This is a genomic window from uncultured Ruegeria sp. (assembly GCF_947500045.1).
Classification (GTDB): Bacteria; Pseudomonadota; Alphaproteobacteria; order Rhodobacterales; family Rhodobacteraceae; genus Ruegeria.
In genome coordinates this window covers 113,299-169,769 of record NZ_CANMQQ010000009.1, presented here as the reverse complement: position 1 = coordinate 169,769, position 56,471 = coordinate 113,299, and the positions used below count along the sequence as shown (strand labels likewise).

At 57.4% G+C, this 56,471-nt stretch carries 54 protein-coding genes (1 of these 54 running past the window's edge); 20 read left to right on the top strand and 34 right to left on the bottom strand.

Annotated features, from left to right (window positions below):
- Positions 1-201 precede the first annotated feature (201 nt).
- Both Q1B46_RS15740 and Q1B46_RS15735 read left to right on the top strand, forming a co-directional pair.
- On the top strand, positions 202-1,017 hold the full coding sequence (locus Q1B46_RS15740) for a VacJ family lipoprotein (RefSeq protein WP_299949376.1): 816 nt from the start codon (positions 202-204) through the stop codon (positions 1,015-1,017).
- Complete coding sequence (locus Q1B46_RS15735) at positions 1,007-1,615, top strand: phospholipid-binding protein MlaC (protein ID WP_299661990.1); 609 nt, start codon at positions 1,007-1,009, stop codon at positions 1,613-1,615. The genes Q1B46_RS15740 and Q1B46_RS15735 overlap by 11 nt, the downstream gene beginning before the upstream one ends.
- A gap of 80 nt (positions 1,616-1,695) precedes the next feature.
- Here the strand turns inward: Q1B46_RS15735 and ugpC are convergent, their stop codons facing one another.
- Genes ugpC through Q1B46_RS15715 form a run of 4 tightly spaced genes read right to left on the bottom strand, consistent with a single transcriptional unit; the run spans position 1,696 to position 5,865 of the window.
- Positions 1,696-2,793, bottom strand: a complete 1,098-nt coding sequence (gene ugpC, locus Q1B46_RS15730) for a sn-glycerol-3-phosphate ABC transporter ATP-binding protein UgpC (RefSeq protein WP_299949373.1) — start codon at positions 2,791-2,793, stop codon at positions 1,696-1,698.
- Between the two features lie 5 nt (positions 2,794-2,798).
- Positions 2,799-3,698 carry a carbohydrate ABC transporter permease gene (locus tag Q1B46_RS15725; RefSeq protein WP_299949371.1) on the bottom strand — a complete coding sequence of 300 codons (900 nt, stop codon included), beginning with the start codon at positions 3,696-3,698 and terminating at the stop codon, positions 2,799-2,801.
- Positions 3,691-4,563, bottom strand: a complete 873-nt coding sequence (locus Q1B46_RS15720) for a sugar ABC transporter permease (protein WP_299661981.1) — start codon at positions 4,561-4,563, stop codon at positions 3,691-3,693. The genes Q1B46_RS15725 and Q1B46_RS15720 overlap by 8 nt, the downstream gene beginning before the upstream one ends.
- Before the next feature lie 57 nt (positions 4,564-4,620).
- Positions 4,621-5,865, bottom strand: coding sequence for an ABC transporter substrate-binding protein (locus Q1B46_RS15715; RefSeq protein ID WP_299949369.1), 1,245 nt, complete (start codon positions 5,863-5,865; stop codon positions 4,621-4,623).
- A gap of 214 nt (positions 5,866-6,079) precedes the next feature.
- On the opposite strand from Q1B46_RS15715, the gene Q1B46_RS15710 reads away from it, so the two are divergent.
- Together Q1B46_RS15710 and Q1B46_RS15705 are read left to right on the top strand one after the other, a co-directional pair.
- Entirely contained in the window at positions 6,080-6,817 is a 738-nt protein-coding gene (locus Q1B46_RS15710) for a response regulator transcription factor (RefSeq protein ID WP_299661975.1), read from the top strand.
- Entirely contained in the window at positions 6,814-8,256 is a 1,443-nt protein-coding gene (locus tag Q1B46_RS15705; protein ID WP_299949366.1) for a HAMP domain-containing sensor histidine kinase, read from the top strand. Before Q1B46_RS15710 ends, Q1B46_RS15705 begins: the two co-directional genes overlap by 4 nt.
- A gap of 1 nt (position 8,257) precedes the next feature.
- Here Q1B46_RS15705 and fliP read toward each other — a convergent pair whose 3' ends face one another.
- The 4 genes from fliP to fliF are packed head-to-tail and all read right to left on the bottom strand — an operon-like array spanning position 8,258 to position 11,448.
- Positions 8,258-8,983 carry a flagellar type III secretion system pore protein FliP gene (gene fliP, locus Q1B46_RS15700; protein WP_299949364.1) on the bottom strand — a complete coding sequence of 242 codons (726 nt, stop codon included), beginning with the start codon at positions 8,981-8,983 and terminating at the stop codon, positions 8,258-8,260.
- Positions 8,983-9,270, bottom strand: a complete 288-nt coding sequence (locus tag Q1B46_RS15695) for a FliM/FliN family flagellar motor C-terminal domain-containing protein (RefSeq protein WP_299949362.1) — start codon at positions 9,268-9,270, stop codon at positions 8,983-8,985. The genes fliP and Q1B46_RS15695 overlap by 1 nt, the downstream gene beginning before the upstream one ends.
- The gene (locus Q1B46_RS15690; protein ID WP_299949360.1) at positions 9,263-9,859 is read right to left on the bottom strand and encodes an ABC transporter ATP-binding protein; all 597 of its coding nucleotides are present in this window, start codon (positions 9,857-9,859) and stop codon (positions 9,263-9,265) included. Before Q1B46_RS15690 ends, Q1B46_RS15695 begins: the two co-directional genes overlap by 8 nt.
- Positions 9,859-11,448, bottom strand: coding sequence for a flagellar basal-body MS-ring/collar protein FliF (gene fliF / locus Q1B46_RS15685; protein ID WP_299949358.1), 1,590 nt, complete (start codon positions 11,446-11,448; stop codon positions 9,859-9,861). The genes Q1B46_RS15690 and fliF overlap by 1 nt, the downstream gene beginning before the upstream one ends.
- Positions 11,449-11,567: 119 nt before the next feature.
- Between fliF and Q1B46_RS15680 the strand changes: the two genes are divergently transcribed.
- From Q1B46_RS15680 to Q1B46_RS15660, 5 genes are read left to right on the top strand one after another with little or no spacing between them, the layout of a single operon-like run.
- Positions 11,568-12,065 carry a flagellar basal body-associated FliL family protein gene (locus Q1B46_RS15680; RefSeq protein ID WP_299949356.1) on the top strand — a complete coding sequence of 166 codons (498 nt, stop codon included), beginning with the start codon at positions 11,568-11,570 and terminating at the stop codon, positions 12,063-12,065.
- A 9-nt stretch (positions 12,066-12,074) separates the two neighbouring features.
- Positions 12,075-12,536, top strand: a complete 462-nt coding sequence (locus tag Q1B46_RS15675; protein WP_299949354.1) for a hypothetical protein — start codon at positions 12,075-12,077, stop codon at positions 12,534-12,536.
- A gap of 17 nt (positions 12,537-12,553) precedes the next feature.
- Positions 12,554-13,126 carry a hypothetical protein gene (locus Q1B46_RS15670; protein ID WP_299949352.1) on the top strand — a complete coding sequence of 191 codons (573 nt, stop codon included), beginning with the start codon at positions 12,554-12,556 and terminating at the stop codon, positions 13,124-13,126.
- A gap of 46 nt (positions 13,127-13,172) precedes the next feature.
- Complete coding sequence (gene motA, locus Q1B46_RS15665) at positions 13,173-14,042, top strand: flagellar motor stator protein MotA (RefSeq protein WP_299949350.1); 870 nt, start codon at positions 13,173-13,175, stop codon at positions 14,040-14,042.
- Entirely contained in the window at positions 14,039-16,186 is a 2,148-nt protein-coding gene (locus tag Q1B46_RS15660; protein ID WP_299949348.1) for a hypothetical protein, read from the top strand. The genes motA and Q1B46_RS15660 overlap by 4 nt, the downstream gene beginning before the upstream one ends.
- Positions 16,187-16,732: 546 nt before the next feature.
- Here the strand turns inward: Q1B46_RS15660 and betB are convergent.
- Entirely contained in the window at positions 16,733-18,187 is a 1,455-nt protein-coding gene (betB, locus tag Q1B46_RS15655) for a betaine-aldehyde dehydrogenase (protein ID WP_299949346.1), read from the bottom strand.
- Positions 18,188-18,376: 189 nt separating this feature from the next.
- Between betB and Q1B46_RS15650 the strand changes: the two genes are divergently transcribed.
- Entirely contained in the window at positions 18,377-18,706 is a 330-nt protein-coding gene (locus tag Q1B46_RS15650; RefSeq protein ID WP_299949344.1) for a hypothetical protein, read from the top strand.
- 6 nt (positions 18,707-18,712) lie between these two features.
- Here Q1B46_RS15650 and Q1B46_RS15645 read toward each other — a convergent pair whose 3' ends face one another.
- Positions 18,713-19,213 (bottom strand): potassium channel family protein, encoded by a 501-nt coding sequence (locus Q1B46_RS15645; protein WP_299949342.1) that lies wholly within the window; start codon positions 19,211-19,213, stop codon positions 18,713-18,715.
- Between the two features lie 64 nt (positions 19,214-19,277).
- The gene (locus tag Q1B46_RS15640; protein WP_299949340.1) at positions 19,278-20,183 is read right to left on the bottom strand and encodes a rhodanese-related sulfurtransferase; all 906 of its coding nucleotides are present in this window, start codon (positions 20,181-20,183) and stop codon (positions 19,278-19,280) included.
- A gap of 96 nt (positions 20,184-20,279) precedes the next feature.
- On the opposite strand from Q1B46_RS15640, the gene pncA reads away from it, so the two are divergent.
- Positions 20,280-20,873: a bifunctional nicotinamidase/pyrazinamidase gene (gene pncA / locus Q1B46_RS15635; RefSeq protein ID WP_299949338.1), complete on the top strand. Its 594-nt coding sequence runs from the start codon at positions 20,280-20,282 to the stop codon at positions 20,871-20,873.
- Between the two features lie 3 nt (positions 20,874-20,876).
- Here pncA and Q1B46_RS15630 read toward each other — a convergent pair whose 3' ends face one another.
- Entirely contained in the window at positions 20,877-21,407 is a 531-nt protein-coding gene (locus Q1B46_RS15630) for a hypothetical protein (protein WP_299949336.1), read from the bottom strand.
- Positions 21,408-21,569: 162 nt separating this feature from the next.
- Here Q1B46_RS15630 and pncB point away from each other — a divergent pair, with 162 nt between their 5' ends.
- Positions 21,570-22,862, top strand: a complete 1,293-nt coding sequence (pncB, locus tag Q1B46_RS15625; protein ID WP_299949334.1) for a nicotinate phosphoribosyltransferase — start codon at positions 21,570-21,572, stop codon at positions 22,860-22,862.
- A 6-nt stretch (positions 22,863-22,868) separates the two neighbouring features.
- On the opposite strand, the gene Q1B46_RS15620 is transcribed toward pncB, so the two are convergent.
- Genes Q1B46_RS15620 through Q1B46_RS15595 form a run of 6 tightly spaced genes read right to left on the bottom strand, consistent with a single transcriptional unit; the run spans position 22,869 to position 30,281 of the window.
- The gene (locus Q1B46_RS15620) at positions 22,869-24,320 is read right to left on the bottom strand and encodes an aldehyde dehydrogenase family protein (RefSeq protein WP_299949332.1); all 1,452 of its coding nucleotides are present in this window, start codon (positions 24,318-24,320) and stop codon (positions 22,869-22,871) included.
- A 40-nt stretch (positions 24,321-24,360) separates the two neighbouring features.
- On the bottom strand, positions 24,361-25,959 hold the full coding sequence (locus Q1B46_RS15615) for a dipeptide ABC transporter ATP-binding protein (RefSeq protein ID WP_299949330.1): 1,599 nt from the start codon (positions 25,957-25,959) through the stop codon (positions 24,361-24,363).
- Positions 25,956-26,771, bottom strand: coding sequence for an ABC transporter permease (locus Q1B46_RS15610; protein ID WP_299949328.1), 816 nt, complete (start codon positions 26,769-26,771; stop codon positions 25,956-25,958). Before Q1B46_RS15610 ends, Q1B46_RS15615 begins: the two co-directional genes overlap by 4 nt.
- Positions 26,768-27,715 carry an ABC transporter permease gene (locus Q1B46_RS15605; protein ID WP_299949326.1) on the bottom strand — a complete coding sequence of 316 codons (948 nt, stop codon included), beginning with the start codon at positions 27,713-27,715 and terminating at the stop codon, positions 26,768-26,770. Before Q1B46_RS15605 ends, Q1B46_RS15610 begins: the two co-directional genes overlap by 4 nt.
- 40 nt (positions 27,716-27,755) lie before the next feature.
- Positions 27,756-28,775, bottom strand: coding sequence for a hypothetical protein (locus Q1B46_RS15600; RefSeq protein WP_299949324.1), 1,020 nt, complete (start codon positions 28,773-28,775; stop codon positions 27,756-27,758).
- Between the two features lie 18 nt (positions 28,776-28,793).
- Entirely contained in the window at positions 28,794-30,281 is a 1,488-nt protein-coding gene (locus tag Q1B46_RS15595; RefSeq protein ID WP_299949322.1) for an ABC transporter substrate-binding protein, read from the bottom strand.
- 169 nt (positions 30,282-30,450) lie between these two features.
- Here Q1B46_RS15595 and panB point away from each other — a divergent pair, with 169 nt between their 5' ends.
- The 3 genes from panB to glpK all read left to right on the top strand — a co-directional run bounded on the left by panB (position 30,451) and on the right by glpK (position 33,687).
- Positions 30,451-31,290, top strand: a complete 840-nt coding sequence (panB, locus tag Q1B46_RS15590; protein WP_299949321.1) for a 3-methyl-2-oxobutanoate hydroxymethyltransferase — start codon at positions 30,451-30,453, stop codon at positions 31,288-31,290.
- Positions 31,287-32,138 (top strand): pantoate--beta-alanine ligase, encoded by an 852-nt coding sequence (gene panC / locus Q1B46_RS15585; protein WP_299949319.1) that lies wholly within the window; start codon positions 31,287-31,289, stop codon positions 32,136-32,138. The genes panB and panC overlap by 4 nt, the downstream gene beginning before the upstream one ends.
- A 70-nt stretch (positions 32,139-32,208) precedes the next feature.
- Positions 32,209-33,687 (top strand): glycerol kinase GlpK, encoded by a 1,479-nt coding sequence (glpK, locus tag Q1B46_RS15580; protein WP_299949317.1) that lies wholly within the window; start codon positions 32,209-32,211, stop codon positions 33,685-33,687.
- On the opposite strand, the gene smpB is transcribed toward glpK, so the two are convergent.
- The 10 genes from smpB to Q1B46_RS15530 all read right to left on the bottom strand — a co-directional run bounded on the left by smpB (position 33,684) and on the right by Q1B46_RS15530 (position 41,825).
- Positions 33,684-34,160 (bottom strand): SsrA-binding protein SmpB, encoded by a 477-nt coding sequence (gene smpB, locus Q1B46_RS15575; RefSeq protein WP_299661898.1) that lies wholly within the window; start codon positions 34,158-34,160, stop codon positions 33,684-33,686. The two genes, glpK and smpB, sit on opposite strands and share 4 nt — an antisense overlap.
- A 44-nt stretch (positions 34,161-34,204) precedes the next feature.
- Positions 34,205-34,747 (bottom strand): isopentenyl-diphosphate Delta-isomerase, encoded by a 543-nt coding sequence (gene idi, locus Q1B46_RS15570; protein ID WP_299949315.1) that lies wholly within the window; start codon positions 34,745-34,747, stop codon positions 34,205-34,207.
- A gap of 145 nt (positions 34,748-34,892) precedes the next feature.
- Positions 34,893-35,306, bottom strand: coding sequence for a c-type cytochrome (locus Q1B46_RS15565; RefSeq protein WP_299949313.1), 414 nt, complete (start codon positions 35,304-35,306; stop codon positions 34,893-34,895).
- Between the two features lie 113 nt (positions 35,307-35,419).
- Positions 35,420-36,433, bottom strand: a complete 1,014-nt coding sequence (locus Q1B46_RS15560) for a P1 family peptidase (RefSeq protein ID WP_299949311.1) — start codon at positions 36,431-36,433, stop codon at positions 35,420-35,422.
- A gap of 82 nt (positions 36,434-36,515) precedes the next feature.
- The gene (locus Q1B46_RS15555) at positions 36,516-37,262 is read right to left on the bottom strand and encodes an SDR family oxidoreductase (RefSeq protein ID WP_299949309.1); all 747 of its coding nucleotides are present in this window, start codon (positions 37,260-37,262) and stop codon (positions 36,516-36,518) included.
- 60 nt (positions 37,263-37,322) lie between these two features.
- Positions 37,323-37,742 (bottom strand): alternative ribosome rescue aminoacyl-tRNA hydrolase ArfB, encoded by a 420-nt coding sequence (gene arfB / locus Q1B46_RS15550; RefSeq protein ID WP_299949306.1) that lies wholly within the window; start codon positions 37,740-37,742, stop codon positions 37,323-37,325.
- Between the two features lie 262 nt (positions 37,743-38,004).
- Entirely contained in the window at positions 38,005-38,649 is a 645-nt protein-coding gene (locus Q1B46_RS15545) for a queuosine precursor transporter (RefSeq protein WP_299949304.1), read from the bottom strand.
- A gap of 91 nt (positions 38,650-38,740) precedes the next feature.
- A complete protein-coding gene (locus Q1B46_RS15540) occupies positions 38,741-39,625 on the bottom strand; it encodes an esterase-like activity of phytase family protein (protein ID WP_299949303.1) in 885 nt (294 codons plus the stop codon).
- Positions 39,598-40,461, bottom strand: coding sequence for a penicillin-insensitive murein endopeptidase (gene mepA / locus Q1B46_RS15535; protein ID WP_299949301.1), 864 nt, complete (start codon positions 40,459-40,461; stop codon positions 39,598-39,600). The genes Q1B46_RS15540 and mepA overlap by 28 nt, the downstream gene beginning before the upstream one ends.
- Positions 40,458-41,825, bottom strand: coding sequence for an MFS transporter (locus tag Q1B46_RS15530; RefSeq protein WP_299949299.1), 1,368 nt, complete (start codon positions 41,823-41,825; stop codon positions 40,458-40,460). The genes mepA and Q1B46_RS15530 overlap by 4 nt, the downstream gene beginning before the upstream one ends.
- Before the next feature lie 128 nt (positions 41,826-41,953).
- On the opposite strand from Q1B46_RS15530, the gene Q1B46_RS15525 reads away from it, so the two are divergent.
- The 3 genes from Q1B46_RS15525 to yaaA all read left to right on the top strand — a co-directional run bounded on the left by Q1B46_RS15525 (position 41,954) and on the right by yaaA (position 45,163).
- Complete coding sequence (locus Q1B46_RS15525; RefSeq protein WP_170411484.1) at positions 41,954-42,241, top strand: YggT family protein; 288 nt, start codon at positions 41,954-41,956, stop codon at positions 42,239-42,241.
- Positions 42,242-42,319: 78 nt separating this feature from the next.
- Complete coding sequence (gene recQ, locus Q1B46_RS15520) at positions 42,320-44,359, top strand: DNA helicase RecQ (protein ID WP_299949296.1); 2,040 nt, start codon at positions 42,320-42,322, stop codon at positions 44,357-44,359.
- A gap of 33 nt (positions 44,360-44,392) precedes the next feature.
- Entirely contained in the window at positions 44,393-45,163 is a 771-nt protein-coding gene (gene yaaA, locus Q1B46_RS15515) for a peroxide stress protein YaaA (RefSeq protein ID WP_299949294.1), read from the top strand.
- 109 nt (positions 45,164-45,272) lie between these two features.
- On the opposite strand, the gene Q1B46_RS15510 is transcribed toward yaaA, so the two are convergent.
- From Q1B46_RS15510 to Q1B46_RS15490, 5 genes are all read right to left on the bottom strand, one after another.
- Entirely contained in the window at positions 45,273-47,486 is a 2,214-nt protein-coding gene (locus Q1B46_RS15510; RefSeq protein WP_299949291.1) for a response regulator, read from the bottom strand.
- Positions 47,487-47,550: 64 nt separating this feature from the next.
- Positions 47,551-49,596: a hypothetical protein gene (locus Q1B46_RS15505; RefSeq protein ID WP_299949289.1), complete on the bottom strand. Its 2,046-nt coding sequence runs from the start codon at positions 49,594-49,596 to the stop codon at positions 47,551-47,553.
- The gene (locus tag Q1B46_RS15500; protein WP_299949287.1) at positions 49,593-52,355 is read right to left on the bottom strand and encodes a DUF4159 domain-containing protein; all 2,763 of its coding nucleotides are present in this window, start codon (positions 52,353-52,355) and stop codon (positions 49,593-49,595) included. The genes Q1B46_RS15505 and Q1B46_RS15500 overlap by 4 nt, the downstream gene beginning before the upstream one ends.
- Positions 52,352-53,227 carry a DUF58 domain-containing protein gene (locus Q1B46_RS15495; RefSeq protein WP_299949285.1) on the bottom strand — a complete coding sequence of 292 codons (876 nt, stop codon included), beginning with the start codon at positions 53,225-53,227 and terminating at the stop codon, positions 52,352-52,354. Before Q1B46_RS15495 ends, Q1B46_RS15500 begins: the two co-directional genes overlap by 4 nt.
- Positions 53,224-54,231: a MoxR family ATPase gene (locus Q1B46_RS15490; RefSeq protein WP_299949283.1), complete on the bottom strand. Its 1,008-nt coding sequence runs from the start codon at positions 54,229-54,231 to the stop codon at positions 53,224-53,226. Before Q1B46_RS15490 ends, Q1B46_RS15495 begins: the two co-directional genes overlap by 4 nt.
- Positions 54,232-54,295: 64 nt before the next feature.
- Between Q1B46_RS15490 and Q1B46_RS15485 the strand changes: the two genes are divergently transcribed.
- Entirely contained in the window at positions 54,296-54,874 is a 579-nt protein-coding gene (locus tag Q1B46_RS15485) for a DUF1285 domain-containing protein (protein ID WP_299949281.1), read from the top strand.
- Here Q1B46_RS15485 and Q1B46_RS15480 read toward each other — a convergent pair.
- The gene (locus Q1B46_RS15480) at positions 54,856-55,806 is read right to left on the bottom strand and encodes a DMT family transporter (protein WP_299949279.1); all 951 of its coding nucleotides are present in this window, start codon (positions 55,804-55,806) and stop codon (positions 54,856-54,858) included. The genes Q1B46_RS15485 and Q1B46_RS15480 overlap by 19 nt on opposite strands.
- Positions 55,807-55,985: 179 nt before the next feature.
- Between Q1B46_RS15480 and Q1B46_RS15475 the strand changes: the two genes are divergently transcribed.
- Positions 55,986-56,471 carry the 5' portion of a TIM barrel protein gene (locus Q1B46_RS15475; RefSeq protein WP_299949277.1) on the top strand. 270 nt of this gene lie beyond the right edge of the window, so only the first 486 of its 756 coding nucleotides appear in the window; its start codon is at positions 55,986-55,988; its stop codon lies beyond the right edge, outside the window.

Sequence of the window (56,471 nt, the reverse complement as noted above, 5' to 3'; positions counted from 1 at the left end):
GCTTGGCGGCTCTCCTCTTATTCAGGAAGTGTTGAATTCGTGTCACTTTACGTCGTCCCATCGACTGAGGTAAACGCGAGTTGTTGTTCCAAATCCCGCGCGAAACCTCTATGTGAGTCCAATTGCGCCACCATGGGTGCAACGGCCGTATTGATTGAAGGCCCGGAATATCACCGGGCATTTTTCGGAGTAACGAAGACAGTGCCAAGCTACATTCGTCTGAAGCACCTGATTATTCTCGCCATCATGACGGTTCTGTCGGCATGCGCTACGCAGCCGCAGGACGCAACAGCCCGAGGTGAGATTTTCGACCCTTATGAAGGGGCCAATCGCGGCATTCACAAATTCAATCTGGGTGTTGACCGTTTTCTATTTCGCCCGGCCTCAAAAGGCTATGTGAAAATCGTGCCCGATCCGATGGTCACAAGTTTCAATCACTTCGCAGAAAACCTGACCATGCCGGGGCAAGCACTGGATTACCTGTTGCAAGGCAACCTGAAACAGTCCGGTAACGCTTTGCTGCGGTTTCTGATCAACTCCACCGTGGGCGGCTTTGGGTTGTCTGCCCCGGCCGACGAATTGAACCTGCCCCCCGTCGATACTGATTTCGGCGAAACCCTGCATGTCTGGGGCGTAGCCGAGGGGGCCTATGTGGAGTTGCCCTTCTATGGTCCGTCGACCGCCCGCGATGCCGTCGGCGTCGTGTTCAACCTGTTCTCGAATCCGATCAATTTCTCGCCGGTCCGTCCGGTCGACAATGTCGGTCTCTATGCCGAGGTCGTGCGGCGCATGGGTGATCGTGGACGGTTCTCGGATACGGTCGATTCGATTTTGTATGACAGCGCCGACAGTTACGCGCAGGCGCGCACGATCTACCTGCAAAACCGCCGATTTGAACTGGCAAGGGATGATGAGGACGCCTATCTGGGTCTGTATGACGATCCCTATGCCAACACCGGGACCGACCCTGTCAGAGACCCCTATCTTGACCCGTATGAGGACCCCTATGCCGAATAACCCGTTGAACAGACGCCGCTTTGTGGCCACCGCCCTGACCGGGCTGACGGTTGCCGCATTGCCTCTGCCTGCATTTGCGCTGACCGAAGCCCAAGCCAAGCAACTGGTCGATAACGTGGTATCCGATATCACGCGCATCATCGACTCGGGCAAATCCGAAAAGGCCATGCTGCGCGATTTTCAGAAGCTGTTTGTGCAGTATGGCGATGTACCGATCATGGCGCGCTATGCACTGGGAGCGGATGCGCGCTCGGCTTCATCCGCGCAGATGCGTCAATTCACCAATGCCTTTGAAGGCTATATCGCGCGCAAATACGGTCGCCGATTCCGCGAGTTTATCGGAGGCGAGGTTACTGTACGGAATGCCCGCAAGATCAAGACCGGATATGAGGTCAGAACTTCGGTCAAACTGCGCGGCTCGTCCCCATTTGAGGTGACTTTCCTGGTTTCCGACAAGTCCGGCAGCGGCAAGTTTTACAACATGTTCATCGAAGGCGTGAACCTGCTGCTAACCGAACGCACCGAGATCGGCGCAATGCTTGATGCCCGCAAGGGCAACTTGAATCAGCTGATCAAGGACCTGAAGAATACCGGGTAACCGCTGATATCTGAAATCAACTGCACCGCCGATCCCTTCCGGGCGGCGGTGCAGCGGCAATTCGCTGAATACAGGGCGGGTTAATTTAACCTTTCACCAGTTTCCTGGGCAAAGTAAGACACTTTGCTCATGTCAAATGCCAGATTCAGCATCTGCCCCGCCTGCGCGCTAGTTTCGGCATGCAGCCGCGCAGTTACCTGCTTGCCACCCAGCTCAGAGACAACATAGGTATCGGCCCCGGCGGGCTCGACCATATCGACCATACAGGTGGCCTCCTGCACACCTGCCCCGGCGCGGAAACCGGCCTCGGCGATGTCTTCTGGGCGCAAGCCAAGGATAACATCCTGCGGCAGCGACAGATCCCGCGCATCGTTCAGAACCAGCGTTTCACCGGTTTCACGGGCAATGGAAATCTGTGTACCAGACCCATTGTTCGACGCCTGCGCCGGGATCAGGTTCATCGCCGGAGAGCCCATGAAATCCGCCACAAACAGGTTGGCCGGGTTGTTATAGATCTCGGCCGGCGTACCGATCTGCTGCACGATTCCACCTTTCAAAACGACGATCTTGGTCGCCAGCGTCATCGCCTCGATCTGGTCGTGGGTGACGTAAACAATCGAAGCGTCCAGCGTTTGGTGAAGTTTCTTGATCTCGGTTCGCATCTCGACCCGCAGCTTTGCGTCGAGATTCGACAATGGCTCGTCAAACAGGAACAGCTTGGGATCGCGTACCAGCGCCCGACCCATAGCGACCCGCTGACGCTGACCGCCGGACAACTGGCTGGGTCGGCGGTTCAGCAGCGGTTCGATCTGCAACAACGAGGCCACATCTTTCAGCTTGGCATCCATCGTAGCCTGATCAACCCCACGCACCTTCATGCCGAAGGTGATGTTCTTGGCCACCGACATGGTCGGGTACAAGGCGTAAGACTGGAACACCATCGCGATGTCACGGTCCTTGGGGCTGACATGGGTCATATCATTGCCGCCGATGGACAGGGTACCGCCAGTGATCTCCTCCAACCCTGCGATACAGTTCAGCAAGGTGGATTTACCACAGCCCGAGGGGCCAACCAGTACCAGGAAGTCGCCCGGTTCGATCGAGATGTTTATGTCCTTCAGAATTTCGGTCGCACCGTAATTCTTGTACAGTTTGTTGATATCAAGGATGGGAGCCATGGGTCTTATCCCTTCACTGAGCCAGCGGTCAGGCCGCGGATGAAATACTTACCGGCAACGACATAGACAAGCAGCGTCGGCAGCCCCGCGATGATCGCGGCGGCCATGTCGACGTTGTACTCTTTGACGCCGGTGGTGGAGTTTACGATGTTGTTGAGCGCCACAGTCACGGGCTGCGTGCCCGCCTGGCTGAACGACACGCCGAACAGGAAGTCATTCCAGATCTGCGTGAACTGCCAGATCACGGTTACCACGATGATGGGCAGCGACAGCGGCAGGAAAATCGACCAGAAGATCCGCATGAAACCGGCCCCATCAACCCGCGCCGCCTTGGTTAGCTCGGAAGGGATGGTGACATAGTAGTTGCGGAAGAACAGCGTGGTGAAGCCCAGCCCGTAGATCACATGAACAAAGATCAGTCCCGGAATGGTTCCGGCGATCCCCATCATGCCCAGCAGCCGCGCCATTGGCAGCAGCACGACCTGAAACGGAATAAAGCAGCCAAACAGCATCAGCGAGAAGATGATGTTCGCGCCTTTGAACCGCCACTGCGCCACGACATAGCCGTTCAGCGCACCTATCAGGGTGGACAAAAACACTGCAGGCACCGCGATCAGGACCGAGTTCCAGAAGTAAGGCCGCAGACCTTCACACTGGATACCGGTACAAGCCCCGGACCATGCGGTTTTCCAGGCGTCTAAGCTGACTTCGCGCGGCAGCGAGATCAGTGACCCGGTGCGGATTTCCTCAAGGCTTTTCAGTGATGTCGTCAACATCACGAAAAGCGGCATCAGGTAATACAGCGCGAACAGTCCCAGCAGGACGTAAAGCAACCAGCGCAAGGCAATTTTGCTTGTGTTGCTTTGGCTGCGCGTTTGTGTTTGGGGCATCGACAGATCAGTCATTTTTCGCCCTCAGCTCTGAGTAAAGGTATGGAACCACGATGGCAAAGACGACAAGCATCATAATCATCGCAGACGAGGCCGCCTGACCGATATCGCCACGCGAAAACGCCATAGCGTACATGTAGGTGGCCGGCAGATCGGTCGCGTATCCCGGACCACCGCCTGTCAGAGCAATGACAAGGTCAAAGCTCTTGATCGCAAGGTGTGCGAGTACGATGAAGGCCGACAGGAAGATCGGAGCCATCGATGGGATGATGATCGCCGTATAGATGCGCCATGTGGGGATACCATCGACCTGCGCGGCTTTGATGATCTCTCCATCCACCGAGCGCAGCCCGGCGAGGAACAGCGCCATGACAAAGCCCGAGCTTTGCCAGATTGCGGCAATAACGATTGTATAGATGGCGTAATCGGGGTTCACCAACCAATCGAATTCGAAGTTGGGAAAGCCCCAGCCCTGCACCATGGATTCAATCCCCAGACCGGGGTTCAGGATCCACTTCCACGCGGTGCCGGTCACAATCATCGACAATGCCATCGGGTACAGGTAGATCGTGCGGATCGCCCCTTCGACGCGGATCTTCTGATCCAGCAGGATGGCCAGCAACAGACCCAGCACCATCGCGATCACGATGAAAAGCGCGCCAAAGATATACAAGTTGTTGATTGCCGTGTCCCAGCGGGGGGAATCGAACAGGCGCTCATACTGAATGAAGCCATGGATTTCGTATTTCGGCAGTAGTTTTGATCGGGTCAGCGACACCCATGCGGTCCATCCGATAAATCCGTAAACAAAAATCAATACGGCGATGAACGACGGTGCCAGCACCACCTTGGGCAGGTGGTTTTCCAGCCATTCGGACATTTTAGCCTCCGGGGAAAGATGCTCTGCCCCGTATTATAAGGGGCAGAGCGTGTTGGATCAGTAGCTGTTGGCCACCGCGTCCGCCAGTTGCTGAACTGCGTCAGCCGAGGACATATCCGAGTTGAAATGCGCGGTCACAACGTCCGTAATCGCACCAGCCTGCGATCCACGCAGCGCCATACCATGGGCATAAGACGGCAGCAGCGAACCACCGGCCGAGGTCGAACCCATGTCTTCGGCCGAAATTTTGGCGCAGATGTCAAAGGCATCCAGTGCCACATCGGTCCGCGCCGGGATCGAGCCCTTGTTCAGGTTGAATACTTCCTGAAAGTTCGGCGCGACGATCAGCTTGGCCAGCAATTCTTGTCCAGCACGGTTGTCGTCACCTTCCACTTCGAACATGGCAAAGCTGTCGACGTTGTACAGATAACCGTCGCCGGGGGTCGAGGCGCACAGGAAATCTTCGCCGGGCGTTTTGCCAGCGGCCAGGAATTCACCTTTGGCCCAGTCGCCCATGATCTGGAAGGCAGCTTCGCCATTCATCACCATGGCTGTGGCAAGGTTCCAGTCACGGCCCGAGAAGTTCTCGTCGACATATCCGCGCATGGTACGCATCTGGTCAAAGACCTGTACCATTGTGTCTGATGTCAAAGCTTCAGGGTCGAGATCGACCAGTGCTTTTTGGTAGAATTCCGGTCCGCCAAGCCCCATAACAACCGCTTCAAACACGGTCGCGTCTTGCCAAGCCTGACCACCGTGAGCCAGTGGGATCACACCAGCGGCCTGCAGTTTTTCGGCAGCGGCATTGAATTCGTCCCAGGTTGTAGGCATCTCAACGTCGTTTGCCGCCAGAATATCGGCATTAGCCCAGATCCAGTCGATGCGATGCACGTTCACTGGTGCTGCGCACCATGTGCCCTCACACATCATGTGGCCTGCAATTGATGCGGGCAGAACATCAGCCCAACCCTCGGCCTCGGCCACAGATGAAATATCAGCCAGAACGCCTTCTTCGTACCATTCCTGAATCGCGGGGCCTTTCAGCTGAACTGCGGTCGGCGCGTTTCCGGACAGAACGCGAGCACGCAGCGCGGTCATCGCTGCATCACCACCACCACCCGCAACGGGCATATCGGTCCATGTGCCACCGTTCGCGGCAAATTCTTCTTGCAGAACAGCAACCGACTTCGCCTCACCGCCGGATGTCCACCAGTGCAGAACTTCGGCCTGCGGCTCAGCCACTACCGACGACGCGGCCGCAACGGCCAATGTCGAAACGGTAGCAAATGCAAAACGCTTCATTTTGATCTCCTCCCTGAGATTTCGGTGCCACCCATAAGGCAGCCATGCTCGATATAGCGCTAACGGAATGTCGCATGGCAACGCAGAATGCAGAGTAATGTCCTGACAAGGTGGAAATTTTCACCGCTTTTGTTACCGCGTGTTACGTTGGCCTTGAATCCGTTTCCATTCGTTACAATTGCGGCAACGGAGGAAGATGAAGAGGAGGATCAGAGTGGGCATTCCCCGGCTTCTGGTGGTGGACGACGATTCTGAGATGAGATCGATGCTGACCCAGTTCTTTCAGCAGAACGGGTTTATCGCACTGCCTGCCAGTTCAGAAAGCGAAATACGTTCTCATCTGACCTCGGGGCGGATTGATTTGATCCTGCTGGATGTCATGCTGGGAGATGAAAACGGCGTTGAGATCTGTGCCCGACTGCGGGCCGAACAGGATGTGCCGATCATCCTGGTTTCAGCCCTGTCGGCGGATCATCAACGCATGGCAGGCTATGAGGTTGGGGCGGACGATTACATCGCCAAACCGTTCAACCCACAGCTTCTGCTGGCTCGCGTCCGCGCGGTGATGCAGCGCGCGCAACGCACGCCTTCGCTGGCCTATCGCCGCCGCACCCGCACCTTTCACTTTGACGGTTGGGTCTTTGACGGCAAACGCGATGAGGTGCACTCACCCGAGGGCTATCTGGTCTCATTATCACAACGCGAAACCGCCCTGCTGAAAGTTCTGCTAGCAAATCCGCATATTCCGCTGACCCGGGATGAGATTGCCGCAGCGCTGGATGTCACCGGCGAGACAGACAAACCCGAGGCTCAGGGCCGTGCCATCGATATGCTGGTTGGGCGGTTGCGATCAAAAATCGAGGTCAATCCGAAAGACCCGCAGATGCTGCGCACCGAGCGAGGGGTCGGATACCTCTTTACTGCCAATGTTTCGGTGGATGAGGACGCATGACCCTGCGCCTGCGCAGTTTTGGGTGGCTCTGGGCTATGTCCGCCTTCGTGGCAGGGCTGGTTTCGGCCGGGATGTGGTTCGCTTCGACACAAGCTTGGAACCGATATCAGACCGAAGCATTTGTTGCAGGTTTCACTGTCTACGAAGACCTTCGAACGGGGATGGCGCCGCCTCCCGACTTGTCCATCACGCCATTGCCAGCCGATGCTGCAGCACTTGCGGATATGGGTGATTTCCAGCAAATGCCCGGTTTTTCGGACCGCCGCTTTGTCACCAACCTTTCGATCCTCACCGACAGCTCTGCGCCACTCAGCGGACGCGAACTGACCCTGGCTGTATTGTCAGATCGGTTGGTCTATCCGGTGTCGGATATTGTGTCTGGCAGCGATCAGACAGGGCCCGAGAAGATGGGTAACCTGACACGCCTGTTGGCGACCTATTGCAGCGAACCGATCCTTATCGCGCAATTCGGGCGCGGGGTCTGGCAGCAGGTCGATGGCACAGGTATCTGGGGCTGCACAGCTGCACCTGTTGATTTACGGCTGCCCGCAATATTGCTGGGTATTGTTGCGCTGGCCGCGCTGCTGACATCGGTCGGAAATGTCTCTGACAGCTTTACGCGCTTTGCGCAGGCACTGGGCGACCGCAAACGCCGTGGTGGACCTCAAAGCTATGATGCAGACGGTCCGGATGAGCTTCGGGATATCGTAGCAGCCGTGAACGACCACCTTGAGGCCGAGCGCGCGCAGCTTGAAAAACGCGCCATTGTATTGTCGGGTGTCAGTCACGATCTGGGAACACCCGCGACCCGCGTTCGACTGCGCGCTGCCCTGATCGATGACGCCGAACTGCGCGAGAAACTCGAAGCAGATGTGGATCAGATGACCGGCATGATCGAAAGCGTGCTGACCTATACACGTTCTGAATTAAGTGTCGAAGAACCCCGCCAGATTTCGCTGACCTCCCTGGTCGAGTCACTGGTGGCCGACTATCAGGACATGGATCGGCCTGTATCGCTGAAGGCCGTTGATCCGGTAGCCGTCGAAGGCGCGCCGTCTGTCTTCATGTCGCGCCGCGGGCATGGATCACTGCCGGAAACGCGCCGCATTCTTGTGACAGGTCGACCGATTTCACTGAAACGAGCGCTGACCAACCTGATCGACAATGCCCTGAAATACGGACGCCATGCCGAGGTCGCGCTGCAGACCGATGCACAAACCGCCACGATTATCGTCGAGGACAAGGGCACCGATCTGTCTGTTGAGGATATCGAGGCACTTTTGACCCCGTTCCAGCGCGGCTCTAACATTGGGTCATCGGATGGATTTGGGCTGGGCCTTACCATCGTCAGTACCGTCGCCGAGCAACATGGCGGGACGCTGAGTTTCGAGGCCGGAGAGCAAGGCCTGCGCGCGCGCCTTCAGATCACCCGGCAATAGGTCAAGGCACGTAGCTGCGTACCAAGGCACTGGCAATCAGCGCCCAGCCATCCGCGATCACAAAAAACGCCAGCTTGAACGGCAGCGAAACCGTAGCCGGCGGAACCATCATCATTCCCATGGACATTAAAACTGCGGCGACGACGAGATCGATGATCAGGAAGGGCAGGAAAATCAGAAACCCGATCTGAAACGCGCGTGCAATTTCGGACAGCATGAATGACGGCATCAGGACCGACAGCGGCGCTTCGGGTGACAGCTGCATCGCCGCGCCATCTGGGCGCAACGCGGCCATGGCCTGAAACGTGTCGACATCCAGACGCGCAGCCATGAAACTGCGAAACGGTGCCAGCGCGCGTTCCAGCGCGGGTTCCATGTCCAGCGTTTCTTCGACCATGGGCTGAATCCCGGCCTCCCACGCCTCGGTGAAAACCGGGTCCATAATGAAATAGGTCAGAAACAGCGCCAGACTGACAATAAGCATGTTGGGCGGCGACTGCTGAAGCCCAAGACCCTGTCGCAGGATCGCCAATACGGTGATCAGAAACGGGAAGCAGGTGATCATGATCGCCAACCCCGGTGCAAGACTAAGAACAGTGATCAGCAGGATCAGCTGGATTGTCCGGGCCGAGATTGCCCCGCCCTCGCCCAAAGACAGCGACACTTCCTGTGCCGCGACGCCGGTAGGGACGGCCATAAGAAGCAGCAGCCAGATCAAGTGGCGCATTATCCGATCCCGTTCTGCAGGTCCGAGATTTCGGTCAGACGTACAGCCAACTGTCCAGCCTGGTCACCCTCCAGTTCTTCAAGTAGCCCGCGTGCGACCAATTGGTCCCCGACATAGAGGTCAACCGGGTCTTCAATCCGCTTATCCAAAGTCAGCACTGCGTTTTCACCCATATTCAGCAGGTCACGAATTAGTGGCCGTGCCCGGCCGACCGAAACGGTGACTTCAATCGGAACAGCTTCGAACGGATTTGGTTTTTCGGATTTAGGAAGTTGGGGGTCACTCATTTGACAAAGCCTCTTTTGCTTCAAACAGATAGGCGTCGAAAGATGCTGCAATGGACGAAAGCAAGGCGGCGCAATCCACCTCACGCCGGGCGGTGCCCACTTGCAAATGCGCCTGCCCCGGCTGTAGCGACGGGTCTTCGACAACTTGCGGAGTTGGTGAGAATTCCGGTGGTAAGGCCGCCGCGACCTGATCGGAGGTTCCCGTCGGAACCGTCAGTTGCATCGGCTGTCCGATCTGTTCCTGCGCCATCTCGCACAGTTGATCTGACAACCTGGTGGCAAAGCTGCGTTCTACGGTTTCCGGCAGAACAACCTGGATCAGGCTCTGGAACAGAGGCTCCAGCGACAGTGTCATGCGGGTCAATGCTTCCTGATAGGTAAATGACAGATCAGACAGGGTTGCGGACAATTCTGAACTGAGTTGCCCGCCCGCCTGTTCCTGCGCCTGAATGGCGTCGTCCCACCCGGCACCATAACCTTGCTCGAACGCGGCAAGGCGTTGCTCTTCCAGGGCTTCATCATCCAGCAGATGAACCGCGACACCACTGGCCGGAGCGGTGAAATCCTCAAGGAGATGAGCAATCGACATCACACCTTCTCCTCGCCTTCCTCAAGCCAGCTGCGCAGGATCTCAACCGTTTCTTCCTGTTTGTCGCCAATCATGGCGCGCAGACGATCAACAGCATCCTCGCCCGGCGCGCTGGCGATCGCCGGCACATTCGATTGCGCCGGTTCTGTAAGCGATGGGAGGTCCTGCGCGCCTGTGTTCGCGATTTCGCCAGTGAGGTAGGTTGCCGCGTCCGCTACAGGCGGCGTGCCTGCTGGCAACAGCGCCGGCGCCGCAGATTTTGTCAGGATTGGCCGTATGACAAACAGACCCAAAACAAGGGATACCAGCGCCAATACCATCATCTGGATCAGTGACATGGCATCAATATGTATCTTCTGCCAGATCGACGCAGAGACCAACGTGCCTTGTGGTTCAACCACCGGCAGGTCAAGTGATTTCAGTGTGATCACATCCCCGCGCTCTGCATCAAAGCCAACGGCCGAGGCAACAAGTTCCTCAAGCGCGTCAAGTTCAGGCTGCGGCATGGGCTCAAAACTATCGACGCCATCGGCGTCCGCCATCCGCGCGCCATTGACCAGCACCGCGACGGTCAGGCGCTTGATGGCGCCCGGTGCGCGATGCACCTCAAGTTCGGTTTCGGATACCTCGTAATTCACCCGTTCGCGGGTCTGCGTGGCGTTCGAATTGGATTCGTCGCCACCTGATCCGTCGCCATCCGGCAGATTGGAAGCTACGGTGACATCCGCAGACTGGTTGCGCGCGCTATCCGAGCGCTCTTCGACATCTGTGCTGATGGCGACGCGCCCCTTGGGATCGAAGCGACGCTCGCGGATGGATTCGGTTTCTGTTACCGTATCCACGCTCACCTCGACCACGGCGTTTCCCACACCGACCCGCGCCTCGACCAGCCTCAAAACTCTTTCACGCAATTGACGCGCTTTGTCGTCCGCCGTGTCCACCGCCGCTGCGGTTTCCTGCGCGCCAATCACAGCACCATTCGAATCGATAACCGTGACATTTTCCGGCGCCAGCCCACTAATGGCTGATGCCACCAGAAACCGAACTGCTTTCGCCTGATCGCCAGTGATCTGTGCCCCCGATGGCACCAGATAAGCCGAAGCAGTCGGCGCCACGCTGCGCTGAAACGGATTGGTCGAGCCATTGGCGATGTGTACGCGGGCCTGGCTGACATATGGGCCGCCCACGATCGTCCGGGCCAGCTCACCTTCTTTTGCCCGCCAATAGGCGGCGTCAAACATCTGTGATGTGGTGCCAAATCCGCTGAGCGTATCCAACAATTCGTACCCACGATTGCCGTTTGCAGGCAGGCCTTCGCTGGCCAGTGTCATGCGCAACTCATCCCGTTGCGCGTCTGCTACATAAATCGAGCCGCCACGTATCTCATACGCAACGCCGCGCTGATCCAGCGAACGCACAATATCGCCTGCCGCCCCACTTTCGAGCCCCGCATAGAGCAACGTCATGGAAGGTGCCGTCACGATACGTGACATCGCCAGCACACCCAGAAACACCAGCGCCACTGCGCCGGCCACAATAATTTGTTTGCGCCTGTCCAAACTTGCCCAAACAGTTCCGATCTGCTGCACGCTTACCTCCGACTCACCGACATTCTGCTCGGCTCAGCCCCTGTTTGGACGATTGCCCTTAACAATCGGTTAGTCCCTGTGGGGTTATGACAGGTGTCGAACGGATTGATGAGGGCGGCATGACTGACGCTACAGCGGATGAGGCGGAAGCCCCTAAGAAATCAGGAAAAAAGGGCCTGCTACTTGGGCTGATTCTGGCCATTGCAGGCGGGGTTGGCGGCTATTTCATAACCGCGTCTGGCCTACTGCCCTTCGGTGGGGGGGCAATCATGAAAGAGGCTGAAAAGAAAAGCGGTGACAAACCAGCGAAAGCACTGCCTGAGGTGGCCTTTGTCGATCTTCCCCCGGTGATCGTCTCGGTCAAAACAGGTGATTCGCGGCATCTGAAATTCCACGCTCAGCTTGAGGTGAATGCGGACTATGTCGCCGATGTCGAAAAAATGCAGCCGCGAATCATGGATGTTTTGAACAGCTATCTGCGCGCGGTCGAACTGACCGATCTCGAAGATTCGCTGGCCTTGATGCGCATCCGTGGACACCTGTTGCGACGCATCGGAATTGTCGTGGGCGAAGGCCGCGTACGCGACGTTCTGGTGATGGAATTCGTATTGAACTAGGAGGCGATGGTGGAGCTGATTGCTGATATACTGCTGGTCGCAGGTGCGCTTGGGGCGGGACTGTACTGTTTCATTCTTGCGCGTCGTCTGCGGCGATTTACCGATCTCGAAAAGGGTGTGGGCGGCGCGGTTTCCGTTCTTTCTGCACAGGCGGAAGAATTACGAAATTCCCTTGATGACGCTCGACAATCTTCGGACGAGTCCGGGGTCGCCCTGCAGGCGTTGACCGAGCGGGCCGAAACGGTCGCTCAGCGGCTGGAACTGATGATGGCGTCAATGCACGACGTCGTTCAGGAAGAACCTGCAAACAGTAAAGCGCCTGCGGAACCTCCGCAGGAGGAGTCTGCGGAAGAGGTGGCCGAAGAACTCATCGCTGAGACGTCAGGGTCCGAACCAAAGCAGATTGAAAAGAAACCCGAAGGTTTGATGTTCTTTCGCCATGCAGCACCGCCTGTTGGAGATGCCCAATGATTCGCAGCGGGCCCAAAATGCCTGGTCAACGCGCGCGCGGAGGAGTTCTGACCATCATCTCCCTGTTGATGATCGGCTCTGCCATTATCCGCGTCGGGCTTGAGGCTGGGCCTGCCTTCGCGCGCGGTGCAGATCCTGCCGCGACCTCTCTGGCTGGTGCAGATCACAAGGTTACCGATCCAGCGGACCTGCAATTTTTACTTACCGAATTGCTGCGCCGCGAAGACGAGCTGAACCAGCGGGAAAATACAATCATGGATCGCGAACGCGCATTGGAAATCGCAGATCAAGCCATCGAAACCCGTTTGGCTGCATTGCAGGAGGCCGAAGAATCCCTGCGGGAAACGGTTGCTATCGCCGAAAAGGCTGCTGAAAACGATCTGACGCAACTGACAGATGTTTATCAAAACATGAAACCAAAGGATGCCGCAGCCTTATTCGAGACTATGGATGCGGTTTTTGCAGCTGGTTTTCTGTCACGTATGCCACCCGACGCCGCCGCAAATGTGATGGCCGGTCTCAGTCCAGAGGCTGCCTACACGATCAGCGTCATCATAGCAGGGCGCAACGCCCACGCCCCGCAGGAGTGAAGCCTTTGGGCACCCAATTCTCCAACCCCAACGCCGGAGATCGTTCATGATCGGACTCATCGGAATTGCCACTATCTTTGTCATGGTGTTCGGCGGCTATCTGGCCGCAGGTGGAAAGATGACCATCATCATGAAATCATTGCCTTTTGAGATGATGATGATCGGAGGGGCCGCCGTCGGCGCCTTTCTGATCAGCAACGATATGGGTGGTGTCAAACACACCGTAAAAGACATCGGCAAAGTCTTCAAAGGGCCGAAATGGAAGCCCGAAGATTATCGCGACCTGCTGTGCCTTCTCTTTTCGTTGATCCGGATCGCGCGGGCCAACCCGGTCGAGCTGGAACAACATATTGAAGAGCCTGAAAGCTCATCACTTTTTTCTGCTTACCCCAAGATTCGATCCGACAAGGAAGCAGTGGACCTAATTTGCGATACCATGCGCTCGGCAGCGATGAATTATGACGATCCGCACCAAGTCGAAGAGGTTCTGGATAAGCGGATGGAGGCGAATTTCCATCACGCCATGCACTCCAGCCATGCATTGCAGACCGTGGCCGACGGCTTGCCTGCCCTTGGCATCGTGGCCGCGGTTTTGGGCGTGATCAAGACCATGGGCTCGATCGATCAGCCACCGGAAGTGCTGGGTAAACTGATCGGCGGTGCATTGGTCGGCACGTTTCTGGGCGTGTTTCTGGCTTATGGTCTGGTTGGGCCTTTTGCAGGCAAGCTGAAATCCGTGGTTGAAGAGGACAGCCATTTTTACCAATTGATCAAAGAGGTTCTGGTCGCAAACATGCACAACCACAACGCGGCCATGTGCATCGAAGTTGGACGCCAGAACACCCCAACCCACAATCGCCCCGGCTTTTCAGAGCTTGAAGAAGCCCTGAAGGAAATCAAACAGGCGGCCGCATGATCCGGGCACTGACACTCATCCTGATCATGATCGGTACCAGCGCATCCGCGCAAACATTGCCTGTTCGCTCGGGCGAACATGAGGGCTATACGCGCCTTGTGATACAGGTGCCTGCTGGCACCGGATGGACCTTGACCACGCGCAAAAACGGCGCCGACCTGAACATCGCTATTGAAGGTGTCACTTTCGATACCAATGCCGTTTTCGATCGCTTGTCCGGCGATCGGCTTCAATCGCTGAGTCAATCCAAACTCGGTACGGCATTGCAAATGGCTTTTGGCTGCGAATGTGTTGCAACGGCATTTCTGCATCGACAAACCATGGTCGTCGTGGACATCGCACCGGGTAAATTCACCCCCCCTGCCGACCCTAATGCCAACCTGGTGCCAGTGCCGCCGCCTGCGTTTGCAAAACCAGCCCCCCTACAGGAAGGCATCCCTGCCACCGAGCTGGCACTTCCCCTGTTACGCCTGAACCAGCGGAATTTCGAAGACCGGTTGATTTCCCGGATTTTGCAAAGCGCCGACCGTGAGGTTGTTGACCTTTCGCTAGCAGGTGTTGGGCGCAGACACTCCACTCGTTTTGGCCCTCTGCGAGAAGCAGACCAACCAGCGCCCAATCTGCGGCTGTCTTCGGTTCTGGATAACGCGCAAGGGCTCGAAAATCTGGCGCTCCCGCAGTTCAAGACCGGACCTGAATGTGTCACTGATCGTGAGCTGGAGTTTGAGACCTGGGCAAGCTCAGATCCATTTGCTGTACAAGTGGCTGCATCGCGAACAGGGCTTTTTCAGGAATTCGATCGAATTGATCATGCGCGCGCCCTGAAACTGGCCAAGCTATATACCTATCACGGGTTTGGGGTCGAGGCGATTCAGGTGCTGAATCTGCTGCCGGATGCCACCGTAGAAGAGAGCCGTATTTTGGTTATGGCGTCTACACTGGATGGTCTGATTTTGCCTGAGCCCAACCCTTTTGCAGACCAACAAAGCTGCGAGGGATCTGCTGCGCTATGGGCGCTTCTGACCGAAGGTAAACTACACCCAGATGCACGGTTGAACGCTATTGAACAGACATTTAGCCGGTTTCCCAAGCATCTGAGGCGGCAACTCGGCCCTATGCTAGCGGATGTACTGGTTGCCGCAGGCAAGCTGGAAGCGTCTCGGCGAATCCTGCGCTCGGTCGAAAGAATATTGGTAACCGACACAGCTGATATGACACTTGCCAAAGCGACAATAGCGGACGCGGCAGGAAACGCCGACACTGCGGAAACGCTGTTGGTCGAGGTCACAACAGCGCCGAACGCTGCACAGGAGGCACCTCTGGCTCTGGCGCGGCTGATCGAAAAAAGATGGTCCGACCGAGGGGCAATATCGCCGGGCGATCTGGATCTGGCGGCAGGGTATGCACGTGAACTCAGAAAGTCTGAGCTTGGCCCGATGATGGCACGCAGTCACGTGCTGGCGCTGGCCATGTCTCAGGGGTTTGACGACGCATTGCGGCAAATCGAAAGCGCGCCGGACGATCTGGATTGGCAGCGCACGCGAAACCAAATTCTGCACCTCCTTGCAGAGCGGGCAGATGACATCACTTTTCTGCGGTACGTCTTGGGGCTGAAGGTCAAAACACGTGATGTTCTGACAGTTGAGACCGCGACGTCTTTGGCCGAAAGACTGGTCGATCTGGGGTTCTCGACCCCCGCCTATGAACTAACAAATCGCCCGCACGACCAAACCCAGACGGCTGAACGTGCACGGATTCGGGCGCGCACTGCGATGTTGAACGACCGCCCTCGTCAGGCCTTGTTGGAATTGGCCAATGATTCCTCAGAAGCCGCTCGGACATTGCGCGCACAAGCCTTGATGCAAGCGCAGAACTATGATGCAGCAGCCGACATGTTCCGAGAGATTGGCAAGACCAAGGCAGCGGATCGTCTTTCCTGGCTGGCCGGATCCAATGGTGTAGACACGGAGTCTACGAATGCTTTCACCGATCTATCCCGGATCAATATATCATTAGAACGACCAGTGGATCGGCAATTGGACAGGCCTCTGGCTGATGCCAATAAACTGCTAATGGAAAGCGCCAGCGCGCGGGCACAGATCGCCGATATGTTTGAGATCGTACACATGGGCGAATTGAATTGATTGGCAGTCGGGTAAAGGAACCTCCGGGTTCAACCCGTTGTGGACGGGCTCTTTTGTTCTACTTTGTTGGTCAACACAGGAGACCTCCACCACTGGTTCTGGGTAAGCTCCCGAATTCCGCAGGCATGGAAATCGTCTGAAAGGGACTCTGTTCCAACAAAGGTATCGATTTCGGCCTATGTCCGCCTTCCTTGTCGGTGTCGGGCTAAGTGGCGTGGGTATCAGAAAACTTGCTTTGCGAATGCGACAGTTCACATCCAAGCGTTAACATCCGGACTCGGTCGATAGAGGCATAGACCCAGCGACGGTAGTGATTGAGGGTTTCTTATCGATTGGCCCGACCCGGTCAATATCGACCCAGAAAGGTTAAGCACCGTGAGCCGCTTATTAGATGCTGAAGTCACCCGCAGCCCTGCCACGCCCAGAAATCAACGGCGTCAAGCAAGGCCTATCCAACAAAGGTCAGCGCCAGGCTAGCAACCCGACTGTGCAGATAGTTGAAGATCGAACAACCGCCGATCACAACCACCAGTGCGTGGGTTTTAATCAGTAAGGCGCATCGACATCATTCATCGAGACATAGACGGTTTTCATCTCACTGAAGTGATTAATTGCAAGTTTCGAATTCTCGCGCCCTACGCCAGACATTTTTGATCCACCGAATGGTGCCTCGACCGGAGCGAGATTGTAGGTATTGATGTAACAAGTCCCTGCCTCGAATCCAGCCACAATGCGGTGTGCGCGGGTCAAATCGTTGGTAAAGACACCAGCAGCCAGACCGAACTCGGTATCGTTGGCGCGGGCCAGGACCTCTTCTTCGGTATCGAAATCGAGAACCGACATCACCGGTCCAAAAATCTCTTCGCGCGCGATTGCCATGTCATCACTGACGTCGGCAAAGACCGTGGGCTGCATGTAGAAACCATCACTTTCGACTTGTTCGCCGCCATAAATCAATCGTGCGCCTTCGGCCGTGCCTTTTTCGACATAGCCAAGCGCGATATTCATCTGGTTTTCGCTGACCATCGGGCCAAAGTTTACTTCCTCATCCATCGGATCGCCGATCTTCGCAGCGGCGAGGCGTTCGGACAAGCGTGCTAGGAACGCTTCCTTGATACCCTTTTGGACAAACACCCGCGTGCCGTTGGAGCACACCTGCCCCGAGGAATAGAAATTGCCCAAAATTGCACCCGACACGGCGTTTTCGATATTTGCATCGTCGAACACGATCATCGGGGACTTGCCGCCCAACTCCATGGTGACATGTTTCATGCCATCAGCCGCGGCCGCATACACTTTGCGACCCGTTGGAACCGAGCCTGTCAACGAGACTTTGGCCACACGCCGGTCAGTGACCAGGCTGGCGCCGACGTCTCCGTAACCCTGAATCACATTGTAAACGCCTTTGGGCGCCCCGGCCTCGATCAGGATCTCGGCTACCTGCAATGCCGATAGCGGAGTGGTCTCGGACGGTTTGAAGACCATCGTATTTCCACAAGCCAACGCGGGCGCACCCTTCCAGCACGCGATCTGCGTCGGGTAGTTCCACGCGCCGATGCCCACGCAGACGCCCAGTGCCTCGCGGATGGTATAAACGAAATCACCGCCGCCCAAGGGTATATGCTCACCTGTTAGCGACGCGGCCAGACCACCGAAATATTCCAGCGCATCCGCGCCGCTGGTCGCATCGGATACCAGCGTTTCCTGCAAAGGTTTACCCGTGTCATGTGTTTCGATGATTGAAAGCTCACGGTTACGTTCGCGCATGATGTCGGCGGCGCGCCGCAATACCCGGCCCCGTTCGGTCCCCGACATGGCGGCCCAGGCCGCTTGAGCTGTTTTGGCGCTGTTTAGAGCCTTTTCGACGATTGCTGGCGTAGCAGAATGCAGTCGCGCGATGACTTCGCCAGTCGCTGGGTAGATTACGTCGATAGGTGCGCCATTCGTGTCTTCAACATATTCGCCGTTGATAAAGTGGCTGGCCTTTGGCTGAAACTTCATGCCGAGTCCTTTCTGTTCCGAAATCCCCGCTTGCCAAGGGAACACTGTGCGGTGCGGGCCGGTTTATATTTTATTGACTGGCCAGTCAATAATCTGAGTGTTAGCAGTTTATTGCCGAACTCAGCGGGCTTCTCTTGAAATAAAAGGTTAATGTTCTATTTATGTTCTATATAGTCAGAGGATCAACCGATGGCCCAGAACATACGAAAATCCGCCTATGGCGACCCATCAAACGACTATCACCTGCTGCCCGTCACCGACCGGCAGATGCGCTATGCCCGCGCCATTGCGCAGCAAACCGCGCTTGAGATTCCGGTCGAGGCACGGCATGACCGCAAATCCCTGTCAGACTGGATATCAGCCCATAAACCGCAGGATCCGTCGCCCTTTGCAAACTACCCAACCGGCAAGCAGGTCGCCTTTGCCGAGCGCATCTCGCGCAGTAAACGCCGTCCGATCCCGTCCGAGTGTTTCCGCGACAAGCAAATGATGTCGCGCTGGATTGATCAAAACAAATAGACCAGTCTATTTACCGTGATTGCGCGCATAGAGCGCCACCGCAGCCGCGACGAACATGCCCAGCAGGATATAACCCGTCACTGCCTCGGCCGCCGCCAACCCGCGGCACAAGCCTATTGGAGACATGTCGCCATAGCCGACGGTCGTGAAGGTGACGTATGAGAAATACAGGATATCCGCTGGACCGTTAGCCCCGACGACACAACGATCTTCGTACCCGAAAGCCCCGTAAACGGCGGCAAACAGGAATGGAACGACCTGAATAAAGGATACCCCCATCAGAAACAGCATCCGGCGCGGGGATTTCACCTGAGTCACATAGTAGTATGACTGCGACACCATCCAGATCACCAATCCGACTGACGCTGTGGTCCCGATCGTATCGCCTGCGGTACTCTCGTTCAGGCGCGACAGGCCGTACCAGGCAAGAAAGCTGGCCAGGACCAATCCAAACGCCGCCAGCAAGGTGGATTTCCATTCATCCAGAGTTCTGGGCTCGTACGACATTTGCGCTCCGTCTTACTGGTCTGATCGCATCAGGCCTGTTTCCGGCGCGGCCCGCAAGCTGATTTCAGTCAGACCCCAGATGTTCTTCGCCCCTTACACGGGCCAGTTGGATTTGTTTCTGCCGCTCGCGAAAGCGCGCTTTATCCTGTTCTGAGGTTTCGTCGACACATCGATGGCAAGACACGCCATGCTCGTATTCTGGGCGCTTCACATCTTCGGGCAGGATCGGGCGACGGCAACCGTGGCACAGCTTGTGAGGCCCCTCAACCAACCCATGGCCGACCGAAACGCGGTTATCGAATACAAAGCATTCGCCCTGCCACGTGCTGTCCTTGGGCGGCATCTCCTCCAGATAGCGCAGGATACCACCTTTGAGGTGATAGACATCCTCAACCCCCTGCCCAAGCAAATAGTTGGTGGATTTCTCACAGCGGATGCCCCCGGTGCAAAACATGGCAACGCGCTTGTTGTGAAAGCGCTCCTTGTTCTCTTCCCACCAGGCCGGAAAATCGCGAAAACTGGCCGTATTAGGGTCTATTGCACCCTCGAACGTGCCAATCGCAACCTCATAGTCATTGCGCGTGTCGATCACGACGACATCATCCGAGCGGATCAAGTCGTTCCAATCCTCAGGCTCGACATAATTCCCGACACTGGCACGAGGATCGACATCAGGCTGTCCCATGGTGACGATCTCTTTTTTCAGACGCACCTTCATCTTGCCAAAGGGTGGATGGTCCGAGATCGCCTCTTTCCACTCAAGATCGGCACAGCCCGGCAGCGTACGGATATGCGCCAGAACAGCGTCGATACCTGCGCGGGGTCCGGCGATGGTGCCGTTGATCCCTTCTTGCGCCAAAAGCAAAGTCCCTTTGACTGATTGCGCCTGACACAGCTCCTGCAAGGCGGGGCGCAGCGCATCAGGGTCAGGAAAACGCGTGAAATGATATAGAGCAGCAATTGTGTACATGTGCGCGATTTAATGCCCTTGGCAAAAACACACAAGAGACCGCATTGACGATCCACGCAGCGCGCCATACCGATAACGCAACTTAAGGAGGCCGATATGTCCCATGCCCTGCTCGTTATTGATGTTCAGAATGATTTCTGCCCCGGTGGTGCACTGGCGGTAACCGGCGGGGATGAAATCGTCACTCCGATCAACGCAATCATGGATGAATTCGATGCAGTCCTTCTGACACAAGACTGGCATCCGGCTGGGCACTCTTCGTTCGCCAGCTCACATGCGGGCAAATCCCCGTTCGAAATGATCGAAATGCCATACGGCCCGCAGGTTCTGTGGCCTGACCATTGCGTCCAAGGCTCTGATGGTGCTGAGTTTCACCCGGATTTGCGCACCGATGGCGACCTGATCATCCGAAAGGGCTTTCGCAATGCCATTGACAGCTATTCAGCGTTTTTCGAAAATGATCATTCCACCCCCACCGGCCTGAAAGGTTATCTTGAGGCGCGCGGGATCAGTCAGTTGACGATGGTCGGGTTGGCGACGGATTTCTGTGTATATTACTCGGCTGTAGACGCAGCACGACTGGGTTTTGACATCACCGTCAAAACCGACCTGTGTCGCGCCATCGATATGGATGGATCTTTATCCACGGCCGAAAAAGCCATGCGTGAGGCGGGCGTTACATTGGCCTGATGATCAAGGCGCAGCACCTTGCGCTGCCAAAAGCTTCAGCAGGACAAACAAGATCACAGCCAGCCCCAACGCAAAACCCAAGCGCCCAACAAGGGTGCGCCGCTCAGGCCGTGCCGAGCCGGTGCTTGCGGGTTGAACAGGTCGCGTGGGTGGGGACCGGAGCACATGCCCCGGTTTCGCTGCCCGGACATGCGCCAGGAAGTGATGGAAATTAAATTCCCCGCAATATTCGCCCTGAACACCCATGTTCCGAATATTCGCAAAAAGCCGCTTCAGGATTACGAGGCGATTCTCCGAGTCTTCGGGTCGAAAATAACCCGAAGACCGAGTGCCACCCACCGTATCCAGACTAAATCCGGATTCCAGAAATATCCGGCGTATCTTAGGAGAAGCCGCCCGCAAGGCATCCGCAGTCTTGATATTCCTGAACTGCGCCCGCACCGGGGGCCGACCTGTTACCGCCGTGTTCCCATGTTCCGGATCAACTTCATCCGGAGCTATCGCCACTATGTCAAAGTCGTACTCGAGACTCATCCACTACATTCAACCTCTTACCAACCCCAACCCTCACATATGCGTGAAGGATACTCATAATATGCCCGCAATGTGTCTTGTCATGGGCATTGTTACCAATCCGGCGACTCTTGCCAATCAGAGCTCTGATTGATCTAACAAAAGAAATCGCAGGAGGTCCCCATGGTCGACATCGCGACGCGAGTCTACAATCACAAATGGAAAATTGACCCAATTGTGCGGTCTTTAATAGACACAGACTTCTACAAACTGCTGATGTGCCAGTCAGTGTTTCGCAATAAGCCCCAAACAGACGTTGTTTTTTCCCTGATCAACCGGTCGAATCACGTGCCTTTGGCCCGATTGATCGATGAAGGTGAGCTGCGCGAGCAGCTGGATCACATCCGTTCTCTCAGCCTGAGCCGCGGGGAAAGCACCTTTCTGCGGGGCAACACATTCTATGGCAAACGCCAGATGTTCCGGCCCGATTTCATAGAGTGGTTCGAGAACTTACACCTGCCGCCCTACCATCTTGAACGCAAAGGCGATCAGTACGAACTGACATTCGAGGGCAAGTGGCACGAGGTCATGTTATGGGAGATCCCGGCATTGGCCGTCCTGATGGAGCTACGTTCACGAGCCGTGCTCAATGAGATGCGCCGGTTCGAACTTCAGGTACTTTATGCCCAAGCGATGACGCGCGTGTGGGAGAAGATCGCAAAGTTGCGATCAATCAAGGGGCTGAGTATCGCGGATTTCGGCACGCGGCGGCGGCATTCGTTCCTTTGGCAGGACTGGTGTGTTCAGGCCATGATCGAAGGCCTGGGGCCTGCCTTTACCGGCACGTCAAACTGTCTGATCGCGATGCGCCGTGAAGTTGAGGCGATTGGCACAAATGCACATGAACTGCCCATGGTCTATTCCGCATTGGCCGAAGATGATTCCGCGCTTGCGCAGGCACCTTATGATGTCCTCAGCGATTGGCACGAGGAACATGACGGCAATCTGCGCATCATTCTGCCTGATACATACGGCACCAAAGGGTTCTTGGACCGTGCACCTGACTGGTTGGCGGGCTGGACAGGTATACGTATTGACAGCGGCGATCCTGCAACCGGGGCAGAAATCGCAATAGACTGGTGGAAATCACGAGGTGAAGACCCGAGACAGAAACGGATTATCTTCTCGGACGGTTTGGACGTGGAAAATATCCGCGAATTGCATGCTCAGTTCGCGGGTCAGACCAACGTCTCGTTCGGCTGGGGCACGTTGCTGACCAATGACTTCCGAGACCTTGTACCAAATGACGCGCTGGCCCCGTTCTCGCTGGTCTGCAAGGCAGTATCCGCCAATGGTAACCCAACGGTTAAGCTGTCAGACAATCCGGAAAAGGCGATGGGACCAGCCGATCAGATTGAGCGGTACAAACGGGTTTTCAGCGTCGGAGCGCAGAAGGCGATCGAAGTGATCGTCTAATCCGCACTAGCCGTGATAGGCCGCGACCGTCTTCAGCTGTGAGAATCCATAAAGCGCCTCGAACCCCTTTTCGCGGCCGTGGCCAGATTTGCCGACGCCGCCAAAAGGCAGCTCAACGCCGCCACCCGCACCATAGTTGTTGATGAACACTTGCCCCGACTTCAGTCCCTTTGCCAATCGCATCTGGCGTCCGCCGTCGCGAGTCCAGACGCTGGCGACAAGGCCGTAATCAGTATTATTAGCTATTGTTAGAGCCTGTTCTTCGGTCTCAAACGGGATCAAAACCTGCACGGGGCCAAATATCTCATCGCGTGCGAGCACATGATCGGGGGGGACATCAGCAAAGAGTGTGGGTTGAACATAGGCCCCAGCCTCAGTGGCGCTGTCTACGATTTGGCCTTGTCCAGCGACGGTTAGATCCGCACCCTTCTCCAGAAAGCCACCAACGATCTGTTTCTGCCGGTCCGAGATCAATGGCCCAACACGTAGGTCCTGCATTGCAGGTCCCACGGTCAACTGACGGTAGGCCTCGGCCATGCGGGATTTGACCTGTTCATAAACGCCCCGCTGAACCAGTATGCGAGACGAGGCCGAACAAGTCTGACCAGCATTCTGAATGCCCGCATTCACCAAAAAAGGTAGCGCCGCATCCAGATCGGCATCGTCAAAGACCAGTTGTGGGGACTTGCCGCCCAATTCCAGCGTCACTGGGACCACGTTTTTACCTGCCGCTTGCTGAACCAACGCCCCTGTGGCAACCGACCCGGTGAATGAGATATGATCGATGCCCGGATGCGACGACAAAGCCGCACCCGCCTCAGCCCCAAGCCCGGGCACTACATTCAGCGCTCCGGGCGGCAGACCAGCGTCAAGCGCGAGATGGGCAAAGGCCAATGCGGTCAGGCAGGCCTCTTCCGCTGGTTTCAGAACGCAGGCATTACCCATTGCCAGCGCCGCCCCGACTGAACGGCCAATAATCTGCATCGGATAGTTCCACGGAACGATATGGCCCGTCACACCATGCGGCTCGCGCAGCGTGTAAACCGTATAGCCATCGAGATAGGGAATGGTTTCCCCCATTACCTTGTCCGCTGCGCCGCCGTAGAACTCGCAGTATCGCGCCAAGGCAACTGCATCAGCGCGCGCCTGGGTCAGCGGCTTGCCAACATCCATTGCCTCTAGCTGCGCCAAATCATCCACTCGATCCAGTACCAGTTGCCCCAGTCGAGTAAGAATGCGCCCCCGCTCCAACGCTGTCATGCGTCCCCAACCACCATTCCGCGCCGTTTGGGCGGCTTGAACGGCGGCGTCAATATCGGGTTCTGTACCACGGGCGATCTGGCAGATTTCCGAGCCATCAGACGGATTGACCAGCGTTAAAGATTGCGCCGACACGGGGGCTTTCCAATCACCGCCAATCAAGCAGCGACCGGGATTGAACCAGAGAGGGTTGGACATCAGATACTCCTGAATCAGGCTCTAATAAAGTACATTTGGGTCATGCGGCCCCCTGCCCGATCTCTGGCAGGCTGGGTGCCGCATCGATAAGCGTTCTCGTGTAAGGATGCTGCGGCTGGGTGAAGACCTGCTCTGTCTCACCTTGCTCGACAATTTTGCCATCTTGCATCACTAAGACTTTGTCGGTGATCGTTCGAACCACGCTCAGGTCATGGCTGATGAACAGATAGGTCAGATCATAGGTCGCGCAGAGCTCGGCAAGAAGATCAAGGATCTGGGCACGGACCGAGACATCAAGGGCCGAGACCGCCTCATCAAACAGGATCAACTCGGGCTGGATGATCAGAGCGCGGGCAATGGCTATCCGCTGCCTCTGCCCACCCGAGAATTCGTGAACATACCTGCCCGCGTCATCCGGGCTGAGGCCCACCGCAGTAAGCATCTCGGCAATGCGATCCTGCCGATCTGACCCGGTTGGCGGTGTGTCCAGCAGATGGAAAGGTTCGGTGATCAGCCGCGCAACCCTGTGGCGGGGATTGAAGCTGCCATATGGGTCCTGAAAGACCACCTGCATCTTGCGGCGTACCGCCAGATTGGGTTTGTGACCTGTGAATACAGGCTGACCGTCCAAAGAAATCCGGCCCTGTTGCACCTCTTCCAGACCCAATATTGCGCGTGTTAGGGTCGATTTACCGCATCCAGACTCTCCAACCAAACCCAATCGCTCACCCCGGTTCAGGGTAAAGCTGACCTGATCGACCGCCCGATGATGACCGGGCGCATCAAACAAGCGTTTTCGGGGCAGACGGTAATCTCGGACAACATTTTCGACTTCCAGCAAGGGCTGCGGTTCAGGGGATGCAGGCAGATCCACCTGATGGCCAGAGGCTTCGAACAGCATGCGGGTATAGGGGTGCTGCATATTGCGCAACAGATGTTCAGTTGCGCCGGTTTCAACCACTTCCCCATACCGCATAACTACGATCTGGTCCGCCATATCAGCAACCACCGCCAGATCATGGGTGATCATCAACAAGCCCATACCGTATTCCGACACCAGCCCCTTGAGCAGATCGAGGATTTGCGCCTGCGTCGTCACATCGAGCGCTGTCGTAGGCTCATCCGCGATCAGCAGCCGAGGACGTAGCGCAATCGCCATGGCAATTACCACCCGCTGACGCTGGCCACCCGACAACTCGTGCGGATAACGCGTCATCGGATATCGACTGGTCGGCAATCCGACGCGGGCCAACACCTCTTCCGCGCGCGCGCGGGCTTTGGCGGGGGGCATAGCCTTGTGGATCAGGATGGTCTCCATCACCTGATCGCCAATTGTTTTCACCGGGTTCAGAGCGGTCATCGGCTCTTGAAACACCATACCGATCGAAGCGCCTCGCAGCGCGCACCTCTCAACCTCAGGCATGTTCAGCAAGTTCTGACCGTCAAGCTGAAGCGCCCCATCCACTTCGGCGCCATTAGGCAACAGCTGCATCACGGCAAGCGCCGTCATTGATTTACCTGAACCGCTTTCGCCCGTTACAGCCACGATCTGTCCTGGTTCGATTGATAGGTTGATCCGCTTCAGGATCTGTGTGCCGTGAATCGTTAGCGATAGGTCCTTGATCTGCAAAAGGCTCATGCGCGGGCTACCCTTATCCGAGGGTCCAGCCAGTCGCGCAGGCCATCGCCCAACAGGTTCAAACCCAGCACTGTCATGATGATCGCCAAACCCGGAATCAGAGCCAAATGCGGGGCAAAACTGACCATTGTCTGCGCGTCAGCCAGCATTCTGCCCCAACTTGGTGTTGGCGGTTGCGCACCCAGCCCGACATAAGACAGCCCGGCCTCGGCCAGAATACCCAATGAGAACTGGATGGTCCCCTGTACGATCAACAGGTTGGCGACATTGGGCAGGATGTGCTCGGCTGATATCCGTGCCGCGCCTTTGCCCGAAACGCGGGCGGCGAGGATGAATTCGCGCTCCCATAGCGATAGGGCCGCGCCGCGTGTAATGCGGGCAAAAACAGGGATGTTGAAGATACCGATTGCGATAATCGCGTTGATAGCACCGGCTCCAAAGACTGCGGTGATCAAGATGGCGATAACCAGTGAGGGGAAGGCAAAGACCAGATCGTTGCCGCGCATGATGAACTCGTCCAGCCACGACCCTTTGCGCGCAGCGGCTGTCAGACCCAAAGGAACCCCCAACGTCATACCGATCCCAACGGCCACCAATGCCACAGCGATCGACGTGCGCGCGCCGACCATGATCATCGAGAACATGTCACGCCCGAAATGATCTGTACCGAACCAGTTTTGCGCGTTTGGAGGTTGCAGTTTGGCCGGTATGTTCAGCACAGCGTGGTCGTACGGTGTCCAGATAAATGACATCAGGGCCGCCATCAGAACCAGCGAGGACAATGCTGCGCCAAGGATCAGATTACGGCTCACGTCCTGCTCCTCAGCCTTGGGTCGACGGCGGCGTAGGCCAGATCGACCATAAAGTTCACCATGATGACAGCAAAGACCAACAGCATGACAACCGATTCCACCACGATCAGATCGCGGGCCGAGATCGCCTGAAATACAAGCCGCCCAAGGCCGGGCAAATAGAACACCTGTTCAATGATGATCGATCCTGCCAGCAGGAATGAGAACTGCAGCCCGATAATTGTTAGCACTGGGATCAGAGCATTCCGCACCCCGTGTCGCCAGAGCGCCTGACGATGCGAAAGGCCCTTGGCGCGCGCGGTGCGCATGAAATCCTCGGACAGAATGTCCAACAGGGCCGATCGCATGACCCGTGCAAGGATCGCCGCTTGCGGTAGGGCGAGAGCGATGGCCGGTAGGGTCAGAGAACGCAAACCTGTCCAAAGGCCGTTTTCCCAGCCCGCGAACCCTCCGGCATTGAACCAGCGCAAATTGATCGCGAAGACCAGCACCAGCATCATAGCAAACCAGAAGTTCGGCACTGCGATCCCGAGTTGGGTCGCACCCATGACAGCCACATCACCCGGTTTGCCGCGGCGTGCGGCTGCGTAGATACCAGCGGGAAAGGCGATCAGAGTCGACAAGGTCAACGCATAGATAGCTAGCGGCAATGAGACCCACATCCGATCCGCAATCATCTGCGATACTGGTGTGCGATAGGTATAGGACGTGCCGAAATCCCCCACCAGCATCCCACCGACCCAGTTGAAATACCGTTCGGCCTTCGAGACATCGAGGCCTAACTCGGCCCGGAGTGCAGCCAAAGTATCGGCTTGCGCGTTTACGCCCAACATGAACGACGCCGGATCGCCGGGCGCAATCTCGATCACCACAAAGATGACGACCGAGGCGACGGCCAGACTCAGGATTAGCGACAGCAGACGTTTGAGGGCATAGCGTAGCATTGGTAACAGGTTAAGTGTGCGGATCGCAGGGGTCCAGCACCTACTTATAGGCCTGGCGTTCGTCCCCGATCAGGTTGATGGCGCAGGCCGAAAGCTCGGCGGCAGGTTCGGTATCGGACAGCCATTCAAGGTTGGTCTCGGTGCGCGCCAACACAGCGCGACGAAGGACCATCAACCTGGCACGCGGGCTATCCAGAAATTCCGCTTGTGGAATGACCGATTCAAGCGGGCTGTCGATGCGGATAGCCTCGAAATACCCACCGGACAGCGCCAGAAATGCAAAGGCGCAATTGGGTGCTTCATCGGCGCAAAGTTCGGTGCAAAGCTGCGCGATGGGTCGGGTTGAAGCCGAATTCATCAGCCAGTCTTCAACAGCCGGTCGCCACGGGTTGTCAGAAGATACATCGCCATACCCCAACCCAAGCGCCAGCAGGCCTGCCATGCCCAACGCCTGATCCGTAATCGGGTCAATCGGATCAGGTTGAATATGGCGCAGCGCTGCAAGGCCGTCCCCGCGTGGCTCAGGATTCTCGGACAGATAAGTCAGATAGGGCTTTAGGTCGCTCATGACCTGATCATCGGCTAGCAACGTCTCACGCATATTCGCATCGCCATATAGCGCGATGATGCGTGTAGGGTAGTCGGTGGCCTGATGTTCACCAAAAGCGTTGAGTTTTGTGATCAGATCAAGATCGGGCTCTGGGCGCTTGGACTGCAGCAAAGCTTGAGCCAGCCCATTTCCAGCGCGCGCCTCAACCGTCAACCACGGCAGACCAAATGCCGACCAATCCTTTTGGCGAAATAACTCGCGCGATTGATCAGGTCCAAGCGACTGACGATAAGGCGATGGCCCCAAGTCGGATGTTTCGATCCGCCCCAGCAGCAAGCGTGCTTCTACGTCACCGTCGGCTGCAAGTTCCGACAGCATCGGCAGGGCTTGCATATCGTCGCCCTGCAGCCACAACGCGACGGCCTGTTCAAGCGAAGACTCGGCCCGAACAGCAGGCACAACAACAATCTGCGTCGCAATTGCAAGTGCGACGAGGACTGGCCTGATCATGCGCGGGCCTCCTTTAGCTTATTCGTCCCAACTGATCGCAGTCAGGTCGATTGCAGCTGTGGGTGCATTTACCCAAAGCCCCTGCACCCCAGCCTTAGCCACGCCAAGCTTGGCAAGCTGGAACAGATAGCCGTTGACGTAGTCGGTTGATATCAGGCGCTGCGCCTCTCCCAGCAAACGGGTACGTTCATCAGGGTCCGTGGTCGAATTCAGCGTATTCATCAAAGCCTGAAAATCAGTGCTGTCATATTGGAAGTAATAGTCGGGGCGCGCATAGATGCCGATATCCATCGGTTCGGTATGGCTGACAATGGTCAGGCCGAATTCCTTGCCCTTGAACACGCTTTCCAACCACTGCGCCCATTCTACATTGATGATCTCGGCAGTGATGCCAACTTCGGACAGTTGGGCAGCTATGATCTCACCACCGCGCCGGGCATAAGACGGCGGCGGCAGGTGTAGCGTGGTCTCGAACCCGTCAGGAAATCCAGCCTCTGCCAAAAGCGCCTTGGCTTGTTCGGGATCGTAGGCAGAATCTCCCGTCAGATCGACGTAAGCCGGGTTGTGCGGTGCGAAATGGGTGCCGATGGGCGTGCCATAGCCAAACATCGCACCGTCGATGATAGCCTGCCGATCAATCGCATGGGCCAAGGCTTGTCGCACCAGAATATCATCAAACGGGGCTTGTTTATTGTTGGTCGACAAAATGGTTTCACCTTCAGTCGAGCCGACAAGGAGCTGAAAGCGCGGATCGGCTTCAAACTGCGGCAGGTTCTCGGGCGCAGGGAAGTTGTCGAATACATCCACATCCTCGGCCATCATTGCGGCAAAGGCAGCTGTCGGATCCGAGATAAATTTGAACGTTGCAGTCTCTAACGCAGGCTGTTCACCCCAATAATCAGGGTTGCGATTTAGGGTGATGCTGTCCCCCTGGACCCAATCCGCAAAGGTAAACGCACCCGTACCAACCGGGTTGGTTTTGATGTTCTCGATACTTTCAGGGGCAACAATTACCGCATCACCCCAAGCCAGGTTGAATAGGAAATTGCCGTTTGGTTCTTTCAACGTCACCCGAACGGTCAGAGGGTCCACGACCTCGACCGTCTCGATCCCTGCAAACAAAGCCTTCTGCGCATTGGCGCTATCTTCGGCGGTGGCACGGTCCAGGCTGAACTTGACGTCCTCGGCATCCATTGTTGAGCCGTCATGGAAGGTCACGCCATCGCGCAGTTTGAACGTGTACACGGTGCCATCTTCTGAGATTTCCCAGCTTTCGGCCAACCCGGGAACGACCGATCCGTCCCCCATGAAACGGGTCAGACCCTCGAAGATATTGGTGTACACCACCGAATCAATGGCTTGCGCGGCAGCACTGGTCGGGTCCAGGTGCGGTGGCTCAAGCTGCATGGCGATAGTGATATCCGATTTGGCCAAAGCCTGTGTGGCAAACAGGCTGGCACCAAGGGCCAAGGCCGACGCGAACGAGCGAAAGCGCTGCTTTGTCATGAAAATCTCTCCCCACATTGTACGATATTCCGCTGATTGCGGATCGTTCTGAGACCAATCCTGCCAGAAACCCCGGGTCAATCAAGGGATTGTTGGCGCAACCGGGGTTTCTTTGCGTTTGCCGCATCTGCTATGCCGCACTGCAACATGAACCCTGTGAGGAGTGATCATGAGCGCCACCGCCCGCAAGAAAGCCCCGAACGCACAGGATATCCGCGCCCAAAAAGGCCGCGTTCCTCTGGTCTCGCTGACCGCGTATACCACGCCGATGGCCCGGTTGATGGATGCGTATTGCGACTTTGTCCTGGTGGGTGACAGCGTCGGCATGGTGCTGCATGGGCTGACCTCGACCCTTGGGGTGACCATGGACATGATGATCATGCATGGTCAGGCCGTTGCCCGCGGTCTGGACAAGGCAATGATGGTGATCGACATGCCTTTCGCCAGCTACGAGCACGATCCGGCGCAGGCCTTTCGCAACGCTGCACGCCTGATGGCCGAAACAGGCGCAGGGGCGGTAAAGCTGGAAGGCGGTGTCGAGATGGCGGAAACCATTCGCTTTCTGGTGCAACGCGGCATCCCGGTAATGGCGCATATCGGCCTGACACCGCAATCGATCAACACATTGGGGGGCTACAAGGTTCAGGGCCGTGCCGATCAGGCCCAGGCCGTGTTGGCCGACGCGCATGCTGTTACCGAAGCGGGTGCATTTTCCGTCGTGTTAGAGAAGGTTCCACAAGGATTGGCTGACCGGATTACTTCTGAAATCGAGATCCCCACCATCGGCATTGGCGCCTCGGCCGGGTGCGACGGGCAAATTCTGGTGGTGGATGACATGCTGGGCTTTTTCACTGCGTTCAAACCGAAATTCGTCAAACGCTATGCCGATCTCGGGCCACTGGCCGAAGCCGCAATTGCGGAATACGCCGCCGAAGTGCGTGCGCGCAGCTTTCCGGCAGACGAACATGTCTTTGCCGATACTGCCCCCGTCAAAGGCCCTAAAACATGACCGCGCCTATTCTGCGCCGGTTGGCGGTTCTTCGCGCTCTGACACATGAATGGCACAAACAGGGTGAGGTAATTGGCGTCGTCCCCACCATGGGGGCGCTACATCAGGGACATCTATCCCTGGCGGAGGCTGCGAAGTCGGCATGCGACCGGGTGATTGTGACGATCTTCGTGAACCCCAAACAATTCAACAACCCTGAAGACCTCGCCAATTATCCACGCACTGAACAGGACGACGCGGAAAAGCTGGTGCCCTATGATATCGACGCGATTTACGTGCCCGCCCCGGATGAAATCTACCCTGAAGGGTTTGCGACAACAGTCTCTGTCTCGGGCCTGACTGATGTCATGGAGGGTGAATTCCGCCCGGGTCATTTCGACGGTGTGGCAACCGTAGTCGCCAAACTGTTCCAGCAAACGCAAGCAGATCGAGCCTATTTCGGCGAAAAAGACTATCAGCAACTTATGATCGTCCGTCGGATGGCACGCGATCTTGACATCCCGATCGAGGTGGTTGGTTGCCCCACTATACGCGAAGCCTCGGGTCTTGCGATGTCGTCGCGCAATCAACAGCTGTCGGACAACGGTCTGGCAATTGCAGCCGAAAAACACCGCATCATGCGCGCGCTTGTTCAAGCTCTGGAGAATGGCGAAGCGTTTGGCGCGTTGGTTCCAAAGGCGCAGGCCGATCTATTGACTGCCGGGTTCAGCAATGTCGAGTACCTGCAGTTGCGCTGCGCCGAAACTTTGGAGCCTTTGACCCACGCCAATCGCCCCGCGCGGCTGTTTGCGGCGGCTTGGGCAGATGGTGTGCGGTTGATCGACAATCTGTTGGTTTCATCTGGCTGAATTCCCCTCTGGCAGGGTTGACGGTGTTTGCGCTAAAGTCCTGCAAAACCTAAGTGGGAGGGGCACAGGCATGACCTATATTCTGGCAATCGATCAGGGCACCACATCGTCTCGTGCGATCCTGTTCGACGCGCAAATGCAGCGCGTCGGCACCGCACAGCGAGAGTTTACGCAGCATTTCCCGCAAGAGGGCTGGGTGGAACATGACGCTGAGGAAATCTGGGATAGCGTTCTGACCGTTTGCCGCGATGCTCTGGAAACAACCGGTGTGTCCGCTTCCCAGATCGCCGGAATTGGGATCACCAATCAGCGCGAAACCACCGTGATCTGGGACAAAGCCACCGGTGCCCCGATCCACAGCGCGATTGTCTGGCAAGACCGCCGTACCGCGGAGATTTGTGAAGAGCTTCGCAAAGCAGGGTGCGAAGATGATGTGACAGCGCAAACCGGGCTACTGCTGGATCCGTATTTTTCTGGCACCAAAGTCAAATGGCTGCTTGATTCCGTGCCTGGCGCGCGTGATCGCGCCGCCGCCGGAGAGCTGCTGTTCGGCACAATCGACACCTTTCTGATCTGGCGACTGACCGAAGGCCGCGTGCACGCCACCGATGCCACCAATGCGGCCCGCACATTGCTGTTCGACATTCACAAGGGGCAATGGAGCAGCGAGATTTGCGATTTGTTGGATATCCCACAGGCCATACTGCCTGATGTGCGGGATTGTGCGGCAGATTTTGGATCAACCTCACTGTTCGGCGGCGGCATTCCGATTCTTGGTGTGGCCGGGGATCAGCAAGCCGCCACAATCGGGCAGGCCTGTTTCCAGCCCGGTATGATGAAATCCACCTATGGCACTGGCTGTTTCGCGCTGCTTAATACCGGTACGCAGCCGGTGGAATCGAAGAACCGTCTGCTTACCACCATTGCCTATCAGTTGGATGGGCAGAAAACCTATGCGCTTGAGGGCTCGATCTTCATCGCAGGTGCGGCAGTGCAATGGTTGCGCGACGCGTTGCAGATTATCGAGGCCGCGCCACAAAGCGGTGAGCTGGCCGCGCAAGCCGATCCAAACCAGCATGTTGTGCTTGTGCCTGCGTTCACCGGGTTGGGCGCACCCTACTGGAAACCCGATTGCCGAGGCGCAATCTTTGGCCTGACCCGCAATTCCGGCCGCGCCGAAATCGCGCGCGCCACTCTGGAAAGCATCGCGTTCCAAACCCGTGACCTGTGGCATGCGATGCAGGGCGATTGGGGGGCCGAAGCTCACGTGATCCTGCGCGTCGACGGCGGGATGAGCGCGTCGGATTGGGCGATGCAGGGGCTTTCAGATATTCTGGGCGCTCCGGTCGACCGCCCGGTGATGCAGGAAACCACCGCGCTTGGTGCCGCATGGCTGGCGGGGATGAAAGCAGGTGTCTATCCGGATCAGGCAGGATTCGCCGAGACCTGGGATCTGGACCGCCGGTTTGAGCCCACGAAAGGCGAAGCCGACCGAAACGCGGCTTATGCGCGCTGGCAACGGGCAGTTCAGGCGACCATGGCCTTCTAACTGTGGTCCTTCATCAAACGCTGTTTCTGTCGTGACCAATCCCGCTTGGCTTGCGTTTCACGCTTGTCGTGTAGCTTCTTGCCCTTGGCGATGCCGATCTTCAGCTTCGCCCGGCCTTTGTGATTGAAGTACAGAACCAGCGGCACAAGCGTCATGCCCTTGCGTTGGGTCGCATTCCACAGGTTTGACAGTTCCTTACGCGACACCAGCAGCTTGCGGCGACGACGTTCTTCGTGCTTGAAAACCTTCGCCTGTTCGTAAGGCGCGATATAACAGTTGATCAGCCACAGCTCTCCGTCATCAACGGACGCATAGCTTTCAGCGATGTTCGACCCACCCGCACGCAGGGATTTGACCTCGGACCCCTCCAAAATGAGACCGCACTCGAGATCGTCCTCGATTGCATAATCGAAGCGCGCGCGCCGGTTTTCGGCGATAACTTTGTAATTCGGGTCTGTCTTCTGCTTGGCCATGACGCGTTGATGTAGGCCGCTTGCGCGCGCCTTGCAAGGCAGGGTTACGAATTGGCCGAGATTATCAGGTCAGGGCCAAAGATCGTGTCCGCGTGGTTGTGCAAATAAATCTTGAGCCACGGCGTAAAACGGTCAGGGTGGCGCTTAACCTCGGCCAGCAGATCATGATAGTCGACCCAGCGAATATCCATCACTTCATCTGGATTAGGCTCGATTTGTAATGATCCACGCACATGGGCCAGAAAGACATCGACCACCTCGTTCTCGACAAGCCCGTTGCCGACATCTGCGTGATATTCCAACCGGTGCCGATATTCGGGGTATAGCCCGGTGATACCCAGCTCCTCGCGCAGGCGGCGAACTGCACAATGCGACGCGCTTTCGTTCCATTCCGGATGGGTGCAACAGGTATTCGCCCAGAGACCCGGCGTATGGTATTTTCCCATCGCCCTGCGTTGCAGCAATATCTCGGTCCCACGCACGACGAAGACCGATACCGCCTTATGCTTCAGGCCTTTTTCATGTGCCTCCAGCTTATCAACCGGGGTCAATTCGCCCTCAACCCAAGCCGGGATCAAGATTCCCATCTGTCGTCTCCTGTTGGCAATCTCCGGTGCGCGCGGCCTTCCCGGTTTTTTCCCAGCGTGACGTTGAATGAGGCATCAATCAATCGCACGAAAGGCCGCAGGGGCTGCGGCCTTTTGTACTTTGTCATGGTTTTATTGGGCAGAGTTACTCGCCAGAAACACTCGCGATATAGGCGTAAACGTCTTCGCCGCCCTTCTTCAGTTTGAAGGTCATTTTCGACTTGGCCGAGGTTTCACCCAGATATTCCTTCAAAAACGCCTTGGGGTCTTGCGCATAGGCCACAAAGGTCTCTTCATCCCAGACCAGTCCGTTTTCACCCGCCGCCACGATGCTGTCACCGTATTTGAAACCTTCTTCTGTCCCAGCGGTACGGCCCGCGATGCCATAAAGGTTCGGGCCGGTCTTGCCGCCTTTGACGATCACCTCACCGGCAGGATCAGCGATCATGTGGCAGGATTTGCATTTGTTGAAAGCTTTCTTGCCAGCTTCAGCGTCACCTTCAGCATAGGCTGGAAGGGCCAGCAGGCAGGCAATTGCGGTGGCGAGGATACGATTCATAGCTTTTGCTCCGATACGAATTGGCTGCACAGAAAGGACCTCTGGCGCAGCAGAGAGTCAACGCGCAGATTGCCGCGCGATGGCACTGTGTCACAGCCAAGATCAGTTCGTCCTTAACTTAAGTCATGTACGGCTGACCAGCAGGGCAGAAGATCGCCTGCACTGGGTGACGCCAGATAGACGGCCCGTGCGATGGCGCGGGCCAGACAGATCGAGGCCGCATGACCAATCATGGTCAGGGCGCCTTCATCTACACGTCGCGCACCGGTGCTGATACCGAACACGAGGTCTCCGTCCCCTGGGGTATGCGCTGGCACAATCGCACGGGCAATGCCGTCATGGGCTGCCACTGCAAGCCGATGACATTGTGGCTTGGACAAGGCCGCATCGGTCGCAACCACCGCAATCGTCGTATTTCCTTGATCTGGCGGGGCTTTATGCATGGCCGCCGCTTTACGACTGGCTTGAACGCGCCCGAGCCCGGAGGTCGGGTCTGGCCCCAGCCCACCGAATTCGTTGCCAATCTCAAAGGGTGCCGCCCAGAAATGCCGATCACCCGGCGTCGTGACACTGCCCAAAGGGTTGGCAGCGACCAGCGCGCCGACCATTGTACCATTCTCCAGTACCAATGATGCAGAGCCCAGCCCCCCTTTCTGCATCGCCGACAAGGCGCCCACACCTGCGCCTGCTGTGCCAAGATCAAAATGCTGTGAGGCCGATAGATATGCGGCCTTTCCCAACGCGCGATAGGGGTTTTCGATCCAGTTTTTGTCACCACCATTAAGCAGATCGAACAGAATCGCGCCGGGTATAATGGGGACGATTGCCTGACCTACCTGAAAGCCTCGGCCCTCGGCCCGCATCGCGTCGGATACCCCTGAACAGGCATCCAGTCCAAAAGCCGACCCGCCCGACAGCGCGATCGCATCTACCCGGTCAACGGATTTGTCGGGCGCCAACAAATCGGTTTCCCGCGTTCCCGGTGCGCCCCCCATTACATGGACAGAAGCAACAAAGGGTTTGTCCGCCGTCAGAACAGTTGTGCCCGATTTCAACGCCTCGTCCTGCGCGTTGCCGACCTTCAGGCCTGGGACATCGGTAATCAGGTTTTTGGATCCAGGAGTCATCGAAACCTCCGACGTTGGGCAGGGAAGCGCGCTTGGGCGCGCTGCCTCTGGCGGAGATATTTTTGGCCAGATGAAGTCCGGATCAAATGCATCGGCCCCCGTCCACCTCGAGCGCGGTGCCCGTAATCATACTGGCTTCGTCCGAGCACAGGAAACAGGCGGCATTGGCCATATCTTCGGGGGTCGAGAAGCGACCCAATGGGATGGTCGATAGGAATTTGGCGCGGATTTCGGGGGTATCCTCACCCATGAAGGACTTCAACAGGGGTGTTTCGCCGGCCACCGGACAGATCGCGTTCACGCGTACACCTGATGGGGCAAGCTCGACCGCCATGGTCTTGGTTGCTGTGATCATCCAACCTTTGGAGGCATTGTACCAATTGAGATTGGGCCGCGGTGACAACCCAGCTGTCGAGGCCACATTCAGGACCGCGCCTGACCCCTGTGCTTTCATCTGCGGTATGAAAGCGCGCGCGGTCAGGTAGACCGATTTCATGTTCACGGCGAAAACCCGATCAAAGTCATCTTCACTGACGTCTTCAAGCGGTGTCGGCACGTGGGTCACGCCTGCATTGTTTACCAGAATATCCAGGTGTCCAAAAACCTCAGCTGCAACATTTGCCATAGACTGAACAGAAGCCGCGTCCGAGACATCAACCTGCTGAGGAATGGCATTTGCCCCCAATGCGGCGGCCATGTCGCGGGCGGCATCGCCATTGATATCGGCAATCATCACGCGCGCGCCTTCGGAAAGGAACTTTTGCGCAATCCCCGCCCCAAACCCGGATGCACCACCAGTCACGATCGCGGATTTTCCTTCAAGCCTCATGACCTTACCTCCCCTGCGTCTTACGGTGGCAGAGTAGCAACGTGCAAAGAATCTGCCAGTTCAATCTTCAGACACTTTGCCCCTTAGGGATTTAACGTCTGCGCGGGCTTTTTTGGCAGCCAGCCGCCGTTTGACCGAACCATAAGTTGGTTTCGTCGCAATTCTTCGCTTGGGTTTGACCGTTGCGCGAACGATCAGCTCGGCCAAGCGTCCCCGCGCGATTTCGCGGTTGCGGGCTTGGCTGCGGGTCTCTTCGCACTGGATGATAATCGCCCCGTCTTTGGTCCACCGCCGCCCTGCCAGCCGTTTCAGCCGGTTCTTGACCGGCTCGGGCAGAGAAGGAGAGCGCGCCGCCTCGAAACGCAATTCAACAGCGGTCGAGACTTTGTTCACGTTCTGCCCACCGGGACCGGAAGACCGCACAAAGCTTTCGGTCAGTTCCCAATCCTGCAGGGTGATATCGTCATTGATGCGCAACATGAGGCAGACCTTACTAGGCGCAGGTCGAAACAAAAAGGGCCGCCCCGGCGGGACGGCCCTTCGAAAGTTCAGGAGGTGGGTCGGTTAGATCAATCGACCAGCCGGAGCGAGCGCTCCGCCAAGGGCTGCCCTAACGGGCGATCCCCCCGGTTGTTCCGACACCTCTCTCCAATCTCTTTCTCGACACTGGATCACCTCCTTTTCTATCTATTGCGGTTAAAAAGAAGCGTGACACAACTTGTGCCAATCTCAAAGAACTTTTTTATGCATGTCGCGCGGTCAGGCGACCGACGATCATCTTGAACGGGATCAGCGCGATTAGTGCCAGCGACAGCTTCACCAGCCAATCCGCAAAAGCCAGCGTCACCCACAGCGGGGCAATCGGGCCAGACAACATGAACGGGACAGGCTCCCACGCCCAGCTGATCGCGGCGTCTGCATTTGCACCAAAGAAAGTAACCGAGGCCGAGAACGCGATGGTAAAGAAGATCACGGTATCCAGCGCCGAGCCGACCAAAGTCGAGGCCAGCGGCGCACGCCACCAGCGACCGCCGCGCACAGCGTTGAACACGGTCACGTCCGAAAGCTGAGCGACAAGAAACGCGATACCAGAGGCAACCGCAACGCGGAGCGGAACAGCGGCATAGGTGAACCCGTCACCCTGTAGCATGATTTGGCTGCCGATCAGCGAACAGATGACACCTACGACGAAGCCGGCAAAAACCACCTTACGGGCCGGGCCCACGCCATAGACGCGGTTGGTGATATCTGTGACCAGGTATGCAAATGGATACGTGAAAGCACCCCAGGTCAACAGTCCGTCAAGGATCAGGAATTGGACGAGGATGTTTGAGGCCACAACAATGGTGGCCATGGCAATGATGCCGGGAATATAGCTGCGTTGCATGTTCAGATGCCCGTTTTGACAAGGTAGCGGCGACTTGGCCCCAAGCTCATCCCAGGGCAGGCCGTGCGTTTAGACCTTTGCTTGCGACCTGTCAATCGGGCAGCAAGTATTCAACCACCTCGGTCCGCTGCAGCGCCAGAAAGTTGTCATCCGAAATCATTGTGGCGCGCAAACGCCCCCGATCGTCACGCCAAACTGACAGACCTTCGAGATTGTCATGAGTTCCGGTGCCAGTTTCAAGCAATGTTTCCTCGGACCGAGCAATATCATCGACGATTTCCCATCGACACAGACGCGAGCGAAAGCCGATGAAAGCGACGGCCCGTTCAAGGACATATAGCCTTCCGTCCGGACCAAAATCAGCAGCGACCGGCAGAAACTTGCCCCGCGCGGGCAGAACAAAGGGTGTCGACCAACGGCTGCCATCCCAGCGATAGATAGGGATGTCGCCCTGAGCGGTCCTGTTTTTCTCGGTCAGCGTGTAAAGCCGCCCACGATCGTCGATTGCCAACGCCTCGAACGAGCCATTGCGGTTCAGATCCAGAAACTCTCGTGGACGGGGCAAAACCCGGGCGTTGGAATCGGGTGCAGCGTAATGCACCACGCGATGAACGCCTTCGAACGAGATATAAAAGCTGCCATCCGGGGCAAGCGCGAACCCTTCGGAATCCCCTGCCCACCCTTTCAAGACACGCCCCTTGCTGGACAGGATCGGCCAATGCCCGAGGATGCGGATATCGCTGATCCTATCCCCGTCTCGTTCGATCTGCGCCGTGATCAGCTTTGATCGATCACTGACCGCGATCAGGTGCCTACCGTTCTCTGAGATGTGAATTGCCGAAAGCCCACCGAACCAATCAGCGTTGTTGCGCCAGACATAATTGTCCAGCAGCGAAGCTTGCTTAAGCTCAACTGCCCAAACCGGCCCGATTAACAGCAGCGCTGTTATCAGTTGGATTGCAAAACGGCAGTGCATTGCTGGGGTAAATCGGCCAGCCGATACTCGCGGCGTTTCTTCGGCGGGGGCGCATTCGGATCAGGGGGCGGCGGGTTGAGAATATTGCGCACCCATTGCTGCGCCTCGGCACAGCCATCGCCCTTGGGCGGAGGATCCTGATTGACGCAACCTTTCGATCCCCTTGGGCATTTCAGACGCACGTGAAAATGATAGTGATGTCCCCACCACGGCCTGATCTTGCGCAGGTAGGCTTTGTTGCCTTTCTCGTCATTGCACATCTGCACCTTGGCGCCGGGAAAGACGAAAATCCGTGCCACGCGCTTGTCCTTGGCCGCTTCGCGCAGCACCGCGTGGTGTTGCTTGGTCCAGTTGCCGTTGACATAGGCCCCGTTGTCGCGGCGCAGGGAAATGGACGAGATATTCTCTCGTGCCTTTCGGCTGAGGCGCATGTTGTCCCCAGGCAGCATCCAGATGTCGATATCAAGCCCCAATTGGTGAGAGCGATGGCCCGACGTCATCGGCCCCCCGCGCGGCTGGCTGATATCGCCGATATAGAGACCATTCCACCCCGGTTGCTTGGCCGCAAACTGGCTGAGATCCTGCACATAGTCGACCGCCTGCGGATGACCCCAGTTGCGGTTACGCGAAAGACGCATCGCCTGCCATGTGGGCCCTGTCTCGGGCAGTTGCACCGATCCGGCGGCGCATCCGCGCGAATAACTGCCGAAAGCGGCCGACTTTTGCTCAGAACCTACTTTCTGAGCCCCGAACAACTGCTTGGCCAGCGGTTGTGCCTCAGCAATGCCTGTCAGTGTCATAGCGGCCAAAATGGCCAGAAAACGTAATAAAATCATCTGCTCTGATCCCCTTCCGGTTTCACCCAGCGCATCAGGATTAGACCCAGAATAAACAACAGAATGATCGGTGACACCCCCAGTCTTGCGCTCCCGGTCGCGGCTGTTGCAATACCGATCAAAAGCGGGGCCGCAAATGCGGTTGCCCGACCTGACAGACCATAAAGTCCAAAGCTTTCGACAGGCGTTGCAGGGTCGGTATGGCGCACCATCATCGAGCGGCTGGCTGATTGCAAAATCCCTCCCATGCCGCCAATCAGAATTCCGCAACCGAAAAATGCCATATCCGGCAGACCGGAACCTTCGGGTAAGGCAATGCCATAGATTTGGGTTCGGTCCATTGTCACCACAGTGAGGCAGACGAAGATCAACACCCAGATGGCAATCAATATTACTGGTTTAGGGCCGTATTTCCGATCCATCTTGCCACCGACCCAAGCAAATATAGCCGAGGCCAGAACGCTGACAATCCCAAACACTCCGATCTTGACCAGATCCCATTCCAGCACCAGCGCCGCGTAGGTGCCGCCAAACGTATAAAGCCCGTTCAATGCATCGCGGTAGAACATCGACGACCCAAGATAGGTCGCCAGACTCACCCGGTGACGCAGCGCAGCGACGGATTTTCCCAGCAATCGCAACGCTTCGCCTAGGCTGCCTTGTTTTTTGGTATTCGGGTCGTCCCGGACCCACAGGAAATAAGGCACCATGAACAGGACAAACCAGCCAGCCGTGAATGGCCCGACAAACCGCGTGCCTTCCTGCAACGATGCATCCAATCCCAACATCGGGGCCAGCCCGATCAGGGTTTTGCCATTGGGTTGCTCAACAAACAGTACCAGCATGATGGCAAGCGACAGCAGACCCCCAAAATAACCAAATGCAAAACCCGAGCCCGAGATCTCGCCTACCTCGCTGTCATCCCCCAGATCGGGCAGTTGGGAATTAACAAAGATCAGCGCATATTCGGCCCCCACAAACCCAAGGCCAAAGGCTGACAGCATCAGCCACATGTTCGAGCCATCGGGCATCGTATACCAAAGCGCCGCCGAGCCCACCGCGTACATTACCGAAAAGCCAAATATCCAAGGGGTGCGCCGCCCCGAAACATCCGCCATCGCGCCCAGCAATGGGGCCCCAAAGGCGATGATCAGCCCTATGATGGTCATGCAGTTCGCCCAGACCACCTGTGCCTGCGCCTTGGCAGCTTCATCCGCCAGGCCCGAGGTCAGGTAATACTGTGCCGCAACGCTGACGAAATAGGGTCCAAAGACAAAGGTAACCAGCAACGTATGATAGGGTTGACTGGCCCAATCAAAAAACCACCAGCCCCATATGCGCTTGCGCTTGGAAATATCTGCCATGTCTGCCCCTGCTCTCGTTAAATTCATATGAGAGGGCTTTCAGTGGTTTCGCAAGCGTTGTGTTGTTGCGGACTTGCTCTTTGCGCGCGGCGCGCTTAGGTCTCAGGCAATTGACCAACGGAGCGCCCATGCTGTCACTGATCCAAATCCTGCTGCTGATCCTGGACATCGTCTGGTTCATCATCCTCGCCCATGTGATCATGAGCTGGCTGATCAACTTCCAGGTGCTGAACCTTCACCAGCAACTGGTGGCACAGATCTGGTACGGGCTTAACCGTATATTAGAGCCTATTTACGGCCCGATCCGCCGCATCCTGCCCAATATGGGTGGGCTGGATCTGACGCCTCTGGTGGTGCTGATCGCGGTCTATGCGCTGCGGATCATTCTGATCAACAATGCGGTGTATTTCGTCTGACCACTTGTTCACCGAATCTTAGTATGTGATGGTCCTGTCTTAAGAGCAGATAAACCATAATACAGGGCGATCCCCGGCATGTTCGACTCCGCACCCTTGTTGCGAGACGTCTTTGGATTCGACGACTTCCGCCCCGGGCAGGAGGAAATTGTCGACGCTGTGACCGCAGGTGAGAATGTGCTGGCCATCATGCCGACAGGTGGCGGTAAGTCCTTATGTTTTCAACTGCCTGCACTGTTGCGCGATGGGGTGACGGTGGTGATTTCACCCCTTATCGCCCTGATGCGCGATCAGGTTCGCGGCTTGCAGGAAGCCGGTGTTGAGGCCGGGGCACTTACATCCGGCAACACGCCCGAAGAAACCGATGCAGTGTGGGAGGCGCTGGAAGCCGGGCGACTGAAACTGCTTTACATGGCACCCGAGCGTCTGGCCGCCGGGTCGGCTTTGGGCATGCTACGTCGGATCAACGTCAGCCTGATCGCCGTGGACGAAGCCCATTGCGTCAGCCAATGGGGCCATGATTTCCGTCCCGATTATCTGCGGATCGGAGAACTTCGTCGCGCCCTCAAGGTGCCACTGGCCGCCTTCACCGCCACAGCGGATGCAGAGACGCAGGATGAGATCGTTGAAAAACTGTTCGACGGCTCTGAACCTCGCAGATTCTTGCACGGATTCGATCGACCCAACATCCATCTGGCCTTTGCTGCCAAGGATGGGCCACGCAAGCAGATCCTCGACTTCGCTGCTGCCCGCAAAGGGCAATCCGGCATCGTCTATTGTGGTACCCGCAACAAGACCGAAGTGCTGGCACAGGCCCTGCGCACCGAAGGGCATTCCGCCTGCCATTATCACGGTGGCATGGAGGCCGAGGATCGCCGCATTGTCGAGACTCGTTTCGCCCGCGAAGATGGGCTGATCGTCGTCGCCACCGTCGCCTTTGGCATGGGCATCGACAAGCCGGATATCCGCTGGGTCGCTCATTCGGACCTGCCCAAATCGATCGAGGCATATTATCAGGAAATTGGGCGCGCGGGCCGCGATGGCGCCCCAGCCGAAACCTTGACCTTGTTTGGCCCTGACGACATTCGCCTGCGCCGCTCACAAATCGACGAGGGGCTGGCTCCGTCCGAACGGCGCATGGCCGATCACGCGCGGCTAAATGCCCTGCTCGGACTGGCAGAGGCTTTGGTTTGCCGTCGCCAGACTCTGCTTGGGTATTTCGGTGAACAGACAGGAACCTGTGGCAAATGCGATCTGTGTGATACCCCGCCCGAGATATTCGACGGCACCACCCCTGTCCGCATGGCCCTGTCCGCGATCCTGCGAACCGAGGAATGGTTCGGTGCCGGCCATCTGATCGACATTCTGCTGGCCATTGAGACTGACAAGATTCGCGCCCGTCGCCATGATGCCCTGTCTACCTATGGTATCGGCAAAGAATGGTCCCGCTCACAGTGGCAGGCGATTTTCCGGCAAATGATGGGTCGCGATCTGATCCGCCCCGATCCCGAACGTCACGGCGCATTGCGCATGACCGAAGCGGCCAAGCCTATTCTGAAGGGCGAGGCACAGATCGACTTGCGCAAGGACACGATCCGCACAGCAAACCGTCGCCCAGCCGTCAAGGCGATGGTGGCCGAAGAAGACGCACCGCTGCTCTCGGCACTCAAGGCCAAGCGCCGCACCTTGGCAGAATCCGCGCGGGTGCCTGCGTATGTGATTTTCCCCGACCGCACTCTGATTGAAATGGCCGAAAAACGCCCCGGAACACTGGACGAGATGGCCCGAATTGGTGGTGTGGGGGCAAAAAAGCTGGAACGATACGGCGATACTTTCCTAGAGGTTGTCGCGGGCGAAATCGCTCCTGTTCATCCGGCGCGCCGCAAATTGGCAGGGCGAGATCAGGGCGAGATCTACGATCGATTGCTGGCCGCGCAAAACGATCTGGCGCGCGGGCCAGAGGGGATCGACAAACCGCTGACCTGCTCGGCCTCGCAATTGGCCAAGGTCGCTCAGATGCGCGCCGATGACCCGCGCGGCATAGAGCAAGTGTTGGGTGATCGTCGTCACGAAAGGTTTGGTGCCGCTTTTCTGGACGTGTTGCGTCAGGCGGGCTAGATACCGCAAGACAGGCAAGAAACGAGGGCGGATATGCTGGTAGTGATTTCCCCGGCCAAGCGGTTGGACTGGAGCGAGCGCGATGTCGAGGTCACGCAGCCCGACTTTCAGGATGACGCGATCCGGCTTTCAAAGACCGCGCGGAACCTGACCTTGGGCGACTTGAAAAAGCTGATGGACCTAAGCGACGACCTGGCACGTCTGAACAGGGACCGATACCGGATCTTTTCTGGTGCGCCAGATGCGGATGCCACCCGCCCTGCAGCGCTTGCTTTTGCGGGTGACACCTATCAAGGGCTGGAAGCCGCATCGCTGGATGCCCAGGAAATGGACTGGGCGCAGGATCACTTGCGTATATTGTCGGGTCTTTATGGTGTTTTGCGACCGCTGGACGCAATTCAGGCTTATCGCCTTGAGATGGGAAGCAAGCTGAAAACCCGCCGCGGCAGGAACTTGTATGAATACTGGCGCGATCAATTGAGCAAAGCCTTGAATGCGCAAGCGGGTCAGATAGAAACCGGTGTTCTGGTGAACTGCGCGAGCCAAGAGTATTTTGGCGCGGTCGATCTGAAGGCGCTGAAATTGCGCGTCATTACGCCGGTCTTCATGGAAGACAAGGGTGGCACCCCCAAGATCGTCAGTTTCTTCGCAAAGAAAGCACGCGGCGCAATGGCGCGGTATGTGATCCAGCATCGGCTGACCGATCCCAATGGCCTTCTGGATTTCGACACAGGCGGATACGAGTACCGCGCAGAATTGTCGGAAGAGGACAGACCCGTGTTTGTGCGTCCCTATAGCACCTAAATGGTTTTTTGGGCTTGCCTCACCGTAAGAATAGATCAGGGGCTAACCTCGTGCGCTCGCCAGGGTATCTTAACCAGATGACGGAACCGTCTTTGGATGAGATTTCATATCAGCTTGCGGGTTCAGTGCTTTCATCGACCGGGCAAGCGCCGTCGGGGCAGTGCTTTAGGATCATTTGCTGAATCAGCTGCTTATGCAGCGGTTTCGTCATGTAGTGATCGAGCCCCGCATCGAGGATGCCCTGATCGTCTCCGGCCATGGCATGCGCTGTCAGTGCCACGATCGGCACCCGGCGACCGGTTCCGATCTCACGGCGTCGAATTTCTCCGGTTGCTTCTTTGCCGTCCATCTTCGGCATTGAAATATCCATGAAGATCAGGTCGGGATCAAAACTTGTAAAGGCTTCAACCGCCTCCAACCCGTTTGAGACAAAACGCAGATCAATGCTCAGATCCTTTGTCATCTTTTTCAGGATCAACTGGTTGGTTCGGTTATCTTCTGCGGCCAAGACACGCATTTGCCGCTGATCCTGCTGGGGTATTGGTTGGTGGTCCACAATGGCTTCGTGTTCTTCGCTGCGGCTCTGCTTGAATACTGGCTCACCAAGGGCCAGTAAGCGGGAAAACAGCTCGGCCCGCGGAATAGGTTTTTGTAACACGCCTTCGATCAGATGGTGGGCGGGATCGACACGTATCGTAGCTGGGTTGGCTGACATCACGACAATCGGCAAATCTTTCCACCCCTTGTCACGAAAGGTCGTCGCAAGCTCCAGCCCATCCATGTCCGGAAGATCATGATCGCATAGGATCAGATCAACTGAACCATCAATAAGCGACAGCGCCTCGGTCCCAGTCGCGCATGCTGAAACACGTGACCCAAGCCGATCCAATTGCTTGGTCAGGATCGCACGGTTCACGGCCAGATCCTCGACCACCAGCACGTGGCGCAACCGACCGGCAAGATCGGGCGGGGCAGGTTGTGGACCCTCTGCAGTGGGCAGAGATATACGAAATCCGAAACACGAACCCCGGCCCGCTTCGCTTTCAACCCAGACATTCCCACCCATCATGCTGATCAGGCGTTTGGTAATCGCCAATCCCAGCCCGGTACCTTCGAACTGGCGGTTCTGTGCATCTTCGACCTGATTGAATTCACCAAAGATATGCGTCACTTTATCTGCTTCGATACCGATGCCCGTGTCCTCGATCGCGATATGGATATCACATCTCTGCGCCCCGGCGTCGGGTACGCCGGTGACACGGATCAGGACATGGCCTTCGGTGGTGAATTTGACGGCATTGCCCACAAGATTGGTCAGAATCTGACGAATGCGCCCAGGGTCACCCACAAAAAGTGTCGGCAGAAACAGGTCGTAATCGACCAATAGATTTAGCCCTTTGTCCCGAACACTGGGCTGAAGCAACATGGCGACTTCTAGAATGCAACGCTCCAGATCGAATTTCTCGGGATGCAGAGACAGCCGATCAGCTTCGATTTTTGAGTAGTCCAGAACATCATTGATGATGACAAGCAGCGCCTCACCCGAGTTGCGAATCGTATTGAGATAGAGCCGCTGCTCTTCATTCAATGGGGTTTCGGTCAGCAGTTCGGTCATTCCAACGATGCCATTCATCGGCGTGCGAATCTCGTGGCTCATATTCGCCAGAAAGGCGGATTTGGCGCGGTTGGCGGCCTCGGCCCGTTCGCGGGCCGCGTTCAATTCAGCTTCATGCCGGACCGAGGCGGTAATGTTCAACGCAAGGCTCAACACATCACCGCCATGACCGCGTTGATCAATCAGCCGGATATACTGGCCATTCCACAGCTGAATCACTTCGGGCTCGGGATATGGTTGATCCCAGCGTGCAAGTAAACGTGCCTGCCAGTCCTCGGCCTGTTCCGTGCCGATATCCACGATCCCTTCATGGGTCAGAATCTCAAGGATACGGGGATAGGTAATGCCCGGCGCAACTTCTTCCAGCCCATCAAAAACGCTGAGATAGGCAGCGTTGGCACCGATCAGCGTATTGTTGCAGTCGAAAAAGGCAAACCCGTCAGGGATAGTCTGGATCGAGTGCCACAATCGGCGTTCGGCCACTTCGATCTTGGCATGGGCCACCGTGAGATCGGATTTGACCTTTTCGTTCTCGTCGCGAATCGTCGCAACCTCAGCCTGAGTTTCGTCGATCTGACGCGTCAGGGCGATGGCATGGCGCCCCAGTTTGCGGTTGGCCGCGGACAGTTCGGCTTGTTTCAGGTGCAAAAGACGCTCAGCCGCCAGACGTGCCCGACGCTCCTGTGCCAGTTTTTCTGCAAGACTCATGACCAGTTTTCCCGCAATACTCAGCGCAGAGCATCAAGGGAGAGCATGAAAAAGTGCTTAAGTCTTACGAGCGCCGACCTTCGCGCAACCAACCACCCAGCAGGAAACCACCGGCAAGCAGCAAAACCAACCAAGGCGGAAGCAATCCCGCCTGCGTGACGTCGCGGGTTTCATAAGCCTCGCGTGGGGTCAGGCCGATCCAGCCCCGACCCGCCGCTGGGCGACCAACCCGGACATCGCGGATCGCGGGCAAACCATCTTCGACCTGGATCGTTCCACCGCGCAGGCTGGCCAGAACCGGGCTGAGTATCTCATCGGTCGCGATGGTGCGTTCGAATTCCTTGGGCGCGGCGGGACCCAAACCAATCACTGCAGAATGCGCACCCTCTTCCAGACGATAAAGGCCAATCTCAGGGCCGAAATACTGCGCCTCGAACCGGCCGGGTGAGACTTGGTTCAGCGTGATGTCCAAGGTGTCACCGTTGGGGCGGGTTACGGTCACGGGTCCAACCTCATTTTCCAGAGTTTGTCGGATAATCCGCATGGACTGGCCGTTCGCCTCGGCCCATAGCGCCTCTTCCTCAAGCTCGGGTTCATTCATCATCCAGTGCGCAAGCCTGCGTAGCAGCTCCAATTGCGGGCCGCCCCCTTCAAATCCTCGGCTCCAGAGCCAGGCGTGATCAGAGGCCATCAGGGCCACACGGCCCTCACCCACACGGTCCAACACCAGCAGTGGGCGATCATCCACGCCCGTCATCAACAGATCACCGGACAGCTGGCTCACATCAATCTGACGCAACCAGGCGCCCCATGTTTCAGCGTCACCCAGATTGGTGGTCACCGGGTGGCGTTGCCCCAAATCCGTGACCATGGGGACGAATCGTTCCTCATACACACGCGCGCTGGGTTTTGCGGGCAAAACAGGACCAAGCGGAGACCGGAACAGGCTGTCGGCTGTCGCAAAATCAGGGCCAGCTGCGACCAGTACGGCGCCACCGTTGACGATATAGTCACCGACATTGTCCAGATAAATTGCAGGCAATATCCCACGCCGCTTATAGCGGTCGAAGATGATCAGATCGAAATCGTTGATCTTTTCGAGAAACAGCTCGCGCGTGGGAAAGGCGATCAGCGAAAGCTCATCAACCGGTACGCCATCCTGCTTTTCCGGTGGCCGCAGAATGGTGAAATGAACCAGATCCACGGAACTGTCGGATTTCAGCAGGTTGCGCCAAGTGCGCCCGCCCGGATGCGGCTCACCCGATACCAGCAGAACACGCAGGCGATCGCGCACGCCGTTCATCTGGATCAGAGCGGTGTTGTTGCGATCGGTCAGTTCGCCTTCAGCCTCGGGCACAGTGAATTGGATGACGTTCCGCCCACCATGCGGCAGAGTGATTGGCAACTCGACGTCCAGACCGATTGGAATGGTGAATTGCTCGGGTTCGGCCCCATCCACAGATATCTCAAGCGGCGCGCTTGCGGCACCGATAGGCGCAGCGCCGGTATCTTCGACACGCAGCGTGAGGGTCACAGGCTCACCGATAATGGCAAAGGCGGGGGCATTGCGCACAATCAGGCGACGATCCCAATCATCCTTGCGCCCGGTCCGCAGCAAATGCATCGGAGCAGGCAAATCGGGTGCTTGATCCGCGTCATGGACGATACCGTCTGAAACAACCAGAATTCCAGCGATCCGCGCGCGGGGTTCTTCGGCGAGCGCGGCGTTCAAAGCAGCCATGACCTGCGTGCCTTCGTCCCCTTCGCTATCGCCGACCCTGATCCGGCGCAGCTCGGTATTGTCGCGGGCTTCAATCTCAGTTGCGAGGGCGTTGGCCGTCTGTGTCGTTTGTTCGGAGCGATCCGATAGGGTTTGGCTGGCGCTTTCATCCTCGATCATCAACACGATATCGGTTAGCGGCGCACGGTCCTCGGCCTGATAGACTGGGCCGCTGAGTGCCGCGAGGATGATCAAGCCCGCCAACCCGCGCAAAGCCCAACCCGATAGGCCGCGCCAGAGGGCCAGAATAACGCCCGACAGGGCGACCATTGCCACAAAGGTCAGAATAGGCCACGGGATCAGCGGGTCAAAGATGACAGTTCCGGTCATTGTCCCAACCTGTCCAGAAGGGCGGGCACGTGAACCTGATCGGATTTGTAATTCCCGGTCAGCACATGCATCACCAGATTGACTCCAAAACGATGAGCAAGCTCACGCTGTCGTTCCCCGGCGTAACCTCGTCCGACCGGTAACAGGGCCTGCCCGTTGCGGTCCACAGCCCAGGCTCCGGCCCAGTCGTTGCCACCGATTACCACCGGGGTCACGTTGTCGTTGAGGTTTCGGAACGGCATCCCCTCAATCTGCTCGGCGTCCGGCGGCGCGGCCTCGACCCAAACCTCGGTACCCGAATAGCGTCCGGGGAAATCCTGCAACAGATAGAAGGCACGGGTCAGGACGTGATCTCGTGGAACAGGCTCTAACGAAGGGATATTCAGAGGAGCCGCCAACTGTTGTAGCTTGCGCCCATTGGGGCTGGACGCCCCGAAGCCGGCGATATCGGCGTCACGCGTATCGAATAGGATCATGCCGCCTGACCGTAGATAAGCGTTGAGCTTGGCATAAGCCCCCGCTGATGGCTGCGGCTGATCGGGTGTAATCGGCCAATAGAGCAGTGGGAAGAATGCAAGTTCATCCCGCTCCAGATCAACACCAACCGGATCGGCAGGTTCGACCGAAGTACGGAAATGCAGCGTCTGCACAAGCCCGCGCAGCCCTGCCAACGCGATACTGTCGACCTGAGAATCCCCTGTCAGCACATGGGCCAAAACCAGTTCATGTGTTGCACTCAGCGCGAAATCGGTATCACCCGGCGTCTGCGCCTGTGCATCCGGTGCAATCAGCAGCGCGCCCAGCGCCACTGCCGCTGCGCGCGCCAGACCCAAACGCCCTGAGAGGGCCAGCGACACGATAACGTCGATCGTCAGTAACACGAGCGCGAGGCTCAGCAACACGCCCGCAAGCGGCGTCTCTGTCGTGATCTCCTGCCCGCGGATGGGGACATCGGCAGGCCAGATTACCGGCGACAGCAGCGCATCCTCGGCCAACACATTGCGTGCGAGTTTCTGCTTGCCACTCTCGTAGAGCCCAGGGCGCAGGTCTGGTCCAATCTGGCCCGAAACCAGTTCGACCCCGTCAACCCCCGCCAGCGTTCCCGCATCGGTCAATGTACCGAAGCCGTCCAGTATCTGGACCGGTTCCCACACGGTGCCCTGCATCTGTTCTTCTTGCCGCGATTTGGCCGCTGACGCGACGGCCAGCCGGTCCAACATCTCTACAAACAGCCCGGACAGTGGCAGGCTGGACCATTCAGCATCTGCCGTCACATGGAACAACACCACCTGCCCCAGCCCCAGAGGTTTGCGGGTCACCAAGGGTGTGCCGTCAGAAAGCGAAGCAATCACCCGATCCGCCAGATTAGGGTCTGGTTGCGCCATGACTTGAGTGGTCACAGACACGTCCTCGGGGATCTCTAACCCATAAAACGGCGAGTTTTCAGCGAAGGGCGCAAGCCCCTTTGCCTCACCCCAACTCATGGCGCCGCCAACCGAGCGGCCGCCGCTGCGCAGGCGAACCGGCAGCAGCGTATCTTCGTCATCACGCCCTAGATCGCTGGCCGCCATGCGGGGACCGGCGAAACGCAGCAACAAACCACCTTGTTCGACCCACTCGACGACATCAGCCTGTTCTGAAGCAGATAGTTTGGCCACATCCGCCAATACGATCACATCGGGGTTGGCGGGTAATACTTCGGTCAAGCCACCGTCGACAAAATCGGCGGTCGGGATCAGCACTTGGGTCAGGTAGTGTAGCGGCGACAACAACTCCAACCCTTCGCGGTTCAGAGTACCTGCGATCAGCGCCACCTCGCGTCGGCGCAAGCTGTCATCCGTCAACGTCACTGCACCGGCAGAGCGTTCGCCCTGAAGCTCGAACCGGGTAATCCGCGCACGCAGTTCCGAAGGCAGTGCAAGATCGATTTGTTCTTGCATAGAGCCGTTTTCAAATTCCATCGGCGTGGAGTGCAGCACGCGCATCGCACCTGCAGGATCACGCCCTTGCGCCAGAACCGTGACGCTTTCCGCCGGACCCGGATTGGCGCGCAATACACTGAGTTGTATTGCGCCGTCCTGATAGGTGGCTGGCAGGATCGCGGTTACCGGTGCGGCGAATTGGTAAACGATCACATTGCCGCGCCCTTGCAGGGCCGAGACAAGCCGATCATGCCCGTCATACGACAGCCGGTCACTGAACCAATGGGTGTCAAACCCGCCCTCTACCTGCTCTAGCGCTGCCAATGTTTGGTCGATCTGCGTATCGGTGGGCTGCCAGGGCATCGGCGTCAGACCCGGCAGGCGCCCACGCCACGCCTCGGCGGCTTGGAACACAGGGGGCTCGGGCTCGGTCAGGCGCAGGATCGATACGGGGCGACCGGCACGCCCAGCCTCGGTCAGTTGTGCGTCGATCTGGTCCAGTTTCGACGACCAGCGTGTCGCGCCCGCCCAGCTGGCATCAAGCACCAACAACAACGGCCCGGACCCAGTTTCATCACGCGAGGGGTTCAGCACCGGTCCAGCCAGCCCGATAATGATCGCTGCAGCTGCCAGCATCCTGAGCAGCAACAGCCACCACGGTGTGCGGTCCGAGACGCTTTCGTCATCCTTCAGGCCCAGCAGCAAGGTAACGGCAGGGAACAGACGACGGATCGGCGCGGGTGGGACGGCGCGCAGGATCAGCCAAAGGATCGGCAGGGTCAAAAGCCCCAACAGCACCCAAGGCGCAGTAAAGCCGATGCCCGCCAGAACCGTCATTGCGCACCCCCATCCAAGGCACGATAGACCCACAATAGAGCCGATTGAGCGCTATCGTCCGTGTGGTGCAACCCCATTTGCCAACCGGTCGCGCGGCAGAGTTGTGTCAACGCATCCTTGCGCTGCGCGAGGCGATTCAGATAGCGATCGCGCAGATCTGCGGCCTTCAGTGTTTCATGCCGGGCGGTGCCACCGACACTTTCAAAGATGGTGCGTCCGGAATAGGGGAAGGATTCCTCACTTGGGTCCAGAACCTGCAGCAACACACCGCGTACCCCCCGGTCGGCGGCTTTGGTCAAGGCCAGTTCAACCTCATCCAACGGACCAAGGAAATCTGAAATAAACACGGCACGCGCATGCGGGATCATGGCGCGGTGCTCGGGCGGAGCATAATCTGTCTGCGTATCTTCTGACCACGCCTGTGCCAACCGTATGATCTGTGCATTTCCTCTGCGTGGTGGCAAGGTAGTGCCGGTCAGACCAACACGTTCCCCTCCACGCACTAGAAGGATGGCCGTTGCCAGCCCTAGCAAGCGGGCACGGTCGGCCTTAGTCGGCAGGATCTTGTCTGAGGCAAACCGCATCGACGCGCCCTGATCGACCCATAACATGATCGACTGCGCAATCTGCCACTCCCGTTCGCGGACAAATTGCTGGTCTCCGCGCGCAGAACGGCGGTGGTCGATCATGCGGCGACTGTCACCGATCTGTGCAGGGCGGTATTGCCAGAAATCATCCCCCAGACCCGAGCGTCTGCGCCCATGATCACCCAACAACACGGTTCCAGCCAACTGCTCGGCGCGCGCCAACAGAGGCGGCAGCCGGGATGCTTCGGCCTCGGATCGTTCGCGTAGGGTCTGGGCGGCGTTCACGCCGCAGCCTCGGTGCGGACAAGACCGGCGGCCGTGGACTCGATCAGATCAGACAGGCTGTCGCCCCGCGCCCGTGCCGCAAAGTTCAGCGCCATGCGGTGGCTGAGTACCGGGCGCGCCATCTCCAGCACGTCCTCGGCATTCGGTGCCAGACGACCTTGCAACATCGCATTGGCGCGCACGGTCATCATCAGCGCCTGCGCCGCCCGTGGTCCAGGCCCCCAAGCGACGGTTTCCTTCACCCGCTCGGACGCGCCTTCTTCATCCGGGCGGAAGGCGCGGACCAGATCAAGGATCAGCTCGACTACCGAATCTCCCACCGGCATCCGACGCAGCAGAACCTGCGCGGCAAGCAATTCATCTTTGGTGAAAATCTGATGCGCTTCGGCTTCCTCGACGCCCGTGGTGGCCAGAAGGATGTCGCGTTCGGTTTGACGGTCGGGGTATTCTACATCGACCTGTACCAGAAAACGGTCCAGCTGAGCTTCGGGCAGCGGATAGGTGCCCTCTTGCTCAATCGGGTTTTGCGTCGCCAGCACGTGGAACGGCACACCCAAATCACGATCTTCACCCGCAACTGTCACCGTTCGCTCCTGCATCGCCTGCAGCAAAGCCGACTGAGTACGGGGACTGGCGCGGTTGATCTCATCCGCCATCAGCAGCTCACAGAAAATCGGGCCGGAAATAAAGCGGAAATGGCGGCTGCCATCTTCGGCGGTGTCCAGAACCTCGGACCCCAGAATATCGGCCGGCATCAGGTCAGGCGTGAACTGGATGCGGTTACCATGCAGGCCCATCACGGTCGACAACGTCTCGACCAATCGCGTTTTGCCCAGCCCCGGCAAGCCGATCAACAACGCGTGCCCCCCGCACAAAAGCGCGGTCAAGGTCAGGTCCACGACCTTCTCCTGCCCGATAAAGCGGCGGGTGATCGAGGATTTGGCCTCTTGCAGCTTGTTTTCCAGCGCTTCGATCTCGGACACGAGGTCGGCAGGTTCGGACATAAGGTTCCCTTCCATGGACTGTTATGATTGAAGTGTATCGCGCTGAGAGGAAATGGCAAAAGCAATGAGCGGACAAAAACCCGTGACCCCTTCGCCAGACGGTCTGGCGAAATCAGTCAAAGCGACCAAAACGCGAGGTTTGCCGCCTGTTCACCTATGGAATCCTCCGTTTTGTGGCGATCTGGACATCAAGATCAAAAAAGATGGCTCATGGAGTTATCTAGGGTCCCCCATCACCCGGTTCGAGCTTGTGAAGCTATTTTCCTCAATTCTTAAGAAAGAAAAGGGCAAGTACTTTCTGGTCACTCCGGTCGAAAAGGTGGGAATCACTGTTGAGGACGCACCGTTTATCGCCGTTGATTTCGATCAGGACGGTGTAGGCGACGCGCAGCGCCTGACCTTCACGACACATGTGGAAGATACAGCCATCGCCGGGCCCGATCATCCAATCCGCATTGTCTTTGATTCGGAAACAGATGAGCCGTCGCTATACATATTGGTGCGCACAAACCTAGAAGCACGCATCGATCGCAAGAGCTTCTACCGATTGGTCGAGATCGGCACCCATCATGATGGTTGGTTCGGCGTGTGGTCAGACGGCCAGTTCTTCCCTCTGATCGCGTCTCAGGCGCTGGATGGCTGAACTGGCCAGGGTTTGCGGTCCTGCGCCAGCACCACCGCAAGCGCCACAAGCGCTGCACCCAGTGCGCGGGTCCAATTCCAGTCCTCTCCCAACGCCAACATGACGATCATCACATAGAACGGCGTGATGTTCATGTGGAACGAGGCCAGGGCGACGCCCAGTTTGCCGACTGATGCGATGAAGAAAAACTGGCTCAGGCCCATCGAAAACAATGCGTAAAATACCAACATCCCCATTTGTGGCGCATCGACCTGGCGCGTGGGCATGACCTCTAACCCCAGAACACCTGCAACTGGAACAAGAACGGCTGCTGTCGAGAGCCCGCCGGCCAGCGTGATGGTGCTGCGACCCAACTGGCTGAGCTCGGGGAAATCGCGCGCCGTGGCCATGCTAGCCCAACAGAACAGCGCGGTCGACACCACAGCGCAAGCCGCGCCAAGTCCCAGTTGCGCCGGAGCCACCGCGCTGGTCGCGATCAGCCCGCCTAGGATCGAAATCGCAATGCCCAGCGCAAAATTCCACCGCAATCGCCGTGTTCCCGCCGCCAATTCCAACAGAGTTGCAATTAACGGCGCGCACGAGGCGATGATCACAACGGTGACAGGGTCGGTTAGCTTCTGCGCGACAAGGATCAGGAACATCCCCGCTCCGATCCCCAGGCCACCCACGAAAAACGCATGCCTCCAGCGGGCACCCAGCACCCGCGCGGGCCCGTCCAAAATGAACCAAATCGGCACCATGACCAGCACTGCAAGGGCGATACGTACAGCAAACAGCGAGATTGGTGGCCAGCTTTGCAACAAGACCTCAGCCGCCGGAAAACCCGCCGCCCAAGTCAACATCGAAGCCACCGCCAGCGTATTGCCAGTAAATGTGGCCTGCCGGCCATCAGATACAGCTAGGGCGGTCCCGCACGCGGGTTCGTGGCTCATGGCCATCGTGATCAGACCTTCTTGTTGATACAGCGCTCGCAACGAGACACTGCCTGAGCTTGATGGTTCCTGATTCGAAGCCCGCAATCTGGTAGATTTTCGACAATCTGTCGTTTTCAGTCTCTTTCCCGCGCCAATCGTGATCGCTAGTCTTCACAAAATCACAGACCGGATGCCCCATGCCCCGATTTGCCGCCAATCTTTCGCTGTTGTTTACCGAGCTGCCCTATCTCGACCGGTTTCAAGCCGCTGCGAAGGCTGGTTTCACCGCTGTAGAAATCCTCTTCCCCTACGATCTGGCAGCCAAAGAAACCCGCCGGGCGCTATTGGCCAACGGGCTTGACCTGGTGCTGATCAATGCCCCGCCTCCCAACTACACCGGTGGCGCGCCAGGTTATGCAGCCGTCCCCGGCGGTAGGGCCCGGTTTCAATCCGACATCCGCCGTGTTCTGCGCTATGCCGATATCCTGCGGCCCCGGTTTATCCACGTCATGGCAGGATACAGCTCCGGCCCGGATGCCTTCGCCTGCTTTGTCGAAAACCTACAATGGGCTGCAGATACCGCGCCGGATCAGCAATTTACGATCGAACCCCTGAACGAGGTTTCGCAACCCGGTTACTTCCTGAACGACTATGATTTGGCCGCTGAGGTGCTGGACCATGTC

Excerpts from the sequence above, each read along its gene's own strand:
- Q1B46_RS15545 (WP_299949304.1), bottom strand. The coding sequence starts at position 38,649 with ATGCAACGCAGCTATATTCCCGGCATCATTGCCATGGCCACCATTGTT.
- mepA (WP_299949301.1), bottom strand. The coding sequence starts at position 40,461 with ATGATTTTATTACGTTTTCTGGCCATTTTGGCCGCTATGACACTGACA.
- Q1B46_RS15660 (WP_299949348.1), top strand. The coding sequence starts at position 14,039 with ATGATCCGGGCACTGACACTCATCCTGATCATGATCGGTACCAGCGCA.
- Q1B46_RS15695 (WP_299949362.1), bottom strand. The coding sequence starts at position 9,270 with ATGAGTGACCCCCAACTTCCTAAATCCGAAAAACCAAATCCGTTCGAA.
- Q1B46_RS15680 (WP_299949356.1), top strand. The coding sequence starts at position 11,568 with ATGACTGACGCTACAGCGGATGAGGCGGAAGCCCCTAAGAAATCAGGA.
- recQ (WP_299949296.1), top strand. The coding sequence starts at position 42,320 with ATGTTCGACTCCGCACCCTTGTTGCGAGACGTCTTTGGATTCGACGAC.
- Q1B46_RS15555 (WP_299949309.1), bottom strand. The coding sequence starts at position 37,262 with ATGAGGCTTGAAGGAAAATCCGCGATCGTGACTGGTGGTGCATCCGGG.
- idi (WP_299949315.1), bottom strand. The coding sequence starts at position 34,747 with ATGGGAATCTTGATCCCGGCTTGGGTTGAGGGCGAATTGACCCCGGTT.
- Q1B46_RS15525 (WP_170411484.1), top strand. The coding sequence starts at position 41,954 with ATGCTGTCACTGATCCAAATCCTGCTGCTGATCCTGGACATCGTCTGG.
- Q1B46_RS15725 (WP_299949371.1), bottom strand. The coding sequence starts at position 3,698 with ATGACTGATCTGTCGATGCCCCAAACACAAACGCGCAGCCAAAGCAAC.
- Q1B46_RS15600 (WP_299949324.1), bottom strand. The coding sequence starts at position 28,775 with ATGATCAGGCCAGTCCTCGTCGCACTTGCAATTGCGACGCAGATTGTT.
- Q1B46_RS15490 (WP_299949283.1), bottom strand. The coding sequence starts at position 54,231 with ATGTCCGAACCTGCCGACCTCGTGTCCGAGATCGAAGCGCTGGAAAAC.
- Q1B46_RS15560 (WP_299949311.1), bottom strand. The coding sequence starts at position 36,433 with ATGACTCCTGGATCCAAAAACCTGATTACCGATGTCCCAGGCCTGAAG.
- panC (WP_299949319.1), top strand. The coding sequence starts at position 31,287 with ATGACCGCGCCTATTCTGCGCCGGTTGGCGGTTCTTCGCGCTCTGACA.
- Q1B46_RS15690 (WP_299949360.1), bottom strand. The coding sequence starts at position 9,859 with ATGTCGATTGCTCATCTCCTTGAGGATTTCACCGCTCCGGCCAGTGGT.
- Q1B46_RS15715 (WP_299949369.1), bottom strand. The coding sequence starts at position 5,865 with ATGAAGCGTTTTGCATTTGCTACCGTTTCGACATTGGCCGTTGCGGCC.
- Q1B46_RS15645 (WP_299949342.1), bottom strand. The coding sequence starts at position 19,213 with ATGTCGTACGAGCCCAGAACTCTGGATGAATGGAAATCCACCTTGCTG.
- motA (WP_299949350.1), top strand. The coding sequence starts at position 13,173 with ATGATCGGACTCATCGGAATTGCCACTATCTTTGTCATGGTGTTCGGC.
- Q1B46_RS15735 (WP_299661990.1), top strand. The coding sequence starts at position 1,007 with ATGCCGAATAACCCGTTGAACAGACGCCGCTTTGTGGCCACCGCCCTG.
- Q1B46_RS15565 (WP_299949313.1), bottom strand. The coding sequence starts at position 35,306 with ATGAATCGTATCCTCGCCACCGCAATTGCCTGCCTGCTGGCCCTTCCA.
- glpK (WP_299949317.1), top strand. The coding sequence starts at position 32,209 with ATGACCTATATTCTGGCAATCGATCAGGGCACCACATCGTCTCGTGCG.
- Q1B46_RS15615 (WP_299949330.1), bottom strand. The coding sequence starts at position 25,959 with ATGAGCCTTTTGCAGATCAAGGACCTATCGCTAACGATTCACGGCACA.
- pncB (WP_299949334.1), top strand. The coding sequence starts at position 21,570 with ATGGTCGACATCGCGACGCGAGTCTACAATCACAAATGGAAAATTGAC.
- pncA (WP_299949338.1), top strand. The coding sequence starts at position 20,280 with ATGTCCCATGCCCTGCTCGTTATTGATGTTCAGAATGATTTCTGCCCC.
- Q1B46_RS15505 (WP_299949289.1), bottom strand. The coding sequence starts at position 49,596 with ATGACCGGAACTGTCATCTTTGACCCGCTGATCCCGTGGCCTATTCTG.
- betB (WP_299949346.1), bottom strand. The coding sequence starts at position 18,187 with ATGAAGTTTCAGCCAAAGGCCAGCCACTTTATCAACGGCGAATATGTT.
- Q1B46_RS15485 (WP_299949281.1), top strand. The coding sequence starts at position 54,296 with ATGAGCGGACAAAAACCCGTGACCCCTTCGCCAGACGGTCTGGCGAAA.
- fliP (WP_299949364.1), bottom strand. The coding sequence starts at position 8,983 with ATGCGCCACTTGATCTGGCTGCTGCTTCTTATGGCCGTCCCTACCGGC.
- arfB (WP_299949306.1), bottom strand. The coding sequence starts at position 37,742 with ATGTTGCGCATCAATGACGATATCACCCTGCAGGATTGGGAACTGACC.
- panB (WP_299949321.1), top strand. The coding sequence starts at position 30,451 with ATGAGCGCCACCGCCCGCAAGAAAGCCCCGAACGCACAGGATATCCGC.
- Q1B46_RS15530 (WP_299949299.1), bottom strand. The coding sequence starts at position 41,825 with ATGGCAGATATTTCCAAGCGCAAGCGCATATGGGGCTGGTGGTTTTTT.
- Q1B46_RS15620 (WP_299949332.1), bottom strand. The coding sequence starts at position 24,320 with ATGTCCAACCCTCTCTGGTTCAATCCCGGTCGCTGCTTGATTGGCGGT.
- Q1B46_RS15705 (WP_299949366.1), top strand. The coding sequence starts at position 6,814 with ATGACCCTGCGCCTGCGCAGTTTTGGGTGGCTCTGGGCTATGTCCGCC.
- smpB (WP_299661898.1), bottom strand. The coding sequence starts at position 34,160 with ATGGCCAAGCAGAAGACAGACCCGAATTACAAAGTTATCGCCGAAAAC.
- Q1B46_RS15720 (WP_299661981.1), bottom strand. The coding sequence starts at position 4,563 with ATGTCCGAATGGCTGGAAAACCACCTGCCCAAGGTGGTGCTGGCACCG.
- Q1B46_RS15500 (WP_299949287.1), bottom strand. The coding sequence starts at position 52,355 with ATGACGGTTCTGGCGGGCATCGGCTTTACTGCGCCTTGGGTGCTGTTG.
- ugpC (WP_299949373.1), bottom strand. The coding sequence starts at position 2,793 with ATGGCTCCCATCCTTGATATCAACAAACTGTACAAGAATTACGGTGCG.
- Q1B46_RS15510 (WP_299949291.1), bottom strand. The coding sequence starts at position 47,486 with ATGAGTCTTGCAGAAAAACTGGCACAGGAGCGTCGGGCACGTCTGGCG.
- Q1B46_RS15630 (WP_299949336.1), bottom strand. The coding sequence starts at position 21,407 with ATGAGTCTCGAGTACGACTTTGACATAGTGGCGATAGCTCCGGATGAA.
- yaaA (WP_299949294.1), top strand. The coding sequence starts at position 44,393 with ATGCTGGTAGTGATTTCCCCGGCCAAGCGGTTGGACTGGAGCGAGCGC.
- Q1B46_RS15650 (WP_299949344.1), top strand. The coding sequence starts at position 18,377 with ATGGCCCAGAACATACGAAAATCCGCCTATGGCGACCCATCAAACGAC.
- Q1B46_RS15640 (WP_299949340.1), bottom strand. The coding sequence starts at position 20,183 with ATGTACACAATTGCTGCTCTATATCATTTCACGCGTTTTCCTGACCCT.
- Q1B46_RS15605 (WP_299949326.1), bottom strand. The coding sequence starts at position 27,715 with ATGCTACGCTATGCCCTCAAACGTCTGCTGTCGCTAATCCTGAGTCTG.
- Q1B46_RS15480 (WP_299949279.1), bottom strand. The coding sequence starts at position 55,806 with ATGAGCCACGAACCCGCGTGCGGGACCGCCCTAGCTGTATCTGATGGC.
- Q1B46_RS15595 (WP_299949322.1), bottom strand. The coding sequence starts at position 30,281 with ATGACAAAGCAGCGCTTTCGCTCGTTCGCGTCGGCCTTGGCCCTTGGT.
- Q1B46_RS15670 (WP_299949352.1), top strand. The coding sequence starts at position 12,554 with ATGCCTGGTCAACGCGCGCGCGGAGGAGTTCTGACCATCATCTCCCTG.
- Q1B46_RS15540 (WP_299949303.1), bottom strand. The coding sequence starts at position 39,625 with ATGCACTGCCGTTTTGCAATCCAACTGATAACAGCGCTGCTGTTAATC.